Below are 56,725 nucleotides of genomic sequence, written 5' to 3' on the forward strand. Positions count from 1 at the left end.
ATGAAAAGCACCTCAACATGCTCGACCCCGAATCCCGTGCGTATCTAATGGAGCAGATGCAGCGCTTCCTGGACAACCAGGAAACCGACCAAGCCGAAGGTTATGTGCCGCCTAAGCAGGTATGAGCAGCAGGCATGAATAGCAGGGCATGAATAGCAGGGCATGAAGAGAGCGGTTGTTCGTTCTGAGCATAGGGGGATTGATCGAGCAACTGACTTGTAATCAGTGGCTCTAGGTATGGGTGTATCGAAGGCCGAGCCAGAGATGGCGTAGGAAAAAAGACTTCTAAGCATCGGTATCGCAAGAAAGTTTCACAAAGGTGTTGACGGAAAGCGGCGTTTTTAGTTTAATACGCACCGTTGGCAGCGGCCAGATAGCTCAGTTGGTAGAGCAGGGGATTGAAAATCCCCGTGTCGGCGGTTCGATTCCGTCTCTGGCCACCACACTGCTGGGGTATCGCCAAGTGGTAAGGCACCGCTTTTTGGTAGCGGCATTCCCAGGTTCGAATCCTGGTACCCCAGCCATTGCCAACAAGATTTCTTGTTGATTGCAGAGCCTAACAGCGAAGCAATCAAGTTCTCAAGAAAACGTGAAGCGCCGACATAGCTCAGTTGGTAGAGCAACTGACTTGTAATCAGTAGGTCCCGGGTTCGACTCCTGGTGTCGGCACCACTGAAAAGTGGTTAAAAGCAACATGTTAGAGACTCAAAAAGGCTACCTTCAAAGGTGGCCTTTTTTGTTTTATTCCCCAAATTCTGCATCTGCGTACTGTTTCTTTCAAGACCACTTCTGCCTGTTCTTATCAGATTGGCAAATCGTATCTGAGTAGTCGAAATGACCTGATTTGTTGGCGGCCTTCAGCAGATTCTATAAAATCCTTCATCCTCGACTGTCTGGTTTTCACGGCTATACAAGCATGGGAAGCCTGAGTGCACCTTCGTGCAGCATAAATTCTTATGTGTGTATCAAAAAGAGGCGAAGCACCTACATTAAAGGTGTTCAAAAGCCGCTATTGTGGCATGTTGTTTAATTGGCACGTTTGTTGCTTTAGTTTGTTTATAGTTGTTTAGTGGTAATGGCCTTCGACTTAAGAATAGCGTCAATGAGTTGACAAAGTCGATTAGGGGTCACAATACTAAGTTTAGTAATTGACATATTGTGCGTCGGCATACACCGAAAAGGCACAGAGCAATAGGGCTCCCATCGTTACCGTCAGGTAGCGTTGTGAGCCCTTTTTTTATGTCTGAAAATAGGAAGGTCAGTCAATGAACAGTCGTATCCCGGTTGGCATACTCTTCTCCACCCAAGGCCCCTACGCCACCGTTGGCCGCTCAATGCGCGATGGGGCGATGCTGGCGCTGGAAGAGGTCAACCAGGACAAACGATATCCCTTTGAGCTTGTGCCCATCGAGTGTGAGCCAGCCGGTGACATCGCTGCCTACAGCACACTCGTGAGGAGTTTGCTTCGCCATGAGGGCGTGAAGCACGTGATTGGTTGCTATACGTCTTCCAGCCGAAAAGAAGTTATCCCGATTTTCGAAAAATACGACGGTTTGTTGTGGTATCCCTCTCATTACGAGGGGTTCGAGACCAATAACAACGTCGTTTATACGGGCGCCGTGCAGAACCAACATGTTCTGCCGCTGATGGACTATGTGCTTGCCCATATCACACGAGATGTTTACTTCGTAGGCTCCAACTATGTATGGGCCTGGGAAAACGGCCGCATCATTAGGGAACTTACCAAAGCACACGGTGGAGAGATGATCGCCGAGCGGTACTTGCAGGTAGGTGATTTGGATGTGGCACGCATCATCGAAGAAATCCACGAAAAGCGCCCCGCCTTCATCATGAACATGCTGATCGGTGAGTCTAGCTACGCGTTCTACCGGGCGTTTGCAAAAGCTCGCGCTGAGAATGCGGCACTACAAGAAACGGTCATTGGTAGCTGCACACTTTGTGAGCCGGAACTCGCCCAGATCGGTTCGCAGGCATGTAGTGGGCATCTTGCATCGAGTGTCTACTTCTCGACCATTGAGACGGATGTTAACAAGCAGTTCGTTAAAAGTTACCGCAAGCGATATGGCCACAATGCTTTACCGAGTGCAGATGCAGAGGCTTCTTATAACACCGTTCATCTTCTTGCCCTGGCGCTGGCTGGCGCCGATTCAGTTGATATCGAACGGGTGAAAAAAGCCTTGCATAAAACGTCGTTCCAAGCCCCGCAGGGCATGGTTCATGTCGATCCTGAGAGCAATCACAGCTACTTGACCGTCCGGCTAGGAATATCCCGTGAAGACGCGACGTTTAAGGTGATTTCAGAAGCAAACGCCCCCGTTCGCCCGGATCCTTATCTCGTTTGGGCTGAAGCATGTGGTGGAAGCTCTGCTCAGACGGAAACGCCCATTGCTCAAAACAATATTGGCTTGAGGATCGTGCGATGACTGTTACCACACGACGTAACTTCAGGGGCCACCGTGCATTGGTTGTGTGTGCCGCCGAAAAGGATCGGGCGGTGCTGAGCCAGTTCCTTGTAGAACTGGGAGTTACCCCGGTCGTTTATGAAATCCACGATGAAGTGGGGGCTGATAGGCCGTTTGACTTGGTGTTCTTCGATGATGAATTGGGACGCCAGTTCGGCAGCATCACTCGCATGATCGACAGTGTCCAGGGGCCGGCGATTGCCCTGATCGGTTCGGATGCGCCGAGCTCGGTCAATTGGTTCATCGAGCGCCGAGTTTGCGGCTATCTCACCAAGCCGTTACGTAAGGCCGGTATTCTCGCGAGCCTAATTCTCGCTAACCAAAAGTTTAATGAGCGCTACGAGACTGAGCAGAGACTTCAACGTCTGGAACAGCAGGTGCGTGCACGCCGAGTCGTTTGTACGGCGGCGATCAAGCTCATTGAGGATATGGGCGTTTCCGTCAATGACGCTTTTGCCCTGTTGCGCTCGGCGAGCATGAACCGACGTCTATCACTGGAAGACCTCTCGGCGATGATCGTCTCCGGCGAGATTGCTATGGCAGCGCTGAAGGGAGATTTCGATGTCACCGATGGTCTCGGGGAAGCCCGGTTCAATCGCTACTTGTAGTGGCCTAACTAACAATAAGCGAGACAACAAGCGAGGCAAAAGTGGGGCACATCATTGAACTCTAACACCTAACCACACGATTTTAGCCGTCATTGCGTTTAAGAGCAGAGCGTCGTTTCTCATTTCATGTAGAGGCGATGTAGGAAGCTGTATTGCCGCAGGAAGGCGTTAAAGCGTTGCAGGAAACAGTAAAAACTAAACTGGGAGTATACAAATGAAATACTCAACAATTCAGAGAACGATAACCTTATCAACTCTGATGGCTGGCGCTTTTGTGGCCAGCGCTTCGGCAGATGATCCTATCCGGATCGGTGTGTTAGAGGATCAGTCCGGCAACTTTGCGGCAGTCACTCAGGCGAAGGTGAGTGCCATTGAATTAGCGGCTGAGGAAATCAATGGCGCAGGCGGTATCGCGGGTCGCGAGGTGGAACTCGTCGTTTACGACACTCAGTCTGATGATCGTCGTTATCAAGAGTTAATGCGGCGGGTTCTCCAGCGTGATCAAGTGGATACCGTCTTTGCGGGGTTTGCTTCTTCATCAAGGGAAGCATATCGACCGATTGTTAACCAGTTTGATGGGTTGGCGTTTTATAACAATCAGTATGAAGGCGGCGTATGTGACGCCAACATGATTGTCACTGGCGCTGTTCCGGAGCAGCAGTTCTCGACGCTGATTCCCTGGATGATGGAAGAGTATGGCCCTAAGGTCTATACGATCGCCGCGGACTATAACTTTGGCCAGATCTCGGCGGAGTGGGTTAGACAGATTGTGGAAGAGGAAGGCGGGAAAATTGTAGGCGAGGCGTTCATTCCACTGAGTGTTTCACAATTTTCACAGACAATTCAAGATATTCAGGGTGAGGATCCAGACTTTGTAGTAACCCTACTTGTCGGTTCCAACCAGGCGTCTTACTACGAGCAAGCGGCATCGGCAAATCTGGGGCTGCCCATGGCATCGTCAGTAAATGTCGGACAGGGCTACGAGCATAAGCGCTTCGCGCCCCCAAGCCTTGCAAACATGTTTGTTACCACGAACTTTATCGAAGAAGTGGATACCCCTGAGGCTAACGCGTTTGTTGAGAAGTTCTATGAGCGCTTCCCTGATACGCCCTATGTGAATCAGGAAGCCGCGAACTCTTACATTGCTATGTACCTTTATAAGCAGATGGTTGAGCGTGCCGGCGGTTCGACCGACAAAGAAGACCTTCGCGAAGTGATCGCCGAGGGCGATGTCTGCTTCGATGGCCCTTCTGGCACCGTGTGTCTCGACCCTAAGAGCCAGCATATGTCTCACAATATCTTTCTGGCGAAAGTGGATGAGAACCACGAGATATCTTTCCCCGAAACTTGGGAAAATATCGAGCCGTACTGGCTGGGTGAAAATGGTTGCGATCTGACCCAGAACGACCCAAGTGCCCAGTACACCCCTTCTAGCCCTCCCAACGAGTAAATATCACGCATCGTCCCGGCAGGGTGATGAAATTCACCCTGCCTGACCTGTGAGTTTGCATTAAGCGGGAAACCTCGCTGGCGTTTCCTGCCCAGGAGCCTGGATATGGAATATATACATTTCGCGTTTACAGCGTTTTATCAGTTTGGGGATGCGTTTGCCTTCCTGGTGCTATCTGCCATGGGGCTTGCGGTGATCTTCGGGATGATGGGTATCATCAACCTGGCTCACGGTGAATTTATCATGTGCGGCGCCTACGTAACGGTGGCAACGGCGCGCATGGGGGTTCCACTGCCCATCGCTATGTTATGCGGCAGCCTTGCCGCCGGGATTCTTGGCATTGTGCTTGAACGCACGATTATTCATCGCCTCTATCACCGGCCATTGGACTCCATTGTGGCCACCTGGGGGATCAGCCTGATTCTCACTCAAGGCACACTGATCGTGTTTGGCTCCAGCATGTCGGGTATCAGCACGCCGCTGGGTAGCTTTTCGGTGGGCGATTACACCTACTCGACCTATCGAATGGTGCTGCTTGGGGTCGCCGTGCTACTGCTTATTGGCTTGTATGTGCTGTTTCACCATACGACGTTCGGTATCCATTCGCGGGCAACGATTCAAGCACCGCACATGGCTAAAGCCGCGGGGATCGACACCGGGCGTATGTACTCCCTCACCTTTGGTCTCGGGGCTGCACTGGCCGGTTTGGCCGGCGCGCTTTATGCCCCCACGATCTCCATCGTCCCGACGCTGGGCGCCAACTTCCTGGTCGAGAGCTTCGTGACGGTGGTTGTGGGCGGGGCGGATGTGTTCCTGGGTACGGCGCCAGCCGCGGCCACGCTCGCGGTTATCAAGGCGTTCCTGACCGGGTGGCAGGGGCAGCTCATGGGCCAGGTGGGGCTGTTAATAACCGTCATGGTGGTTATCCGCATTCTCCCGCAAGGCCTGTCTGGCTGGTTACTCAAGGGGCGTTCATAAATGGCTATGTTGCAACGAGAAGACCCGCTGACGGCGCGGGCAGCGTCTCGCGTGCCAAACTGGATGCGGCTCGTTAACGGTCCGCAAACACTGGGTCGCGGATCGCTGTTTTGGGTTGGCTTTGCCTTGGCGATTGGCGCGGCCGCCGTTTACCCCGCCTTTGCAGATGGCTGGAGTGTCGGTAATACGGCCTACTTTTTTTGCTGGGTGTTTATGGCTCTTGGGCTATCGCTGATCTGGGGATACACGGGCGCGCTCAGCTTTGGCCAGACCGCTTTCTTCGGGCTTGCCGGGTATACGTACGGTGTCGTCACGATCAACTTTGGCGCGGCTTACGGTATGACCATCGTCGGAGTGCTGCTCGGCGTTGGGATGTCGTGTCTGGGGGCGGCTCTGCTGGGTTACATGCTTTTTTACGGACGCATCAGCGGCGTCTTCCTGGGGATTGTCACGCTGTCGACCACGCTGGTTTTTGCAACTTTCATGGCGCAGACGGCGGGCTCACAGTGGGCGATCGGCGATGCCCGGATGGGTGGTGACAATGGCATGACCGGTATGCCGCCGCTGACCATCCCCTGGGCGGGAGGCGATATAGCGCTGTACTCGGGCGTGCCGCTTTATTACCTGCTTCTCGCCATGCTGGTGCTTTGCTATCTGGGCTTACGGGTGCTGGTTAATTCGAGGTTCGGCAATGTGCTGGTGGCGATTCGTGAGAACCCGCACCGCGCTGAAATGCTCGGTTACGACATTCGCCGCTACCAGTTAATTGCCTTTGTGATTGGCAGTGGTTTAGCGGGTCTGTCTGGTGTGCTGTATACCGCCTGGGGGCAGTACATCAGCCCGTCCAACATGGATTTGGCGGCCGCCGCATTACTCATTATCTGGGTGGCGGTGGGCGGGCGTAAAGACCTCACCGCGACGCTAGTGGGCACCTTGGTGGTGCTGGGCATTTTCCAGAATCTCACGATCTACGGCAGCTACTACGCCTTCGTCATCATGGGCTTGCTGCTGGTCGTCATCGTGGTCTATTTGCCGGAAGGGTTGATCCCGGGGCTGGTCAGGCTTGTAAGCCGTCTCCGCAAGCGTAAGGAGGGCATGTCGTGACCATATTGCGAACCGAGAACTTATATAAGCATTTCGACGGCGTAAAAGTGGCGCAGGACGTGAACTTCTCAATGGCGTCCGGTGAAATCCGCTGCTTGATTGGCCCGAATGGCGCGGGGAAGAGCACGTTTTTCAAGCTTGTGCTCGGTGAGCATCAACCCAGCGCTGGCAAGATCTACTTCTCAGATAAGGAAATCACCAAGCTGCGTTCCTTTGAGCGCGTGAAACAGGGAATCGCTGTCAAGTTCCAGGTGCCGGGTATCTTCGCTGAGCTGTCCGTTTGGCAAAACATGCAGATCGCGGTTCAGAACCATCTGCATGGCGATTCGATGACGGCGGCGATCGACAAGGCACTCGCCTTCGTAAGGCTTACCGACAAGGCCGAAGAGCTTGCCGGAGAACTCTCCCACGGCGAGCAACAGTGGCTTGAGATCGGCATGGCGGTGAGCACGGAGCCGCGTTTGCTACTGCTCGATGAGCCAACGGCTGGCATGACGCCGGAAGAAACGGCGCGCACCGGCGAGATGATCCAGGCGCTCAATCGCCAGGGTATGTCCATTTTGGCGGTTGAACACGACATGGAGTTCGTACGCCAGATTGCCCATAAGGTCACCGTACTGAACTTCGGTGAGATCTTTGCGGAAGGCACGATCAACGACATCGAGGCTAACGAAGAGGTCGCACGCATTTACCTGGGGACAGCCGATGACGACGAATAATACACATCTGTTGAGCTTGGAAGGCGTTACGTCTGGCTACGGTACCACCGCCGTTCTGCAAGAGGTCAGCTTGAGTGTGGGCCGCGGCGAGGTGGTTGCCGTCATCGGCCGAAATGGCGTTGGCAAGACAACGTTAATGAAGACGCTAATCGGTCTTCTTAAGCATCGACAGGGCGCTATCCGCTTCGACGGTCAGGATATCGGCGCGCTCGAATCGCACCAACGTGCGCGCTTGGGCATTGGTTATATCCCGCAAGGGCGCGAGGTCTTCTCGCGCATGACCGTCTGGGAAAACCTCAAGGTCGGCGAGATGCTCCAACAGCCCGGCGAGGGTGTCGACTACGAGCGGGTCTACGAGTTCTTCCCTATCTTGCGCGAGCGGGCCAATCAGCGGGCCGGCACTTTCAGCGGCGGACAGCAGCAACAGCTTGCTATCGGCCGGGCCATGGTAGGCAAGCCGAAGCTGATGCTGCTCGATGAACCTTCGGAAGGTATCCAGCCGAACATCGTCAAGGACATCTCGCGCAACATCCTAAAGCTCAATCGCGAGCTGGGCGTGACCGTTCTTCTCGTTGAACAGAACCTGGACATGATCATGACCATGGCGCAGCGCTGCTACGTCATGGACAAGGGGCAGATTACCCATGAGCTCGCGACGGAACAACTTCGTGACCGTGACGCCATGCGGCGCATTCTGGCGGTTTGAGGGCGTGACACGTAAGGGGTCACGGAAAACGTTTTGCCATTTAACAACGATGCACGCTCCAGCCCGTAGTTGCCGGAGCGATGATTGAACGTACTTAAACAGTACTCAAAAAGGAGTCGAACAATGAACTGGTTTGATCAGTCCATCATGGCCCGTCGCGCCGTCGCCAAGGGTAAGCCGGGTACTACCCACCAACTCACTGAGGTGGCTCAAGGTCAATACCACTATACGCTTGGACCTAACCCCAAGCCTGTGCTGCATATCCAACCTGGCGATGTAGTCAGTGCGGAAACCCATGATGCTTTCGAGGGAAAACTGCGCTCGGAAAGCGATAAGCCAAGCGAGCTACTTAATTTACCTTATCTCAATCCGCAGAACGGGCCGATTTACGTAGAGGGGGCGGAGAAGGGTGATTGCCTGGCGGTGTATATCCGTGACATGAAACCTCGTGGCCCGCAGCCTTGTGGCACGACGGCGCTGATTACCGAATTTGGTGGCTTGGTGGCGACCGGTGATACCGCGCTACTCAACACACCGCTACCGGAACGGGTAAAGAAGGTGGACGTTGATGCGGAAACCGGCGTGAAGTGGACTGACAAAATTACCCTTCCGTATCAGCCTTTTATTGGCACCATTGGGGTGTCGCCAGAGATTGAATCGATTAGCTCGCTGGTGCCTGATTATTACGGCGGCAATATGGACTTGCCTGATGTGGCGCCTGGCGCGGTGATCTATCTGCCGGTGCATACCAAAGGCGCCTATCTTTATCTAGGCGACTGTCATGCGGCGCAGGGTGATGGTGAGTTGTGCGGCGTGGCGATTGAGCATCCTACCGTGACCACTGTACAGGTCGACTTGATCAAAGATTGGACGTTCAAGTGGCCGCGCCTGGAAAACGAACAGTTTTATATGACCATTGGTTCCGCGCGCCCCATGGAAGATGCCACGCGCATCGCCTACCGAGAGCTGGTTCGCTGGCTAGCGGCAGAGTTCGATTTTGATGAAATCGAGGCTTACATGCTGCTTACCCAGGCAGGCCGTGTGCGGCTGGGCAATATGGTGGATCCAAAGTATACCTTGGGTGCTTCCATTCTCAAGTCCATCGTTGGCCAGGCACGCTAGCGAGCGGGGAGGACAATATGAAATATTTTGCCGCCGCAGTGCAGTTTGAGCCTGAAATGTTTGCCAAAGAGCGCAATATTGATGCTTTGAAGCGTTTGGTGGAAGAGGCGGTCGCGTCTGGTGCGCGGCTAATCATCACCCCGGAGATGGGGCTTACCGGTTACTGCTGGCATGACAGAGAGGAGGTCGCTCCTTATGTAGAACCGGTACCTGGCCCTTCAACCGAATGCTTCGCCGCTCTGGCGGCGAAGCTTGACTGCTATATTGTTATTGGCCTGCCAGAAGTAGAGCCTGCCAATGGACTTTACTATAACACCGCGGTATTGATTGGCCCTGACGGTTATCTGGGCAAGCACCGCAAGAGCCACCCTTATATTGCCGAGCCAAAATGGGCGGCTTCAGGCGACAGCGGCCATCAAGTGTTCGAGACATCGATGGGCCGTATTGCTTTGCTCATCTGTATGGATATTCATTTTCTCGAAACCGCGCGACTGGTGGCGTTGCAAGGCGCCGATGTCATTTGCCATCTGAGTAACTGGCTCGCTGAGCGTGCGCCGGCACCTTACTGGATGAGCCGTGCCAGGGAAAATGGCTGCTATCTTATCGAAAGTAACCGCTGGGGACGTGAGCGTGGTGTGCAATTCAGTGGGGGTAGCTGCGTGATTGAACCGGATGGTCATGTCCAAGCCCGCCGAGATGATGGGGATGGCATCGTGCTGGGTGAGATTGATACTGACCGTGTCACGGGGCCGTTGGGCAGTGAGCGTCAACCAGAACTCTATCATGAGCTTCTGCATCAAACCTACGCCTGGAATCCGCTGGACTTTTTCCGGCTTTATGGTCATCAGCCACTGCCCAAGGGCAAAGTAAGCCGCATCGCCGTTGCTCACTTTGCTCCATCGAACAATCTCGACGATAACCTTGACCACTGTATGGCGCTGATTGACCAGGCAGAGAATGCCGAGCTGGTTGTTCTGCCCGAGTTAGCCCTTACGGGGCTGGACGCTGGCGCTATCAACCCCATCTCACAACATCACGCTATTTTTGACACACTGCGTCGAGTCGCTGAAGAGCGTCAACAGTATTACGTGGTCGGATTTGCGGAGCAGGCGGATGGCAATCTCTACAATGCGGCTGCTCTGGTTGGGTCGCGGGGCGTTATGGCGGTTTATCGTAAAATTCACTTAAGCGAGGCTGACCGCGAATGGGCGACGCCTGGCGAGCGTTGGGTAAGCTGCGACCTGCCGCTAGGTCGCGTTGGAATACTGATTGGCCATGATGCCGATTTTCCCGAAGCAGGGCGCATCCTGGCCCTGCGGGGCTGTGACGTCATCGCTTGCCCTGCTGCCTTACCGGGCCCCTTTCATTGTTCACATCCGGGGACTCGTATTCATCAGTCGGCGCCTATCCCCACCGGCCCGGACGAACACCATTGGCACCATTACCGAGTACGTGGTGGCGAGAACAACTGCTATTTCGCTTTCGCCAACGTGCATATGCCCGAGGCTGGATTACCCGGGCTAAGCGGTATATTCGGGCCGGATACGTTTTATTTTCCTCGCCAGGAGGCTCTATTAACCAGCGCTACTGGCTGCGTTGGGCTTACTGTCGACACGAGCAATCTGCAATCGTCTTACCCAAACAGCGCGGTACGTCGCAAGGACTTAGTGGCGATGCGACTGCCACACCACTATCCAAAATTGTTGGAGCGATAGTGCGTATTTCCCTCACTAGATGCCTTTTCAGGCAATCGTCTGTGTATAGGAGTAGTTGACTATGAGTGTGAAACGACCTGGCATTGATACGTTGGCCGCCATTTCCGATTATTATGGTTTTGACCTTTCCTTTGATGAACTGAGTGAGTTCCAGTCCGCCGTTGCTGGCTCAATGGCCATTTATGATCGCCTGGACGAACTGGCGGATGAATCGCTGCCTGTCAATTACCCACGGGCGGAATTGGGCTATCGCCCCGTAGGTGACGACAATCCGCTTAATGGCTGGGCTTGGAAATGTTCGGTGCCTGGCGCCGAGGAGGGGCCGCTCGCGGGTCGAACGGTCGCGCTAAAGGACAATATCGCTCTGGCAGGCATTCCCATGATGAATGGCTCACCGATCATGGAAGGTTTTGTGCCCCGCGAGGACGCCACCGTTGTCACCCGGCTGCTCGACGCTGGCGCGCACATCATCGGCAAGACGGCCGTTCCTGCGTTCTGCTTTGACGGTGGCGGCTGTACTGGCTACCCCGAGCCCCAGCCGGTCAATCCTCACGATCATGATCGACTGGCCGGTGCATCCTCCAACGGCAGCGCCGTGGTGGTGACCAACGGTGAAGTCGATATGGCCCTAGGGGGCGACCAGGGCGGTTCCATTCGGCTACCCGCCTCATGGAGCGGTTGCTACGGGATCAAAGGAACGCATGGCCTTGTGCCTTACACAGGTATCTTTCCCATTGAGCAGACTCTTGACCACGTAGGCCCTATGGCGCGCACCGCGGAAGATTGCGCCCGAATGCTGGAAGTGCTGGTGGGCTCGGATGGCTTAGATCCACGCCAATACGACGTACGCACGGCGAAATACACCGAAACGCTAAGTGAAGATCTTACTGGTATACGCATTGGCATCCTACGTGAAGGGTTTGGTATTGCCGGTGCCAGTGAGCCCGATGTGGATGCCGCTGTACGGGAGGCTATCAGCGTGCTGGAAAAAGTGGGCGCCCGTGCTTCGGAGGTGTCGGTGCCCATGCATAACGACGGGCTTGCACTGTGGAGTGCGATCGCCTTTGAGGGGGCCACCGAACTGATGGTTAGGGGCGATGGCTACGGCACAAACTGGCGCGGCCATTACAGTACGCAGCTTATGGACTTTTATGGGCGGGCTCGCCGCGCTCGCGGTCATGACTTTAGCGACACGGTGAAGATGACGGTGCTCGCCGGGCACTACATGTCAGAGCAGTACAATCGCCACTACTATGGTAAAGCCCAGAATATCGGTAGGCGTCTCGCGCGCGATTATGACAACGCTCTGCAGGAATATGACTTGTTAATCATGCCTACCACCGCCATGAAAGCGGTAAAGAGGCCGGCTGATAAAAGTCTCAATAGCACACTGGCCGGTGCGCTTGGCAACCTGCACAACACGGCCCCGTTTGATGTCAGTGGCCACCCAGCCATGAGCGTCCCGGTTGGCTTTTCGGAGGGCTTGCCCGTAGGTATGCAGTTGGTTGGTAGACGCTGGGATGAAGCGACCGTGCTTAAAGTCGCCCATGCTTATCAGGTCGCTATTGGCTAGTGGTATACGGCGAGCATTGATGCAGTAGTAACCCGATTATCTTCGATAAAACTTAAGACGAGCGGGCCTGGATTCATAGAATAAGCTCAGCACTTTGGTTCACAAGGTAGAGGCAGTAGGGCCAGCGCTGGTACCCTTTCTGCCTTACCTACCAGAGTGAAGCAGAGCATGGAATACTGGTAACTGGCTCAGACCCAACATATCAGTTAGCTCAGCAGGCGCGGTTATTGATGCCACGCCGAGGGGCAGCGCACGCCATCACCCTGGATTCTGGATCGGAATTCGCCGAGCACAGAAAGGTTGCCAAGGCCGTCTCGGCAAAGAGCACTAGAAACCGCAGATGCTGCACTTATTAGTTGAATTCAGGGCTTATCATTTCAGGGTGAATCTCGATGATTCCACTTCATGATTACTTGGCATTTCTCTCCATCGTTACGCTCATCGTAGTCTCCCCAGGAGCCAACCTGTTCCTGCTGCTTCAGGCGACGCCGGCGCAAGGCCGTGTTACGGGGGTGTTGATGACCCTGGGCTTCTGTGCGGCGATCATATCTCATGCCACTTTGGCGCTCATTGGTGTTGGGGCACTCGTCGCAGCCTCTGTCACGTTATTCACTATTATAAAATTTGTGGGCGCTGCATATCTTATTTGGCTTGGCGTTAAGGCATTTCGAGCAGCACTAACGAAAACGCCCATCGCGTCGCAGGCGAAAGATTGTCAAACATTGCCGAGGATAAGCCAAAGACAGGCCTTTGTACGGGGCTATCTCACCAATATTCTCAACCCCAAGCCCGCTATCTTCTACGTTGCGGCCTTTCCCCAGTTCCTGAGTGCCGGTGGAACGGACTACTGGCTGGGAGGGCTCGGTTTGGGAGCCAGCCATGCCCTGATCGCTCTGTTCTTCTACGGTATGGTTGTCGTCACATTGCATAGAGTCGCTGAGTGGTTAAGGAAACCATGGGTATGGAAGTCGATCCAAGGCATCTCTGGTTTAGTCTTTCTTCTGATCGGCGGTCGCCTCTTGATTTCGCGCTCCCCGGCCTGATTCTTCTAGGCTTGGTGAGTTTAAAATGCGTCCTTTAGATGAGCTCTTTGTGATTAATAAAGATGCACCGCCTCGAAGACCGCCAATGGTTCACTGTTATCGCTCGACAGTACAAGCATTGCGCCATCCACGCTCCATGCTGTTACCTGCTTGAGTGTGGCTAGAAAATCTTGCTCAGTTTTCATTTGGGACGGTGGGCAGGCCATTTTAGTGCTGGCGATTTGCCCAAACTCTATGCGCTCGTTTTCCACACGGTAGCTGCCCATCAGGGTATTACAGCCGGTAGCGCCGGCTAAGCGAGAAGCCTTTTGATGAAGAACCAAATGTGCTTCACGGAAATTCTCATGGGTGACGACCGGTGCGCTATCAAGCGTTACCAGCTTCCAGTAGGTGTTGATCAACGGTTCATTAGGGCGATGCGCTGTCTCGTGGGTATCCATTGTTGCTGAAGAACACCCAGCGGTTATTAATAGCGCGCTGATAAATCCATAAATCGGTAGCTGCCTTTTCAAAGTATGATTCCCCATTCAGTTAGATAAAAAGATGAGCAACATTAACCGCAAACATTGTGGCTTGGAGTGAGCTTTTTAGGTGACTTATTGCCTAAAAAGCCACTGTTCAATTTTTTTCACGTAACCTACGTTATCAAACCAGAAATCATGCCTTGCGAGGAAATTTTAGTGGTCTAGGCTACTCCCTGCACGATGTTAGAATCGTGCTGTTTTATTTATATGTACGCTAATCTTTATACGTGCAATATGTTCGATCTGAAACCTAATCATACAAGGAGTGGATTAGATGACAGTCAAAAGCACACCACTAAATGCTGTAACCGCCCATAAGCAATATAGCGAAATGGCCGATACGCCTAACGTTCACACTACTCAGGTTCAGCGCCAACAGGTACAGGATGCCTACCCGTCGCGCTTAACCACCCCTCCTGAGAAAACCTGGCTGCCGCGCCAAGAGGCGGTTGTCAAAGGCCGTCAACTTTCCGGCCCGTTAAGCCAGGCGCAGCTTGATGAGTTTGAACGTAAAGGGTTTCTGTTTATTCCCAACCTCATTGAAGGCGCAGAGCTTGAGGAGCTGCGTCAGGAAATGAAGGCGTTGATGAGCAACGATAAGTACCTCAATCAAGACTTCAGCGTCACTGAGCCAGAGAGCCAGGAAATCCGCTCGCTATTTGCGGTTCACTTCCTTTCTGAGCGGTTGGGAAAGCTGGCCAGCGATGAGCGTGTCGCGGGCGCTGCTCGTCAAATCATAGGCGACGACCCTTATGTGCATCAGTCGCGTATTAACTATAAGCCTGGATTTGCCGGTAAGGGCTTTAACTGGCACTCCGACTTTGAGACGTGGCACGCGGAAGATGGCATGCCTGCGATGCACGCGGTTAGCGCATCGCTGATCTTAACTGACAACCATGAGTTCAATGGTCCGTTGATGCTGATCCCCGGTTCGCACAAAAAGTTTGTACCCTACGTGGGGGAAACACCGGAGGATAACCACAAAAGCTCGCTGAAAGCGCAGGAAGTGGGCGTGCCAAGCCCAGAAGCACTTACCGAGCTAGTGGCTGAACACGGTATTGAAGCGCCAAAAGGCAAGGCGGGTGGTTTGCTGCTGTTCGATTGCAATACGCTGCATGCTTCTAACGCCAACCTGTCGCCTGACCCGCGTAGCAACGTGTTCTTCGTGTTTAACCGCCAGGATAACCGTTGCCGGGCGCCTTATGCGGCAGCCAAACGACGGCCTGATTTCCTGGCTCATAGCCCTGGTCAACAGGCTCAGCAATATCGCTAACGTGTAGTGGGGAAACAAATTCATGGCCGAAGGGTGTGGAACCTTCGTATAGGTGGGGTAAACTGTTGCGCCTGTCGTTGCGAAAGCGGCACGCATAATGAGAAGGAGAATACCCGCCATGCGTTTTGTTCCACAGTTTACCGATGGCCAGGAGTTTCCCCACCCGCTGGGCAAGGTTGTCTGCATCGGCCGCAATTATGCCGACCATGCGAAAGAGCTGGATAATCCAGTTCCCACTGAGCCGTTGCTATTCATAAAGCCATCGACCAGCGTTGTGGATCTAACCAAACCGTTGGATCCGCCGTTTTCACGCGGTGATGTGCATTATGAAGCCGAGCTTGCGCTGTTAGTGGGTGAAACGTTAACCCACGCCACCCTGGATGAAGCCGAGCGTGCGATTGTCGGTATCGGGTTGGCGATGGATTTAACGCTGCGTGATGTACAGACGAAGCTAAAAGAGAAAGGGCATCCCTGGGAAATCGCCAAAGCTTTTGATGGCGCTTGCCCGCTTTCGTCGTTTCTGCCGCTAAGCCGTGTTCCCAACTGGAACGCGCTGGCTTTCACGCTTGAGATTGATGGTGAAGAGCGCCAGCACGGTGAAGGCTCCGATATGATCTTCGCCATACCAACCTTGGTAGCCGAAATGAGCCGTCACTTCACTCTAGAGCCGGGCGATGTAATTTTGACCGGCACGCCATCAGGCGTTGGAGAGCTGGTTCGCGGTTCATCACTGCGTTTAACCTTGACCGGTGGTTTGGTAGTTGAAACCAGCGTAGTCGAGTAGCGAAAAAAGCAGAGAATTGCTGGGCAGTGTTGGATCGTGCAGAAGCGCCACCCCAAAATCAGGGTGGCGCTTCTGTTTAGCGTAACCCAATACGTGCCATTCAGTACGGGCTATTCAAGACTGGTTTTCAAGATCGGTTATTCAAGATAGGTATAGCCTTCCAGACCTTCGCTTAAGCTCGCCGCAAAGCGCGCTTGCTCGTCGGCAGTAAAGCCGCTGGCGGCTAGCTGGTCGGTGAGCTTCTGCTTGAGCACATTGGCATTGAAGTTGACGTAGGCAAGTACCTGGGCCACCGAGTCCCCGGCCAGCGGGTTAGATAGTGTCCACTCGCCGTCGGCATTGAGCGCAGCATCAACGGAGTCGGTGTCGCCAAACAGGTTGTGTAGATCGCCAAGAATTTCCTGATAGGCGCCCACTAGAAAGAACCCTAGCCAGCGTTCATCGTCTGAAGCCCACTCGGGAAGCGGTAGGGTGCTCTCGACCCCCTGGCCGTCGACGTAGCTGTCGATGCGGCCGTCGGAGTCGCAGGTGATATCCTGAATCACTGCCCGCCGGGTGGGCGCTTGATCCAGCCCGCTCAGCGGCAGCACCGGGAATATCTGCTCGATGCCCCAAACGTCAGGCACCGACTGGAACAGCGAGAAGTTGACGAACAGTTTATCGGCGAGCTTCTCCGCCAGCTCGTCCATAATTTCCCGATGGGCACGGTTACGCGTATCCAGCTGGGTGCGCAGCCGTGCGCAGGCGGCCATATACACCCGCTCGCCTTCAGCGCGCGCGGTAATGTCACTCAATCCCATCACGAAACGTTCCTGCAGCTCGCTCACCGCTTGAAGCAGGTCGTGCCAAGCTTCGACCAACATGCGAGGTTCTTGGGCAGTGGCGAGTTGCTCGAACACACGCCAGAGTAACTCAACTTGAGTATCCTCTTGGGAGTGTCGTTCAGGGGCAGTGTCATCAATACGCTCTTCGCCAATCACGTTAGTGATCAGCACCGCGTGGTGGGCTGTTAATGCCCGGCCGGATTCACTGATCAGATGGGGCTGGGGTAGATTCGACTCTTGGCAGAGCTGAGCAAAGGCGCTCACTACGTTGCGGGCGTATTCACGCATCGAATAATTCGCGGAGCAGAAGCTGCGCGAGCGAGTGCCTTCGTAATCGATACCCAGACCGCCACCTACGTCTACGGTGTCAATCGGCGCACCCAACTGCATTAGGTTCTGATAGAAGCGCGCGCACTCGCGCAGGCCACGCTGAATATCGCGAATGTTGGCGATCTGGGAGCCCAGGTGGAAGTGCACCAGCTGCAGGCTTTCCAGCGCCTCCTCGCGACGCAGAGTATCTACCACCTCAAGAATTTGGCTGGCGGTTAGGCCGAACTTAGATTTCTCACCGCCGGTATTCTGCCACTTGCCCTTACCCACAGAGGCAAGGCGGGCGCGCAGGCCAATACGCGGGATAACATCCAGTTCTCTCGCTTCTTCCAAAATCAACTGCAGCTCGGAGAGCTTTTCGACCACCAAATAGACCTTGTGGCCGAGTTTTTCACCCAGCAGCGCAAGCCGCACATACTCGCGGTCTTTGTAGCCATTGCAGACAATCAGCGAAGAGCCGCCGTCAGACAAAGCCAGCACTGCCAGCAACTCGGGCTTGCTGCCCGCTTCCAGACCCACACGGCCGTTGCCGCGCTCGGCGGTGGCCAGAATCTCTTCGACTACTCTGCGCTGCTGGTTCACTTTAATCGGGTAAACGGCGGTATACCCGCCCTGGTAGTCGCAGTCGCTCATGGCGGCATCAAAAGCGCCACACAGTTGCTCCACCCGGTCATGAAGAATATCGCTAAAGCGAACCAGCACCGGCAGGCGCAGCCCAGCGCTTTGCAACTGGCGAACCAAGCCGCTCAGCGGTAGCGCCGGGCCTTCCGCATCACTACCGAGGGGCCGAACCAGGGCCTGGCCGTGGTCATCCACGTCAAAGTAGCCGCTGCCCCATTGGTCGATATTCCAGGTGCGCCGTGCGCGAAGGGCAGGGCTAGTCGTCGCCATCACACTCATGCAGAAACCTCAGGTAGCGGCAGTGCACCGTGGGCAATGCGCGCAGTTAATATGGTTCGAAAACGTTCGGGGTCGTGGGGCGTCAAATCGTGGGCCGGTGGGTCAACATAGACCACCAGCAGGCGTGACAGCCAGTAGCGAAGTGCCGTCATACGCAGCATGGTGGGCCATAGCTCCCGTTCATCCGCCGTTAACGGCCGGCGCGCCAGGTAGGCGCTCAACAGCGTGTTGTAGCGCTCAGCGTTGAGCGTGCCATCTTCATTAGAGGCCCAGTCGTTGATCACAATCGCCAGATCAAACAGGAGATCCCCAGTGCAGCCATTATAAAAGTCGATAATACCGCCAAGCTGGTCACCCTCAAACAGAGTGTTGTCGCGAAACAGATCACCGTGTAGGGCGCCTTGGGGCAACTCACCGTGTTGCATAAAGGCGCTCTCGAAATCGTCGACTTCATCCTTCATCAACGTTTGATCCGCGGGGCTTAGGTAACTCAATACTTTATGGTGCATCACCTGCAGCCAGTTGAGATCCCGCGGGTTGGGGCGGTGGCCGGGGAAACGCTTTGACACCACGTGCAGGTGACCCAAAGTATCGCCTAAGGCATGGCACTGGGCTACATTGGGCGCCTCGGGATGGCGGCCAGGCAGGCGCGGGAATAGCAACGCCGGCTTGCCCTCCAGGCTATGCAGCGCGATACCTTCGCGGTCATGAATGGTGCCGGGCACTGGTAAACGGTGCTCGTCCAAATAGTCCAGCAGTTCGACAAAGAACGGCAGTTCTGCGTGCTCGCCCTGTTCGAACAGGGTTAACACCAGCTCGCGGCGGTCGGTAGTCACAAAAAATGTCGAATTTTCGGTGCCGTTCGCGACTCCCTGAAGGGAAACAAAACTGCCCACATCAAACTTTTCTAAAAACGCGGCGACCTGTGCGTCGCTAAGCGGGGTAAATACAGCCATGAGAGTCTCGCCCAGGTTGCTAAGCCCATTATTGTAGCGGCTTGGTCGCTCAGTTGGCAGCGTTGTTGTGATAAGAGAGTCGAGTTTGGCTCTGCAGTCTGCCTGTGCAACGCGTATCATATGAGCCACTCTTATTGGCAATTCTTTTTAAGCAATCTTATTTAACAATGGAACTTGGTTATGGCTCGCGCTCCGATCGTCCTCGTCGATGGCTCTTCTTATCTGTACCGTGCCTTTCATGCGCTGCCGCCGCTAACGACCTCCAATGGTCAGCCAACGGGCGCGGTGAAAGGCGTGTTAAACATGCTCAAACGGCTGATTAAGGATTATCCCGAAAGCCCCATGGCGGTGGTGTTTGACGCGCCGGGCAAAACCTTCCGTGATGAGTTGTACAGCGACTATAAAGCGCACCGCCCGCCGATGCCCGATGACCTACGCAGCCAGATCGCTCCGCTGCACGCCTGCGTGAAGGCGCTGGGCCTGCCGCTGCTTTGCGTTGACGGCGTAGAGGCGGACGATGTGATTGGCACCCTGGCCCATCACGCCACCCAGGCGGGACGCGATGCAGTGATCTCCACCGGCGATAAGGATATGGCGCAACTGGTTAATGCCCATATCACTCTGGTGAACACCATGAAGGATGAAACCCTGGATGAGGCGGGCGTAGAAGAAAAATTCGGTCTGCCGCCCGCATTGATTATCGATTTTCTCGCTCTGATGGGTGACAAGGTCGATAACATTCCCGGTGTGCCCGGCGTGGGTGAGAAGACCGCTATTGGCCTGCTGCAAGGCATGGGCGGTGGGCTGGAGACCATTTATGGCGACTTAGAACGAGTGAAAACGCTCACTTTCCGGGGCGCCAAAACTCTGCCCAAGAAGCTTGAAGAGCATCGCGATCAGGCGTTTCTCTCCTATCAGCTGGCCACCATTAAAGTCGACTGCGAGTTGCCGGTGGGCTTGGATGATTTGGATATTGCTCATCCGGATCGCGAAGCGCTGGTCATCCTGTATAAAGAGATGGAATTCCGCCAGTGGCTGGGTGAGCTGCTGGAAGGCAAAGACGAAGGCGTGGATGACGTTAAAGGCGGCGAGCCTGCGCCCGTAAGCGCTGAGGAAGATGGTAGCGAGTCCGAGGGGGAGAGCGCTTCTGTGCAAGCCTCTGTTCGTGAAGATCAGGTCATCCTCGAACAGGCAGACTTTGATCGCTGGCTGGATCGGCTACAAAACGCCGAGTGCTTCTGTTTCGATCTGGAAACCACCAGCCTTAATTACATGGATGCGGAAATTGTTGGCGTTGGCTTGTCGCTGGAAGTGGGTGAGGCGGCCTATATCCCGCTTGCCCACGACTACCTGGATGCGCCTAAGCAGCTTGACCGCAAAACGGTGTTGGCGGCGTTAAAACCGCTGCTGGAAGACCCGACAAAAACCAAGATTGGCCAAAACCTCAAGTACGATATTTCCGTGCTGGCCAACTATGCGATTTCCGTGGCAGGCCCTTTTGCTGACACCATGCTGGCGTCGTATGTGCTCAACTCCACCGCTACCCGCCATGATATGGATTCGCTGGCGCTCAAGTATTTGGGTGAAAAGACCATCTCCTTTGAAGAGATTGCCGGTAAGGGCGCCAAGCAGTTGACCTTTAACCAGATTGCCCTGGAGCAAGCGGCGCCATACGCCTGCGAAGATGTCGATATCACCCTGCGGCTGCAGCAAGCGCTGCGTCCCCAGGTCGAGAGCGAAGGGCGTCTGGCGGAGGTGCTGGATAATATTGAGCTGCCGCTGATCAAAGTGCTCTCGCGCATCGAGCGCAACGGTGTCGCCGTGGATGCTGAGCTACTGCACAAACAGAGCCAACAGTTAGAGCAGCGCATTGGCGAATTAGAACGCGAGGCGTTTGAACTGGCCGGGCGCGAATTTAATCTCGGCTCACCCAAGCAGTTAGGGCAGATTCTGTTTGAAGAGCAGAAAATTCCGGTGCTCAAGAAAACCCCTAAAGGCGCACCTTCTACCGCGGAAGGTGTGCTGGAAGAGTTGGCGCTGGATTACCCGCTGCCCAAGGTGATTATGCAGCACCGGGGGCTGGCCAAGCTGAAGTCCACCTACACCGATAAGCTACCGCGTCTGCTCAATAAAGCCACTGGCCGGGTACACACCAGCTATCATCAGGCAGTCACTGCGACCGGGCGGCTGTCGTCGTCGGATCCCAACTTACAGAACATTCCCATCCGTACCGAAGAGGGGCGCAAAATTCGTCAGGCATTTATTGCCCGCCCTGGCTACCGTATTGTCGCCGCCGATTACTCGCAAATTGAGCTGCGTATTATGGCGCATTTATCTGAAGATAAAGGGCTGCTGGAAGCGTTTGCCGAAGGGCGTGATATTCACACCGCCACGGCGGCAGAAGTCTTCGGCACCTCTCTTGAGAAGGTCTCTGGCGATCAGCGCCGTAGCGCCAAAGCGATTAACTTCGGCTTGATCTACGGCATGAGTGCCTGGGGGCTGTCGCGTCAGCTGCATATCGAGCGCAACCAGGCGCAAACCTACATTGATCGTTACTTTGACCGCTATCCCGGCGTGGCCCGCTATATGGAGCGCATTCGCTCGCAAGCAGCAGAGGATGGTTTTGTCGAAACTGTATTAGGGCGGCGGCTTTACCTGCCGGAAATTCAGTCGCAAAACCGCAACCGCCGCCAAGGCGCTGAGCGCACCGCGATTAACGCGCCGATGCAGGGCACTGCCGCCGATATTATCAAGCAGGCGATGATCGATGTGGATGCGTGGCTAGCGGAAGGCGAGTTCGATGCGCTGATGGTGATGCAGGTGCACGATGAACTGGTGTTTGAAGTCGCCGAGAAACAGGTCGAGGCCTTTATCGAGCAGGTGCAAAAACGCATGCAGGGCGCGGCTGAGCTGAAAGTACCGCTGATTGTAGAAGCGGAGAGCGGTGCCAATTGGGATGAAGCGCACTAATGCCTACTACCAACACCGCAAGCCTCATTCGTTTACGCCTGCGTCTCTGAATGAGGAAGGGGGTGGATGGCATATTGTCGCAACAGTGCAATGCTTAAGTAAGGAATTGATCAAGATCAAATTGTTGGCTCGGGTGGAGGAATAGCCTATACACATCGCTTTGCCTGGGTTAGCACCTGTCTGTGGTTTCCCGGTGGGGCGAAAGGTGTGTTTAAGCTATCCATCGGGAGTCACTCATGGACATTGTTGAATTATCCAGGTTGCAGTTCGCCTTTACGGCGATGGTGCATTTCCTGTTTGTACCCTTAACGCTAGGGCTGTCGATACTTCTGGCGATCATGGAGTCGGTCTATGTCATGACCGGTAAAACCATTTATCGTCAGATGACCAAATTCTGGGGCAAGCTGTTTGGTATTAACTTTGCGTTAGGGGTAACGACCGGTATCGCCATGGAGTTCCAGTTCGGCACTAACTGGTCGTACTACTCTCACTATGTCGGCGATATTTTCGGAGCGCCCCTGGCGATAGAAGCCTTGATGGCGTTCTTCCTTGAGTCGACGCTGGTCGGGCTATTCTTCTTCGGCTGGGATCGCCTGTCAAAAGAGAAGCACCTGGCGGTTACCTGGTTCATGGCCTTGGCGACCAATATGTCAGCCCTGTGGATTCTGGTAGCCAATGGCTGGATGCAGCACCCCGTAGGGTCGGAGCTCAACCTAGCCACCATGCGTATGGAGTTGGTCAGCTTTGCAGAGGTACTGCTCAACCCCGTCGCCCAAGTCAAATTTGTGCATACCGTGTCAGCGGGGTACGTCACCGGGGCGATTTTCGTGTTGGCGATTTCAAGCTGGTACCTGCTCAAGGGGCGTGAGATTGCCTTTGCGCGGCGCAGCTTTGCGATTGCTTCTGCCTTCGGGTTGGCCAGCGCGCTATCGGTCATTGTACTGGGCGATGAGTCTGGCTATGAGCTGGGGGATGTGCAGAAGGTCAAGCTGGCCGCCATCGAAGCAGAGTGGCAAACCCATCCCGCACCTGCGGCTTTCACGCTATTTGGGCTCCCCAACGAGGCGGAACAGCACACCGACTTTGCCATCCGCATACCTGGTGTGATGGGCTTGATCGCCACGCGCTCGCTGAATACCGAAGTGATGGGTATTCGGGAGCTTAAGGAAGAGCACCGCGAGCGCATCGTCAATGGCCAGGAAGCCTACGCACTCATGCAGCGCCTGCGCAGTGATGAAGAGCGCGAAGGGGATATGGCTCGGTTCGAGGAAGTGCGCAGCGATCTTGGTTATGGGCTACTGCTCAGTGCCTATAGCGACGATGTAGCCAATGCGACCACAGCCGAAATTGATCAAGCCGTTGAAGCGTCGATTCCTAAGGTTTGGCCGCTTTTCTGGTCTTTTCGGGCCATGGTCGCCGCGGGCTTTAGCATGCTGTTGCTGTTTGCGCTGGCCTTCTGGCATAGCGTACGTCGTCAGCCAGAGAAGTCCCGGTGGCTACTTCGCTTCGCGCTGTTCAGCCTACCGCTGCCTTGGATTGCCTGTGAGGCGGGCTGGTTCGTGGCCGAATATGGGCGTCAGCCGTGGGCAATCGGCGAGATATTGCCGGTGCACTTGGCCATTTCCAGCCTGACTGCTGAGCAGGTGCTGTTTACCCTGATTTCTATTGGCGTCCTCTACACCACCTTCGTCATCATCGAAATGTGGCTGATGCAACACTTTGCCCGCAAAGGGCCCTCCGGTAGCGGTTACCTGGATGATGACGCTGAGTCTGACTATCCAATCTCAACCCCAGCACGGGAGGCATGATGATGGACTACGAAACCCTTAGGTTTGTCTGGTGGGTGCTGATCGGCGTGCTATTGGTGGGCTTCGCGGTCACCGATGGTTTTGATATGGGCGTTGCCGCCTTGCTCAACGTGGTCGGGCGCGGCGATGAGGAGCGCCGGGTGATGATCAACTCCATGGCGCCTCATTGGGACGGTAATCAGGTCTGGCTGGTCACCGCAGGGGGCGCACTGTTTGCTGCTTGGCCTCCAGTTTACGCAACAGCCTTCAATGGCTTCTATCTCGCCTTGATGCTGACGCTATTTGCGCTTTTCCTTCGCCCCCTGGCGTTCGATTATCGCTCCAAGTTGGAAAATCCCACATGGCGCCGTCGTTGGGATTGGGGGTTGACGATCGGCTCCGCCGTTCCCGCGCTGATCTTTGGTGTCGCTTTTGGCAATCTCTTGCAAGGCGTTCCCTTCCAGTTCGATGACTATCTGCGCCTGGAGTATCAGGGCGGCTTGCTGGGCCTATTGAACCCCTTTGCGCTATTGGCCGGGCTGTTGAGCCTGCTGATGTTCGTCACTCACGGAGCGGCTTGGTTGCAGCTTAAAACCGAGGGCGAACTGCGCAGCCGTAGTGCGGCCATCGGCAGCCTGACAGCACTGATATGCGCGGCACTGTTCGTGCTGGGTGGGGTGTGGCTGCTCCTGGGCGTTGATGGCTACCAAGTGACTAGCGTAATCGACACCCAAGGGTACAACGATACTACCGGTAAAATCGTGGCGGTCAGTGCTGGCGGCTGGATGACCAACTACAGCCGCTTCCCGCTGTTGTGGCTACTGCCAATACTGGGCGTCTTAGGTTTTGTGCTCTGCGCGCTGACCATGAAGCTGGGACGCCATGCGCTGGCATTTACCAGTTCGGCTGTCGCCATGGCGATGGTGGTGGTCACAACGGGCGTTACGATGTTTCCCTTCGTGATGCCGTCGTCGCTGAACCCCAACCATAGTCTAACCATGTGGGATGCCACGGCGAGCGAGTTGACGCTCAAGATCATGTTTGTGGTGGTGTGTGTTTTCGTGCCGTTGGTGCTGCTGTATACCGCCTGGAGTTACTGGGTCATGCGTGGACGCCTGAACGAGCAGTTTATTCGTGATAACGACAAAGCGCTTTACTGAGGAGGGTATCGTATGTGGTATTTCGCCTGGATTTTGGGTGTCACGCTGGCGGCCACCGTCAGCATTCTTAACGCCATGTGGCTTGAAGTGAATGGCTATGAAGGCGAATCCGAGCATGAGCGGAGCGACTGAAGCCAATGACCCGCGGCAGCGGCTGAACCGCTGCCTTGCCCCACAACGCTGGTGGTTGCGGGGCGCCACGCTGCTAGCGATGATCGGCGTGGTATTGCTGATTGCCCAGAGTTGGCTGTTGGCCACTATTTTTCACCATTGGTTACTGCTTTGGCAGGGTAGGGAGTCGCCGGGCCATCCGACGGTTTGGCTAGCAGGGCTGGCCATTTGCATGGTGCTACGCCCTTTTCTCCACGCTGGCCGGGAATGGCTGTCTCGTCAGGCCAGCCTGCGTGCTCGTGACGCCTTACGCAGCCAGTTATTAACGCAGCTTGGCCACCTTGGGCCGGTTAGGCGCCAATTTGGCAGTGATGGCGCCTTGGCCACTCAGGTGCTGGAGCAGGTGGATGCCTTGGACGGCTACGTTAGCCGCTATCGGGTACAGAGCTTGCTGGCGGTACTAGTGCCCTGTCTGATAGCGGCGGTGGTAGCGTTTTATAGCCCGCTGGCCGCGGGATTGATGCTAATGACCGCGCCGTTGGTGCCACTATTTATGATCCTGGTGGGACGTGCTGCTGCGGGTGCCAGTCAGCAGCAGTTCGTCGCCTTGGCGCGTATGGGGGGCCGCTTCCTCGACCTGGTTCGTGGGATGGCGACGCTACAGCGCATGGGAGCAACTGACCAAGCAGAGACCAAGGTCGCCCAGGCGAGTGATGCCTACCGTGGGCGTACTATGCGGGTGCTTAGACTTGCCTTTCTATCCAGCGCGGTGCTGGAGTTTTTTGCCGCGCTGGCGATTGCCTTGGTGGCGCTTTATCTCGGCTTAGGGCTGCTTGGCCTTTTGCCCTGGGCGAAAGCGGAGGTGCCGGTACCCTATCAGGGGGCGCTGTTTATTTTACTGCTGGCGCCCGAGTTCTATGCGCCGCTTCGCCAATTGGGCACTGACTATCATGCCCGGGCGGAAGCAATCGGTGCCATGCAGGCGTTGACGCCTCTGCTGGAAGCTGACACTTGGCAGCCTCAAGAGGCACCGCTACCCCCGGTAGCGAGAAACGTCGAGTCTTTCACCGTGGAGTGTAACGAGCTGAGTGTTCGGGGTGAAGGCGGTCGGCTTCGTCTGGCTCCGCTTAACCTCACGCTGGCGGCGGGCGAAAGGGTGTTGGTGCAGGGCGAAAGCGGAGTGGGCAAGTCGAGCCTTTTGCATGCGTTGTTGGGATTTAGCGCTTACCAGGGCAGCCTGGAGGCGAAGGGTTGCGAACTTGCCCAGTGGCCCCGCGCCACCTGGCAACGCCAGCTTGGCTACCTCAGTCAGCAACCACCGATCCAGTCTGGCAGCATTGCAGATAACCTGCGCTTGGCGGCTCCGGATAAAACAGATCAAGAGCTTATTGAGGTTCTGACCCTGGTTGGCCTGTGGCCGATTCTGCTTCGCGGTAATGGGCTTGCCACGCAGCTGGGCGAGCGCGGACAGGGGCTATCCGGTGGCCAGCTGCAACGTTTGGGATTGGCGCAGTTGCTGCTTCGCGATGCAGCGCTATGGCTATTCGATGAGCCCACGGCCCACCTTGATCCGGATGCTGCCTGGCAACTCAATGCATTGATCGGAAAGCTTAGCCGCGGGCGTAGCGTGCTTATCGTCAGTCACGAGTCGGCGGGCCTGGAGTGGGTCGATCGGCAAATTGAGCTGTCATCGAAAGAGGTCATGACATGCTGCGATTAAACAAGACCCCCTCTGTAGAACAACCTCCCACTATCCGGCTGCGTGATTTGCTGTTGCTTCGGCGTGGCGGCTGGTCGCTGGCGTTCTTGCTAGGCGCCGCCACGCTGCTGGCTGTGATTGGCTTGCTGGCTATCTCGGGTTGGTTTATTACCGCGGCGGCGGTTGCCGGTACGATGACGGCGACCGCCTTCGGTTTCGACTATTTTCGCCCCGCAGCGCTGATTCGTCTGTGCGCCATTGTGCGCACGGCCGGGCGCTACGGTGAACGCCTAGCGTCCCATGATGCCGCGCTAGGGTTGCTGAAGGATCTGCGTTGTCGATTGTTCATGGCATTGGGGAAAAAGCCATTACTGCAGGCGGCTTCCAGTCCTTCTCACCACGGCACGGCCAACGCTATGCATCGCCTTGTGACCGATATAGACCAGCTTGATCAGGTGGTATTACGGGCGCTCCTGCCCTGGGGCTGGGCCGGGCTAATGGTGGTGGTTGTCATGGCAGGGCTTTACTGTCTGAGTGGCACCCTGATGTGGGCTGCTTTGCCGGGAGTGCTGTTAGCCTGGCTGGGGTTGCCGTTACTGGCGTTATGGCGTGGTATTGATCAGGCACGCCAGAGTGCCGAACTTGCTGAGCGTCGTCGGGTGGCACTGATTGAGCCCTTGGCAGCCATTACCTCATTAGTGCTGTGGGGGCGATGGCCAGAGATGGCCCAACGAGTGAAAAAATGGGACGCCGACTACTTGGCGCATCAGGAGCGCCAGCAACTGCTTGCCAGCCTGACCACCGCGTTGCAGCAGGTGGCGCTGGGAGCTGCCATCGTTAGTGTGCTATGGCAGGCAGAAGCACTGTTAGCGGCCAGCCATTTGACGGTGCCAATGCTGTTAGCCGCCGTCTTGGCGATCCTGGCATTAGGGGAAATATTGGCACCACTGACCCATAGTTTTCTTGCCTTGGGCGCGAGCCTTGCCGCACGGAATCGCCTCAATGCCCTGTCGGAAGGGGCGCCGAGGGCGCAAGCCGCTATTGAGGAGGTTGAAACCGCACCGCTCAGCTGGCAGCTAAATGTCAGCCAATTAACAGCAGGCCTGCCTGGCGCACTGGTGGGGCCGCAACGTATCAACCTGGCGTTGAAGAGCTGTGAAATACTCTGTTTACATGGCCCCTCGGGGTGTGGCAAATCGACCTTGTTGCAGGTATTGGCCGGCGAGTTGCTGCCGCTGTCCGGGGAGTGTTGTCTTAACGGCTATCCCATTGAGCAGTGGTCAATGCACAACGCCGTCGGCTATCTGCCCCAACAGTGGGATTTGTTTGACATGAGTCTGGCGGAAAATCTACGCCTTGGTGCCCGTCATGCCGGTGATAGTGAGCTGTGGAGCGTTCTTGATGATTTGGCGCTAGGCACCTGGGCGCGAGGGTTGCCCCAGGGGCTTGAGACACCTTTGGGCGAGTATGGAGCAGCCGTCTCTGGAGGTCAGGCGCGACGTATCGCCCTGGGGCGGGTGCTGCTGGCGCGACGGCCCATTCTGCTGCTTGACGAGCCGTTAGCCGGGCTTGACGCGGTAACTCGGCGTCATGTCGTCACCAGCCTTGTGCGCCGCGCACAGCATGGGATTCTGGTTATTTCCAGCCACGTGCCATTAGAGCTGCCTGAAAGTCAGGTGTGTACCCTCTATATGCAGGAAGATGGTCGTCCCCGGCGCTTTCCGCCAGTGCCAGCATGTTTAGAAGCGCTATAACGCAAAACACCCGCAGTTGCGGGTGTTTCTAGCCTCTACTTAGGTGATTTTTGCCTAGCGAGGTTCTTCCTTCAATTCGGGCAGGGGGGCTTAACGCCAGCCGACGCGATCAAAAATGCGGATCGCTTCAGGGTTGTTCTCACCCAGTACGCTGATGTTCACGTCATCCGTTTTGAAGTTGCCCCAGGATTCCAGCACCGGGTCTTTCTTGATGCCGTCAACTACCGGGAACTCATTGTTGCCGGAGGCGAAAATTTCCTGAGCAGTGTCTGAAGACAGGTATTCGAGGAAGCGAATGGCGTTTTCGCGGTTAGGCGCACCTTCCACCACACCGGCACCGCCAACGTTCACGTGAGTGCCGCGGTCACCCTGGTTGGGGAAAATAATACCCACTTTGCGAGCCGCTTCACGCTCGGCGTCGTCGTCGGATTTTAGCAGGCGAACATAGTAGTAGTGGTTAGCCACAGCGATGTCACACTCGCCGCTGGCCACGCCCAGAATCTGGTCGGTATCGCCACCTTCCGGATCCCGCGCCATGTTATTGACCACGCCTTGGGCCCACTCTTCAGCACCCTCTTCACCGTGGTGCTCGATCATTGCGGCCAGCAGCGACTGGTTGTAAATGTTGTTGGAAGAGCGAATGCACACCTTGCCTTCAAACTGCGGGTCGGCAAGGTCTTCGTAGCTAGTGATCTGGCTCGGATCGAAGTTTTCACGGTTATAGAAAATAACCCGTGCGCGCTGACTAAAACCGAACCACAGGCCGTCAGGGTGGCGCATGGCTTCGGGCAGGCGCTCGTTGAGAACGTCCGACTCGACGCTTTGGAAGATGCCTTCATCTTCAGCGCGCCAGAGGCGGCCAGCATCGACGGTGAGCATGATGTCTGCAGGGCTGGCCACACCTTCGCGCTGAATGCGCTCGATCAGCTGATCGGAGTCGCCTTCAAGGATGTTGACTTCGATGCCTGTCTCTTCGGTGAACGCATCGTAGAGGCGCTCGTCAGAGTCGTAGTGGCGTGCGGAGTAAAGGTTGAGCTCGTCTGCCACGACCTGACCGGCAAACGTAGCGCCCACCATCATCGCTGCCATCGGAGCAACAAAGCGTACGGTTTTCATCAAGCACATCCTTATTTATTGAATGATAATAAGTTACATTATTAACATTGTTATTGAAGCGTTTCGTATGCCTTCAGTCAAGAGCAAATGCCTACCCAAAAGGTGGTACGTGCATATCGGGGCAATTAAAAATAGAATGCAAACAACTTTCAAATGTACTGAATCCGCGTTTAGTCTTTTAGAGGTGCGGTTTGCTCACCTGGAAAGTGCTATTCAGACAGTGCTAATTAATAGCGGTGATTTATGACGGCAACTCTAAAGGTAACTGAAAGAAGGGCTGCTGAGGAAGCGCCCGGCTCTTCTGCGTTAACCCTGCGTAATGTACGCCACGCTTATGATGGCCATACGGTCGTAAAAGGGGTGGATTTAAGCGTTGCTCCAGGCGAGGTGGTCTGCCTATTGGGGCCCTCTGGTTGTGGCAAAACAACGCTGCTGCGTATCGCTGCGGGCCTTGAAGTACTGCAAGAGGGCAGCGTTTACTTGGAGGATATTTATATTGCAGGCCCGGGTCAGCGTCACGTGCCGCCGGAGAAACGCAATGTCGGGCTGGCGTTTCAAGACTCGGCACTTTTCCCCCACTTAACCGTTTTGGAAAATGTCACCTTTGGGCTTAAACATTTAGCTTCTCGCGAACGTCGGGAGCGGGCGGCCAAACTGCTTGAGCAGTTGGGTATGGCTGCGTATATCGATGTTTACCCGCATATGCTTTCAGGGGGGCAGCAGCAGCGGGTGGCCCTGGCACGGGCGCTGGCGCCATCTCCGCGCTTAATGCTGTTGGATGAACCGTTTTCAAGCCTTGATGCGCGGCTGCGAGACCGAATCCGCGACGATACGCTGCACGTGCTTAAAAAAGTCGGCGCGGCGACGTTGCTGGTGACCCATGACCCCGAAGAGGCCATGTTTATGGCCGATCGCATCGCGCTAATGCGGGATGGCCGGATCGTGCAAACGGGAACGCCGCGAGAGCTTTACTGCTCACCTCAAGACCCTTTTGTCGTGACCTTTTTTGGCGACGTCAATGAACTACAGGGCAAGGTGCATAACGGCGCGGTTAACACGCCCGTGGGGCGGGTGCCGGCCGGTGGGCTAGCGGAAGGCAGCGACGCCCAGGTCATGATTCGCCCTGAGGCGCTGCGTATTGTTGAGCGTGAACTGCCTGCGGATGAGCACCGCCATAGCCATGTGGTAATGGCGAAGCTGCTGGGGCGGACCAGCCTGCTACACCTGTGTGCCCATGGTGGAAACGGCCTTGAGGCCCACCTGCACGCCCGCGTACCTGGGGTGTTTTTACCCGCGGAGGGTCAGCCGGTGGATATTCACCTCGACCTTTCACAGGTATTTGTTTTTCCCCTTGTGGCCTAGCATTTAGTGCTTGGCATTTAGCTTTTACGACTGAGCGCCGGGACGTGAGCGGCGCATGGCCATGCTAAGCAGAATGACCGGCAGGATGCCCACTACCACAATTGCCAATGACGAGGTCGATGCTTCGGCCAATCGCTCGTCAGAGGCGAGATTATGCGCCCGCACGGCCAGGGTGTCGAAGTTGAAGGGGCGCAGAATAATCGTCGCGGGCAGTTCCTTCATGACGTCAACGAAGACTAAAATTCCCGCCGCCAACAGGCTGCTGCGCATCATTGGTGTATGAATGTGGCGCAGCGTGCCCCCTGCCGTTTGACCCAGGGTGCGCGAGGCGGCGTCCATGCTGGGGGTTACTTTGCCTAAGCTCGCCTCAACGGCATTGAACGAGACAGCTAGAAAACGCACGACATAGGCGTATAACAAAATAAACGCCGACCCACTGAAGACCAGGCCAACGATGTAGCCATAGTGATTATTCAGCCAGGTGTTGAGGGCGTTATCCAACCAGGCAAACGGAATCAGAATACCCACCGCGACTACCGAACCGGGAATCGCGTAGCCCATAGAGGCTACGCGAGAAGCCACCCGCGCAAACGTCGTATCGTGCATGCGTACGCCGTAGCTCAGCACAACGGCCAAGCCCACGGCGATTAGCGCAGCCACTGTTGCCAACCCCAGACTGTTCCAGGCGTAGCCAATAAATCGCGAGCCCCAGAGCGAATCGCCCCCTTGCAGGGCTAGATTGAGCAGAATGCCGCTGGGCAGTAAAAAACCCACCAGCACCGGCACCAAGCAGGCTAGTGTCGCCGCAGCAGCGCGCCAGCCGTGCAGCGCGTACTCGGGCAACTGCTGATAGCGATTGGTGGTGTGGAAGTAGCGGCGCTTACCCCGTGACCAGCGCTCCAGCAGCACTAGCACAATCACGAAGGTGAGCAGGCACGCCGCCAGTTGTGCTGCCGCTACCTGTTCACCCATGCCAAACCAGGTGCGGTAGATGCCGGTGGTAAAGGTATCCACGCCGAAGAACTGAACCGCCCCAAACTCGTTAAGTGTTTCCATCAGAACCAGCGATACCCCACCCACCAGCGCCGGGCGTGCCAACGGTACGGCGATACTGGCAAACAGTTTCCAGGGGCCGCGGCCAAGAGTGCGGCCCACATCCAGCACGCAGACCGACTGCTCTAAAAACGAGGCGCGGGCCAGCAGGTAGACATAGGGGTAAAGCACCAGGGTAATCACCGTCGCGGCGCCACCAAGGGAGCGAATATTGGGAAAGTAGTAGTCGCCATATTCCCAGCCAAATGTCTCGCGTAGTAGGCTTTGTAACGGCCCAGCAAATTGGAGAAAGTCAGTGTAAGCGTAGGCGATAACGTAGGTGGGTACTGCTAACGGCAGCAGTAGCGCCCACTCGAATAGCCGCTTGCCGGGAAAGCGGCACATGACCACCAGCCAGGCCGTCCCGGTACCGATGATAAGCGTGCCGAGTCCTACGGTCACAACGAGCCAGAAGGTGTTGTTCAAATAACGGCCAAGTACGGTGCTGGCCAAGTGTTGCCAAACGCCATCGGTGGGCATTGCGATATGGGCAAACACCACCAGCACAGGCAGCGCCACGACGAATGCCACTGCTATCAGGGCAATCGACCAGGGGCTAGCGCGACGGCTAAGTGAAGAGGAGAAGGCGAATAGCCCGCGATAGCCGAATCTGAACAAACGAACACTCCTTGCAGCAGCGTAAAGTGGCGCAGCGCACTTAATGCGAAATAGTGACGGGCGTGAATAGTAGCACTGGCGCTGCGCTGCTGCAGCTTTGCAGGCGGGTAGGTGGTGCAAAAAAGCCCGCCGAAGCGGGCCATAATGGTTGGACGTTAAGCTTTAAGTTCAGAGGGCCTAGTAACCGCCCAACAGCATTCTAGGCAGGCCGGTAATCAACCACGGGAAGAACGCCATTAGCGTACAGGCCAGCAGAATCAAGGCGACGAAAGGCACGACCGCTTTGTACAGATCGACGATTTCGACCCCAGGTGGTGCCACGCCTTTTAAGTAGAACAGTGCATAGCCAAAGGGTGGGGTCAGGAACGATGTCTGCAGTACTACCGCCACCATCACCACGAACCAGAGCATATCCACGCCCATGGTTTCGACGATGGGCAGCATGATCGGGAAGCTCAGTAGTACGATGCCGGTCCAATCCAGGAACATGCCCAGGATAAATACCAGGAACAGCATCAGGATCAGTGCCCCAATGGTGCCGCCAGGCATTGCCAGCACAAGGTCGCTAATCACGGTCATGCCGCCACCACGCGAGAACACGCCGGTAAAGGCAGTAGCACCGACGAGTACCAGCATGACCATGGTGGTGGTCTTGCCCGCCTCTATCATCGTCCAGAAGCAGGTGCTGATTTTGCGGTCGCCGAAGATCATAAACAGGATAAAGGCGATAAAGACGCCGATAGCGGATGCTTCAGTGGCGGTGGCGACGCCGGTAAATAACGCGCCCAGCACGCCCAGGATCAACGACATGGGGGGAAGCACGTACTTCGCCAGCATGATCAGCAGTTGTTTAGTGCTGACTTCGGCGCGTTCTTCGGCTGGTACCTTAGGGCCATAGTGCGGTTTGATGTAGCAGATGATCAGTACGTAGAGTGCATACATGACCCCAAGTAGCAGGCCGGGAATCAGCGCGCCAGCAAACAGTGCGCCCACGGAAACCGGTGAGTAGCTGGCCATCAGAATGAGCATGATGCTGGGCGGAATCAAGATGCCTAAGCAACCGCTGGCCATAATAACGCCTGCGCTCAGCTCTTTGTTGTAGCCATACTTGAGCATCGGCACCAGGGCAATCATGCCCATTACTGCAATTGAAGCGCCAACAATACCGGTGGTAGCCGCTAGCAGCACCGATACAATGACCACGGTAAGCGCCAAACCACCGCGCAGGTTCGCCAGCAATAGGCGCATGGCGTCAAACATCTTCTCAGTAACACCAGAGTCGTTTAAGAACCTCGCCATCAATATGAATAGCGGTATCGCGACCAGGACATAGTTATCCATGGCGTTACCGAAAATATTGTTGATCAGGGTGCCGAGAATGCGCTCGCCGGGGCCAAGAAAGGCACCGATAACGGCTACACCGCCTAGCACAAACGCCAACGGGTGGCCCATAAACAGCCCCACCATCAGGCCGCCAAACATCACCAGCGTGAGTACTTCAGGACTTAGGTTCATGCTGATGCCTCCTCACGAAGCTGCATGATGGCACGCAGCACAATGGCAATTGCCTGCAGCAGAATCAGGATAGCAGCCACCACAATCACCCCTTTGATCGGGTAGACCGGGATTGAGACCATGCCATAGGTGGTTTCACCGCGGCTCCAGGCGCGTTCAAAGAAGCTCCAGCCCAGGGTGATCAGCATCCAGATAAAGGGGACAAAGAAAATCAGGTAACCAAGCACTTCAAGCACTGCTTGCTTTTTGCGCGACAGCAGACGTTTTAATATATCGACTTCCACGTGGGCATGATGTTTGAGCCCATAGGCCGCCATTAGCATAAAGTGGGCGCCAAACAGCATTTTGGTCACGTCAAATGCCCAGTCGCTAGGGCGCCCAAACAGAAAACGTGACGCAATATCGTAAAGAACAATCAGGGTAATGATGGCAATCAATGGAGCGATGACACGCCCAAAAGCTTCATTGATGGCATCGATCGCCTTGGCAATCGCATTCATGGAAGATCTCCGCGGTCAGCACAAAAAAACCGCCCTGGCAAACACCAAGGCGGCACAGAAGCGCCTTACAGGCAGGCTTCGATCTCTTCCAGTGAGGGCAGGTTATCCATCACGCGACTCATGTTGAAAGGAGCGGAAACATCGCGCCAGGTCGCGTAGTGCTCAAGGTAGGCAATCATCGACTGGTAGACCTTGGCGTGGTCAGCAGATTCGCAAGCACCGCGCAGAATCACCTCGTTGGTGACTTCCTGAATGCGCGCCAAATCTTCTTCAGAGAACTGATTGATCGTGACGCCCGCGTCGATAAACTTCTGTGTGGCTTCGGTCGACTGGCGCTCAGACCAGGCCAGTGACCATGCCATGGTGGCATCCGCCGCAATACGCAGAGTCTCTTGGGTCTCTTCTGAGAGGGCATCCCAGGCGTCTTTATTGATCATTACGCCAAATACGCTGGCAGACTGGTGCCAACCGGGGGTTGCCCAGTAGTCCGCCACTTCGGCAAAACCGGCATTGAAATCAACGCCAGGGGTGGAGAATTCACCCGCATCGATAACGCCGCGTTCAATGGCTTGGTAGACTTCACCACCCGCCAGAGTGACTTGCGAGCCGCCCAGCTCTTCGAGTACGCGGCCCTGGTCGCGGCCCGAAAGGCGCAGACGCTTGCCTTCCAGGTCGGCAATGCTTTCAATCGGGGTGCGGCCCATAAAGCCCGACTCATTGTTGGTAATGCCGTAAGGCAGATAAACCATGTTGAACTGGCCGTAGATCTCTTCGTACAGCTCTCGGCCGCCCCACTGCTGAATCCAGTTAAGGTAATCAACGCCATTAAACAGGCTGGTGGTCGTGGCCAGTGGTGAAAAAGCGGGGTTCAAGCCGGCCCAATAGCCCGGCCAGTCGCCTGCGGCTTCAATGCTGCCCGTTTCGGTGGCGTCAAATACTTCTGTGCCGGGCATCAGCGTACCGCCTGCGCGGAAATTGATCTGTAGCTCTTCTCCCGCCAATTGATTGACCAGTTCCACCCAGTGCTGGTCAATCTTGATCAGGTCAAGGTTTTCCGGCCAGGTGCTGGTCATTGTCCACTCTTCTTGTGCTTGGGCGGTGGTCGTTAAGGCAGCGAAGGCAATACCAGCGGCAAGGCCGGTGAGGGCAAATTTGTTCATTGTTTTCATGATGTATTTCCTGGTTTGGCGCGTGGCGTTATTAGTGTTGGGTACCTGGATGCAGGAAAGTGCAGCGCTGCTGGGTTACGTTTACGTAAACATGGGTTTTAGCGCTGCAGAGCTAAATTAGCACAACAACCCCGCTGCAGTGCAATATCAGTAATGTAAGAGATTTCAGCCGTTGGTTTTTATGGGAAAACCCTATTGGTTTAATTAAAACAAATAGTTATGTTGTTTTTTAAGCGTCGAGATGAGTAGTTGCGTCGCTCAAGAACGTTGAAAGGAGTTAAATTGTTCAACCAAAGTTGTAGCATAAGCGCTCCATAAGAGGCTCAGCGGCACACTTACACACTTAATAGGGTAACGTGATGGGAAGCAGTCGCGCTGGAGCAGGAAATCATTTGTTAAATATCCATGTGCTAGAGAATAAACCGCAAGCGCGGATGGTGGCGGCGTTGGTTCATCATGCGCAGCGTTTGGCCCGCCGCCGCTGGCGCCAGCTTGTGTGGCTAAGCGGCGATGCCGAGCAGTGCCAATCCCTTGCGCAGGCTTTATGGCAAGCCCACCCCTGGAGTGCGCCGTTATGGGTGGGGGGCGAACACCTGTCGCCACGCAAGGCGCGCACGCGCCTGGGCGCAGAACACCAGTTGGTAGTGCTCGACACCCACCGCACCGGGTTTGATCCCGAAGCCTTGGGGGCGCTGGCGGGAACGCTCACCGCCGGTGGTTTGCTGGTATTGCTCACCCCGCAGCCGTGGGGAGAGTCACCGGATCCAGACTACGCACGTTTTGCTGATCATCCTTGGCGCTGGTCAGAGCTGAGCTGCCACTACCTGGCGCGCTTAGCGCGCCAGTTGCAGGCCTCGTCTCAGGTAGTACGCTGGCGCGCTGACCAGACGCTGTATCTACCTCGACTGCCTGTGCGCAAAGCAGATGAAGCCGCAAGTGGCGATAGCGACTGCCTGACTTCAGACCAAGCCTACGCAGTGACACAGCTGGTTGGCTTAAAGCGCCGCCGCCCGTTGGTAATAACCGCTGATCGTGGGCGCGGCAAAAGCGCCGCGCTGGGCATTGCCTGTGCTCGGCTGCTGACCCACAAAGCCCAACGAGTAGTGCTCACCGCGCCGCGGCTGAGTGCGGTGGAGAGCGTGTTCGAGCGGGTAGCGGCACTCTGCCCGGATGGCCGACGTGTCGCTACCGGCCACTTTGTATTGGCCGAGGGCAGCGAACTGATGTTTTTACCCCCGGATGTGCTCACCGAGCAGGTTAACTCTCAGCAGCAGGGCGGTGATGGCAGTTATCTAATGGTCGATGAGGCGGCGGCGATTCCCGCTGCACTGTTGGGCCAGTGGCTCGCGGTCTTTCCGCGTATTGCTTTTGCCACCACGGTGCACGGCTATGAGGGGTCGGGAAGAGGCTTCGCCTTGCGCTTTCGCGCGACCCTTGATCGCCTGACGCCCCAGTGGAAAGCGCTAACGCTTAACGCACCGATCCGCTGGCGCAGCGGCGACCCGTTGGAAGCTCTGGTCAATCAACTGCTGTTGTTAAAAGCACCGCTGCCCAGCGCTCAGACGGATGGCAGCGCAGTGGCAACCAAGGTGATTGATCGAGCTCGCCTCGCCCATCAAGACGCTATGTTGGAGAAGCTGTTTGGGCTGCTGGTACAGTCGCACTACCGCACCTCTCCCAATGACCTGCGCCAACTGCTTGACAGCCCGGGTGCTCAGCTACGCATGATTGAGCAGGCAGGTGAGCCTCAAGCGGTGTTGGTCACCCGTGAAGAGGGCGGCTTTGAGGCCACTCTTGCCGACCGGGTCGCCCGCGGTGAACGACGTCCCCAGGGGCATTTGTTGGCGCAATCGTTGGCAACCCATGCCGGTAGCCGTGAGGCATTGACTGCCCGCTGGCGTCGAGTGGTACGTATCGCTACCCACCCCGAGCGGCGACGCCAAGGCTTGGGGCAAGCGTTACTAGGCGAGGATATGGACGCTGCCAAGCAGCAAGGTGCTGCACTTTATGGCGCGACCTTCGGCGCTGAAGCGTCACTGCTGCGCTTTTGGCTGGCGCTGGGTTTTACGCCGGTACGCTTAGGGATTACTCGGGAGACATCCACCGGGGAGTTCGCTGTTATGGTGGCCAAAGCGTTGAACTCAGAGGGCGAGGCGGTGCTTGCTGATCTTAGTGAGCGCTTCCAGACGGCGCTCCCAGCTCTGCTGGCTTTTGAACTCAAGGCGCTACCCGCAGCAGTGCTCGTAGTGCTGCTCGCTCAAATGCCAAGCATGCCACTGAGTGACCGCGAGTGGCAGGATATCGAGGACGTAGCGACCGCCCATCGCGACCCCGCTCTTGCCCGCTCGGCTCTGCAAGCCTTGGCCCACGTAGCCAGCCACCGCGCTTTAACTGAGACACAACAGCAGGCACATCAACAATTATCTGCCTGGGCGTTCCAAAATATCGCTCTGGCGGATGCTCATAGCGACGCAGTGAAATCCCTGCGCCTCGCTGTCAACAGCCTCATTGAGGTAAAGTAGATCGGTTACCGATAACGAAGAGTCTTTATGAACGCACATCTTGACGCGCTTGAGCCCTCCTTGGTTTGGCGCCACTTTCGAACGCTTTGTAATACGCCGCGCCCCTCTGGGCATGAGGCGGCACTCGTCGCTACCCTCGAAAGCTGGGCCGATGCCCAAGGCCTCGCCCACGACCGGGATACCTTCGGTAATTTACGCCTGCTTAAGCCAGCCTCTCCCGGCTGCGAACAGGCGCCCGGCGTGGTACTCCAGGGCCACCTGGACATGGTGGCCCAGGCCAACAGCGATCATGCTCACGACTTTACCCGCGACCCGATCAGTACCTATGTGGCCGACGGCTGGCTGCACGCCGATGGCACCACTTTGGGCGCAGACAACGGATTGGGCGTGGCGGCGATTCTCGCCGTGCTGGAAGACCCTGATTTACGCCACGGGCCGTTGGAAGCGCTATTCACCTTGGAAGAAGAGACCTCCATGGGCGGCGCTCTGAACCTGGCTGAAAATTGGCTCGAAGGTTCGCTGCTACTCAACCTGGATAGCGAAGATCGGGGGCAGGTCTATATTGGCTGTGCGGGCGGGGCCGACGTTGAAGTCGATGCCCAACTGCCCAGTGCCGCCGCTGGCGACCACGAACGGGTGATCGAAATCGTCTTGACCGGCCTGAAGGGTGGCCACTCCGGCGCGGATATCCATAAGCCGCTGGGTAACGCCAACCGGTTGTTGGTTAGAGTGCTGCGCTCCCTCGAGGCGTTTGATGCGCGCTTGATTAGCTACCAAGGCGGCACCTTGCGCAATGCGATTCCCCGGGAAGCCTTTGCCCAGGTGGCGCTGCCCGCCGATGAAGTGGATGCGGCCATGGTGTCTATCGCCGGGCTGGAAACGATTCTGTTAAGAGAGTTAGGCAGTGGCGACAGCGGCCTTAAAATTAGCGCCCAACGTCTGACTGAGATACCCGACGCGGAGCCGCTAACCTTGGACGCCAGCGTTATGCTGCTGGCCGCGCTTCACGCTGCCCCCTGTGGCGTCGAGCGGATGAGCGCGGATGTGCCAGGCGTAGTGGAAACCTCCAATAACCTGGGCGTGCTAAGCCTGGAAAATGGCCGGTTACATCTCTGCGCACTGGTACGCTCACTCCACGACAGTGCGGTGGTGGCCATGGGGGATCGCTTTCAAGCGCTGTTTGGATTGATCGGCGCACGGGTAAAAGTTGAGAACAGCTACCCAGGTTGGGCGCCGAATCCGAATGGCGAGCTTCTAGCGACCTTTAAAGCCCGCCATGCGGCGCTGCTGGGCCGTGAGCCGGAGGTGAAGGTGATTCATGCCGGGCTCGAGTGCGGCATTCTTGGCGGCAAATACCCGCATTTGGATATGATCTCTTTTGGCCCGCTGATTCGCGGCGCCCATTCGCCGGATGAGCGGGTAGAGATCGCCTCTGTGGAGGAGTTTTGGTCAATGCTGCGGGCGCTGATTGAAGATCTTGCCGATCAGCGCTAGTTCTCCTACGCGAATACAAAAACGGCACCTAGATGAACTGACCCCATAAACTTGGACAGTGAAAAACTAAGCAGCCAAGGCCTGATTTCGGTACTGCACCGGACTCAGGCCTTTTAATTTGGTCTTAATCCGCTCGTGATTGTAGTAATGGATATAGTGCCGAATGCCCGCCTGTAATTGCTCAATGGTGTCAAAGCGGTTCAGGTAAAAATATTCTGACTTCAGCGTACCAAAGAAGCTCTCCATTGCGGCATTATCCAGGCAATTGCCTTTACGTGACATGCTCTGAATCACGCCATGCTCGCTGAGCTTACGCCGGTAAGCTGACATCTGATATTGCCAGCCTTGATCAGAATGCAGTAAAGGCGCGTCTTGGTCGGCCAACTTAGCCAAGGCTTTCTTGAGCATCCCCCCTACCAGCGAGTACTGCGGCTGTTTCTGCATTGAGTAGGACACGATTTCCCCGTTGTAGAGATCCATCACAGGCGACAAGTACAGCTTTTCGCCTCGGATATTAAACTCCGTGACGTCGGTTACCCACTTTTGGTTGGGTCGTTCAGCATGAAACTGGCGGGCAAGAAGATTGGGAACACTGGCCTGTTGTCCACGATAGGAGCGGTATTTCTTCGGGCGTACCAGCGACTTCAAGCCTAGATGCTGCATTAGGCGCTGGACTGTCTTATGGTTGACCTGCTCGCCCGACTGACGCAACGCTGCTGTGATTCGGCGATAACCGTAGCGGCCTTTGTGATGCTCGTAGAGGACGTGAATGCGTCGCTTCAGACCAGCATGCCGATCTTCCAACTGCTGAGCCCTTGCCTGATAATAGAACGTACTACGCGACAATTCTGCTACTTTTAGCAGCACCGCCAAAGGGTGGCCTTGCTTCAGCTCAAGGACTATCTGCGCTTTTTCTGCGCGGCTTGTTCTTTTGCCTGACGCAAGGCCCTCAACTTTTTTAGGTAGGCCACCTCAGCACGCAAGTACTCATTCTCTTGGAGCAGCTGCTCCAGCGAGCTCTTATCCGTCAGTGGAAGTGGGGGCTTTGGGGGCTCTGTTGTAGGCATCTTCGTCGGACGTCCTCGGGCTTTAGGCTCCAACGCTTGGAAGCCTCCTTCATGATACTGGCTTTCCCACTGCCGTACGACGCTCGTACCACCTCGAATATCGAACAGAGTCGTCGCTTGTAAGGCTGATAGCTCCTCTTGCCTCATCTGTTGCAACACCGCTAATTTGAACTCAGCGCTGTAGTGGGTGAACTTTTTCTGCAAGCCACTTAGACCATGCTGTTCAAAGTGTTTAACCCAACGCCTGACGGTTGTAGGGCCAAGACCGTACTGTCTGGCCAGACTCTTGTAACCCTGCTGTCCTTCTGCGTAGCGTTGCACTACTAGTAACTTGAACGCTTCATTATGTTTCGTCATGAAAAACACCCCAATCGTTGGATGAGCGTCCAACTTTTGGGGTGCAGTTCATAGACGGTGCCGTTCTTACATCAAAAGATGACGCTTACTTGCTTAAATAGGCGTTGAGCATCCAGATGGTTTTTTCCTGCTCGCGAATGTAGTCACCGGCTTGCGCCGCGGTACCTTCATCGTCGGCGTCAGAGGCAAGCGCCAGCAGCTCACGCTGCAGCTCAATGATGGTTTGGTAGCCTTTCAGCACGCCTTTGACGCAGGTGGTGCCATCGTGAACGTCTTTATCTTCCTGAATGCGCGACAGCGTTACGTAGTCGCTGTAGGCGTGTACCGGCTTGTGACCCAGGGTCAGGATGCGCTCGGCAACCTCGTCCACTTTGGTCAGCAGGTCGGTGTAGAACTCTTCAAACTTGGCGTGCAGCTCGAAAAAGTCGCTACCGCGAACATTCCAGTGGTAGCCGCGTACGTTCATATAGAAAATTTGGTAATTGGCCAGCAGGTGGTTGAGCTTTTCTGCGAGTTGACTAGCGCTACCTTCGTGTAGGCCAATGCTGTTGGTGTCAGTCATATCCTGCTTCCTCTTTATGCCGCAGTGTTTATGCCACAGTAGGCGGCGGTTGATGCGTGCTTTCAGAATAGGGTGTAACTGTAGCGATGCAAAACAAGTTTTTTGCATCGCGGCCATAGATCTTTGAAATAGAACTTTGAAATTAGAACTTTGAAATTAGCGCTTTGCCATTGGTGCTTCGACATTAAGCCACTTTCGTTACCCTTTGCTGATTTAATAGATGCTGGCGGCGAGAGCTTTTTTCAAGGTCTACATACATTTCAAGGTCTGTGTACCCACAGACGAAGCAGGCTTTCACAGCGCGCTTCCAGCAGTTTAGCGGTGCGCGGTAGTGCGTCAGCTAACGTCATGGGGCCATCGGCTAACGCGAAAGCGGCGGTGACGCCTTCATCAAAACAGGCTTGCCAACCATCGCCTAGGCTGCCCGCCAGCACGATGACGGGTTTGTGGAGACGTTTGGCAGCACGGGAAACGCCGATGGGCGTTTTACCCGACAGGCTCTGCCCATCCAAACGGCCTTCGCCGGTAATCACCAGGTCGGCACGGGCCAACAGCGAAGCCATGCCGGCCTGCTGCATAATCATCTCAATACCGGGCTTTAGCGTGGCATTTAAAAAAGCCTTGGCCGCAAACCCCATACCGCCCGCGGCCCCTACGCCCGGTAGCATTCGATAATCATCGCTTAATGCATGAGCGCTGATATCGGCGAAGTGACCCAGCGCACGATCCAACTGCTCGACCTCTTCAGGTGATGCTCCTTTTTGCGGGCCAAATACCGCGCTGGCACCGCGTTCGCCCAGCAGCGGGTTGTCCACATCAACGGCGGCTTCCAGGCTAAACTTGGCTAACCGCGGGTCTAGCCCATCGAGTTCTAAGCTAGCCAATTGGTTAAGCGCCGCGCCGCCGGGGGGAAGCGGTTCGCCGTGTTGATCTAAAAAGCGCGCGCCCAGTGCCTGCAGCATGCCTGCGCCGCCGTCATTGGTGGCGCTGCCGCCAAGCAGCAGCAGCGCTTTTTCTGCACCTTGATCCAGTGCCGCCAGCAGTAGTTCACCCACCCCAAAGGTAGAGGTGTGTAGCGCATTACGCTCGTCGGCCGCTAAGTGCTGTAATCCGCTGGCTTCAGCCAGCTCAATAAACGCGGTACGCTGGTCGCTCAGCCATCCCCAGGCTGCTTGACGAGGGCGACCCAGGGCATCTTGAACGTTTAGCTGGCGCCGCTCGGCACCAGTCGCGGCGATGAGTGCGTCTAGACTGCCTTCGCCGCCGTCCGCTAAAGGGCAGACTTGAATGTGCGCCTCAGGTGCAGCGCGCTGCACGCCCCGCGCCATGGCAGTTGCGGCGTCTTGGGCGCTTAGTGCATCTTTGAAGCTGTCGGGGCAAAGCAAAACATTCATTAGCACGATCTCCGCAAAACGGTGTCTTCAATACGGTGTCTTCATTACCCTACAATGTCAGTTAAGTATGGCCACCTTTGGCGAGCTTAGCGCGCTAGCCTGCGCCAAACCAGCGGCCTCGCCCATTTAGAGGGACTAATATGAAGTCGATACCCATAAGCTTAACCTGTCTGCTGGTACTTGCTGGCTGCCAAGTGGTTCCTGACCGTCTGCCCCAAGCGGAACCAGCGCCAGCGGCTTCGTGCTATTTCCCCGCCATCCATGAGCAGGCGCTGGAAACCAGCGTTGAGGTGCTCACCGAGTGGGGGTTTACCCTGAACTCTACCGATACTTCCCTGGGCTTGATCAGCGCCAGCCGCGAACGGCCACTGCACGGCTATTATGATCCTTACGATGATGCCTACAGCTATGGGCGTGGAATGCGCCTGTTTGGTGGTGTGGGCATAGGGCGCGGTGGTTCCGGTGTCGGTTTTGGCATCGGGGGGATTGGTTATGGCGGTGGCGTGGGCCAGCAGCCGGTGGAGGTGGAGCGTGTGTCGCTACTGGTGGATGACGCGCATATACGTATATCCCGAGATATTCGCCGCTTCGATCACTGGGGTGATCTGCGTGAATCCTACAGTGCTAGCAACGACGATTTCTGTCAGCGCTTTCAAACCAGTTTTACGCAAACCGCCCCTGCGACCGGGAGGCCGTTATGAAAATGCGCCACTGGTTGTTAATCGGGCTACTGGGGGGATTGGTTGGCTGCGCGACGACAACGCCTTTGGAACCCCGTGAACTGGTTTACGCTACCTCTTCAGAGGAAACCTTCCGCGAAGCCGTGGAATTGATGGTGGAGCAGGGCTATGTGGTACGCCATGCGGATCTGTCGTTGGGGCGCGCCGAGGCATCCCTTGCCCGCTGGCCGGAGTATCGCCTGCAACTGCAGGTAAGCGAAGAGGGCAGGGGCAGCCGCGTACGTGTTTCGGCGCTGAAGGGAAGTCAGCCCTTGCCGCCCTATTTGCTCGACCCTTGGCTTGTCGCCTTGCAACATAAATTAGGTGTCGCGCCATGAAGTGGGCGGGTACCGCAGTAGCCGTTTGCTTGGGTATGAGTAGCTTTGTGGTCAGCCCCGATGCCCGTGCCCACCCTCACGGCTGGATCGACCTGAGTGTGCGGGTCATCACCGATGATCAAGGCATGGTGAGTGGCCTGCATCAAACCTGGCGGATGGATCCCTTCTACAGCCTGGTCGTTTTTGAAGAACTACAGCAGTTGGAAAACGCCAGTCTAGAGGAGGGGCTGGATCAGCTTGGCAAAGAGATTCGCGATAATCTCGCCGCGCAGCACTATTTAACCGAAGTGAGTATTAATGGTGAACGCCAGGCGTTGGGTGAGGTAAGCGAATATACCGCCATGGAGCGGGATGGGCGGCTTACCTTTATGTTTATCCTGCCGCTGGAAGCGCCCCAACCGCTGACAGATGCCATGCTTAGCTACCAAGTGTTTGACCCCACCTACTACATCGAAGTGGTGCACGAGGAGGAGGGTGGCCAGCCACGGGATGATGCACTGATACTTCACGGTGAGCCTGTCTGTGAGTTGTCTATTCTCCCCGCTGATCCCGACCCTGAGTTGGTGATGCAAGCGGCGCTGCTCGATAAAGATGAGAGTGGTGAGCCCGGCTTGGGGCGCTATTTTGCCGAAACCGGCCAAGTTGATTGTCGCTAGGCGCTGTTCGAAAACAGGCAGAGCCGTGCTATTTTATGGTCTTGTTACTTTATAACAACTTTTTCGGTGGAGCGGTTAAATGTTTTTAACACGGCCCTTTACACGTCAATTAGGGTTAATGCTGGGTCTTCTGCTAGCCGCAGCAGTGCTCATCATCGTTTGGCAAGGCGGGTTTCAGAGCGTGAGCTATCAGCTACTTGGTTGGCAGCGTGATCTGCACCGTTCGCTAACGCTGGCGATTACCGAACTGTCGCGCACCCCCACCATGGCGACCTGGGTGAGCCTGCTAGGCATTAGCTTCGCTTATGGCGTCTTTCATGCCGCCGGGCCGGGGCACGGTAAAGCCGTCTTGGCGACCTACTTAGCCTCCCACGGCGGTGCGGTAAAGCGCGCCTTGGGGCTCTCTTTTGCTGCCTCCTTACTGCAAGGCGTGACCGCCATTGCGCTGGTCGTTGTGCTGGTTTACGGCCTAGGCTGGATAACCCGGCAGGCCATGGGTAGCGTTGCCTGGGTAGAGCAGGCTAGTTTTCTGCTGGTGGCGGCGTTAGGGGCGTGGCTATGCTGGCGGGCCGTCAAGCAGTTGCGGCGAGCCTATCAGCCGGAGCGAGCGGCTCATTCGCACAGCCCAGGCCATGAACATAATCAAGACCATGAACATAATCCAAACCACGAACATAGCCATGGTCATGACCACAGCCACTGTTGCGGTGGTGCTCACCATATTGAACCGCATCAGGCGTTAGATTGGCGTACGGCGATGATGACGGTCGGCGCCATTGGTATGCGTCCCTGTAGTGGGGCGGTATTAATGCTGGGGGCAGCCAGCTTGCTGGGTCAGTTTGAGGTGGGGGTAGCATCGGTAGTGGCCATGTCGATCGGCACTGGGATAACCGTATCAGCGCTTGCCCTGGCGAGCATTTTTGCCCGTGGCTGGGCGCAGCGGCGCTTATCCAAGCAGCAGTACAGCCAGCGCAGCGTACAAAAAGCCACCGGCTGGGTGGCCTTGGCCGGTGGTGCGCTGATAGTAGTAATAGGGATTTCGCTTAGTGTTGCGGGCGTCGCACAGCCTGCCAGTGGGCCGCTCCTCAATGAGCCACCTGCTCGTCAAGGCCACCCATTAACGGGGTAAAAGTCGTCTATATATCAAGCCCGTCGATAAGTGCCAGTAACTGATCCCGTAACTGCGCCTGGCCATCCAGGTCGTAGGGTTCGGGGCTGCCATTGCCCCATACCGGTGCCGGCCAGGTCGCATCGCTGTGCCGTCTAAGCACAACGTGTACATGCAGTTGGCTAACCACATTGCCTAGCGAGGCAATATTGATTTTGTCCCCCTCAAGCGCTGTTTTCATTGCTTCACCTAGCTGAGTGGCTTCCCGCCACAGCTGCTGCTGGTCGTCAGCAGGAAGCTCAAATACTTCGCTAATAGAGGCGTGGCGCGGTACTAGAATCACCCAGGGATAGCGTGCGTCATTCATTAATAGCACGCGGCTTAGCGGAAGGTCTGCGATGGGGAAGGTGTCGGCGGCAAGGCGTTCATCCAGCTCGAATTTGATCAAAGGATAGGCTCCGGGCAAGGGTTTAGGTAATTGCTAGTATAGTCGCCTCGAAGCGACGTAGGGAAAGCGAGCGCGATTGCCAAAACGCTGTTACCCTGAAAAAACTCCCAAGAGGCAAATGACGTTGCCAGTGGAGTTTCCCGATGTTGAATGACTCGTTAAGGAGAACGGAAAATGAAAAAATTATTGGCCATGAGCTTTATGCTGCTGATGACAGCGGGTGTTCTAACTGGTTGTAACACCATCTCTGGCGCTGGTCAGGATGTGCAAGAGGGCGGTAAAGCCGTCCAAGATGCCGCTGAATAATTAAGTAAGACTGTGTTTTAAAGCAAGTGGTATCCTACGGGCTAGGCTAACGCCCGGCCCGTTGGTTTTTATAACCGGTTTCCATGCCCCTATTTTTGGAGATTCAAGGATGAAACCCCGTATTACTCTGGCTAAGTTCGCTGCTGTTAGCGCTTGTGCACTGTTGTTAACGGCCTGCGTTAGTTCCCAAATGCCGATTTCCCCTGCCAACGACGACGTAGACGCAGCGCCACCGCCGCCAACGGTAGCGCCGAACGGTTCCAGTGGTGAGCAGGCTGCCAGCTGTGATCTAGACGCTATCCAATCCGCTATCGGTGAGCCCTTCGACGAGGCTAACGTTGCGCAGTTACAAAGCGATAGCGGCGCTCGGCAAGTACGCGTGCTGCGCCCTGGTAGTATGGCCACCATGGATCACCGTCCGGATCGCTTAAATATCCATCTTGATGATCAAGACGGCATTGAAGCGCTGCGCTGCGGCTAACGGTAGCCGAGCACAGCTCGTTTTCAGGCTAACCTAAAATCAGCACGACGCAGGCGGCGGTCAATGCCCCCATGGTGATATTGAACGCCCGCCACGCGGCCTCCGTTTTGATCCACTGCCCAATCGCCGTGCCAAAGGCGGCCCACAAAGCGATGCACGGTAGTCCCACTAGTTCAGCAAAGCCCGCCAGCACTAGCGCGTTGACTATCGGCTGACCGCTTTCGGGCAGAAAACCCGCCATCAGCGCCAGCCCCATTACCCACGCTTTAGGATTGGCAAACTGAAACGCCGCTGCCTGCCAAAATGTAAAGGGTACGCTATGGGTCTGCGCCTTAAGATTGGGCGGCGGGGCGCTGGCAATTTTCCAAGCCAAATAGAGCAAATACGCGCTGCCTATCCAGCGCAGTGCCGTTTGAATCGCCGGGTAGCGTTCAAACAGCACGCCCAAGCCCAGTGCTATACCTGCAAACAACAAAAAGCAGCCGCCTAAAATCCCCCACATATGCGGCAGCGTACGCCTAAAGCCGAAGTTAGCGCCAGAGGCGGTAAGCATAACGTTGTTCGGCCCTGGGGTAAGCGTCATCGACATCATATAGAGCGCGGCCGGACCGAGGATTACCCATTCGCTATTCATTTATTGTATCCATACAATTTGGTGATAAGGATTGTTTTGTTGCCGATTTTGCTAGCATAATGGGGTTTAAATTGACGTCAAAGGTTTTATTGTCACCATGACAATGTGGGTGCCTTCGCTAGCTGAATTTTCTGGTTCACGTTACCGCGCTATTGCCAGTGCCATTGAAGCCGCTATCCAGGCGGGAACACTACTGCCAGGGGAGCGATTGCCGCCCCAGCGCCGCTTGGCGGATGCGCTAGGTGTGACCATTGGCACGGTAACCCGGGGGTACGCTGAGGCTGAACGCAATGGCTGGGTGTCGGCACGGGTGGGTAGCGGCACCTATGTGAAGAGCCAAGACCAAAACAATGCTTTTAGCCTGACGTTTCCCGCTGACGAAACGGCCGGTGTGATCGATTTAAGCCTTAGCCTGCCACCGCCCCACCCGTTGCGGCAGACGCTGTTGAGCGAAGCGCTGGTCGCTTTAAGTCAATCCGGGGCAGCATTAGCACGTGGTGTTACTTACCAACAGGCCCAGGGGCGTCATGAGCATCGTGAAGTACTCGCTCGCTGGTTAAATACTTTGGGTATGCCGCTGATGGCCGATGAGCTGCTCATTACCCAGGGTGGGCAGCATGGCCTTAGTTTGGCGCTCAGCACCTTGCTAAGGCCGGGCGAGCTGTTGGCTGCTGATGCCTTGACCTATCCCGGTGCCATCAGCGCTGCGCAGCAGGGGCATCTAAAGTTGGTAGGCATTGGTCAAGACAGTGAAGGGATGCGCATGGATCTGCTTGAGGCGCAGTGTGCCCGGCAGCCACCTAGAGCGATTTATCTAACGCCGGAACAGAACAACCCCACCGGCGCGTGTTTAAGCGAATCGCGCCGCGAGCGACTGGTAACGTTGGCACGGCGCTACGATATCTGGCTGATTGAAGATGGCGTGCAGTATCTACCCGCTGAGCAGCGCGGTACACCCCTTTACAGGCTTGCGCCGGAGCGCACGCTGTTTGTGTTTAGTACCGCTAAAGTGCTGGCGGGTGGGCTACGAATTGGCGTACTGCGTGCGCCTAAAAGCTTGCACGAGCGGTTAGCGACAGGCCTTCGCGCTCAGAGTTGGATGGTGCCACCGCTAATGGTCGATGTGGTTTGCCACTGGATTAATCAGCCCGCGGCGGAAAAATTACTTACCTGGCAAACTCAGGAGCTCGCGGAGCGTCAGCAGTTGGCTGCCGAATGGCTAAAAGATTTTTCCTTAAGCGGGCGTTCGCACAGCAGCAATGTATGGCTTGCGCTGCCAGAGGGGAGCCGGGCCGTAGAGCTGTGTGAACGGCTACTGCAGCGGGGCGTTAAGGTCAGCAGCGCAGAGCCCTTTTGTGTCGGGAGCACGCCAGCGCCCCAAGCGATTCGGCTATGTGTTGGGGCCGCGGCGGATCGCAGTGAACTGATTCAGGCATTGAGTATCGTCGCCGCCTGTTTAACCGAGCGCCCATTAGCCCCTGTCACTTTGTGAATTACTCGTAGCGGTCTTTCCAGCCCTGGTGGCGCACCTGGTCTTTAAGCATTTCGAGGACGTCGTACAGCACCTGCTCGGTGACCCGATTGCTGCCTTCGTCAACCGTCAGCCAGGTGTCGAAGCCGCTGTCGGCGGTGCGCTCCACTAACTGCCTAAACTCATCCGAATGAATGCCTAGCAGCAGCTCATCGACTAGCCGTTGAGCAACGCCGCTGAGTGATGCTTCCATCGCGCTGGTGGCCTGCTGCCCCATGGGCAGGCGATTAAGGCGCTGAATCTCGGGGCTTTCCCGTAGCGTGCGGCTAACTAAATCACTGATTGCCGCCATAATGGATTGGCGGTTGTGCTGGTAGGCTTTGCCGATAGTGCTCTCCAGCCGCTGAGCGATCTCATGAATCAGCTGAGCTTTGCGGGGCATGATCACACGTTCAATCACGCGCTCGGTCAGCGAATCGCTGGCGCGTATCTGCTGCTGTACATTGCCCAATAGACGCAGGGCGATGCGGTCGGAAAGCTCCTCAAGCAGAATGTCGTAATACTTGGCCACAAATTGATAGATGTACCAGTGGGTAACATCAATAAGGCCGAGGCGATGCAGCCGATTGATTAACGATACAACGCGTAAAATACGCAGTAGTCGGAAGCCCGCGAGGGGAATGCAGCCCAGCACATCGTACCAGTGCACGAAGGGGTAGAAAAACCAGCGGTGGTAGCGCCGCTCGGCAATCGCGATTGACCAGCCCAGCAGTACGTCGGCGATAAAAAAGCTGACAAATACCAGGTCGATGGTGATAAAACGGCTATGAATCACGTCATCGTAGAAGGTGTGAAAACCGGGGGCGAGGTTGGCGATGCCCTGGTTAATAGGGTCAAGCAGAAACAGCGAATCAAACAGCAGTAGCGATAGATTAATCACCACTAGCGCCAGGATAAAAAAATCCCAACCAATATGGGCGTATTCAACCGCTTTAGGCAGGTGTGGATAGCGTTCCCTGGCGGGCATACGAACTCCTTGTCGTTGGGTCTTTAATGGGCCTGGGACTGGTAATGCTGCTGGGTCAGCAGTTCCTCTTTTTCTGCCTGTTTGCGTAATTTTTTGCGCAGTGCCGCCTTTTCAAAACGCAGTTCCTGGAGCGGTGTGGCCAACTTGAGCGGCGGTACGCTAGCGGGTTTACCATCAGCGTCCACCGCTACCATGGTGAGGTAGCAACTGTTGGTATGACGGATCAGCTTATTACGAATATCTTCAGCCACGACCTTGATGCCCACTTCCATCGACGAGCGACCAACATGATTAACGCTGGCTAGAAAGGTGACCAGCTCGCCGACATGAATCGGCTGCTTAAACAACACCTGATCCACCGACAGCGTCACCACATAGTGGCCCGAATAGCGGCTGGCGCAAGCAAAAGCGACTTCATCGAGCTTTTTAAGAATTGCGCCACCATGCACTTTGCCGCTGAAATTCGCCATATCGGGCGTCATCAGTACGGTCATGGAGAGTTCATGCTGCCCAGGTAGGGCAGCGTTCGCGCTGATCTCGGCATCTGTCATACGGTGCTCCTGCTGTTACTTGAGCCCAATAACGGCTGCCCGCTACTCATATGCTTGGCAAACTGAGCGACGGGCAGTCATTGGCGGTTGTTTAAAACCATACCAGACCGACGGAAATAATAATGCCGGTGATAAAAAGCTGAATCAGGCAGAAGCCCATAATATCTTTCGCCTTTAGGCCCGCAATGGCGAGCACCGGGAGTGCCCAGAAGGGCTGTAGCAGGTTAGTCCAGGCATCGCCCCAAGCCACCGCCATGGCAACCCTCGGAATATCAGCTCCTAAGGCCTGAGCAGCCGGTAGCATCACCGGTGCCTGAACTGCCCACTGGCCGCCGCCGGAAGGGACGAATAGGTTGACAATACCCGCGCTGATAAACGACCAGAACGGCAGTGTATTGGTGGTGGCAAAGGAGACCAGCCACTCGGACATGCTCTCTGCTAGTCCGGACTGCACCATGATGGCCATGATGCCAGCGTAAAATGGGAATTGGATGACAATCCCCGCGCCGCCTTTAATCGCTTCGTGCAGGCTATTGAGCAGATTACGTGGCGTGCGGTGCAACACAATGGCTAGGAACAGAAACATAAAGTTAACGACGTTAAGGTTTAAGCCGCCACTTCGTAACAGGAAGTGATCAAGCAAGAACAGCAGCCCCGGCACTCCGACCAGCAGGGCGAGGGTAAAGCTATTTTCCAGGCGTTCAGCAGGGCGAGTAATGCGGCCAACCGGCTCGGGCTCGTCATTCAGAACATTTGGGTCGACATAGACGCTATCCTTCTCATCCGGCAGCATCATGCGGTTTACCAGTGGGATGGCAATAAATAGGCAGGCCACAATAGCGAGGTTGAAGAAGGCGAAAATCGTAGAGCCGGTACCAATCACTCCAATTTGATCGGCGGAAAAATGCCCTTCGGTAGCGATGGTTAGCGGGATTGAACCTGCCAAACCGCCGTGCCACACCACAAAGCCTGAGTAAGCACTGGCCACTAATAGCCGATAGTCAACGCGGATCAACCGGGCCAGCTCTTTGGCAAATAGCGCGCCGACCACAAGGCCAAACCCCCAGTTAATCCAGCTGGCCGCCAATGAGACCAGCGTCACTAGGATGATTGCACCGCCAGGGGATTTCGCAGTACCGGCTATTTTCTGCAGAATGCGTTTTACTGGCGGTGAGCTTGCCAGCATAAAACCGGTGACCAGCACCAGCAGCATCTGCATAGAGAACGTCAGCAAGCCCCAGAAGCCATCACCCCAGAAGCGCAGTACTGTCAGCGGTGTTTGCCGCTCAATGGCGATTGCGGCGGCCGAGGCAATTAATGTCAGCAATAGTACGAAAATATACGGGTCGGGGAGATAGCGCTCCACCAGCTTTACCGCCGGTTTTGAGATCATTTTAAGCATGGGATGCTCTCTTTATTCATTATTAGGAAGTGGCTAAGCAAGGTCTTGGAAGTGTAACGGCATAGCTAATATACGGGTGAGTACGGAAATTTTCACGTTGAAGCTGCCCGCTTAATCTTACGTTAGCGTAGTTGAGGTTAATTGCGCCTGTTTTAACGCTAATGGTTTAACCGGTAGGGGCGATGGTAGTGAAAATAGTAGTAGGCGATCAGCACCGCCGAGCGCACCAGCGTGAACAGCATAAACGCCAGCCAGAGCCCATGATTGCCCAGTCCCTGGGTTAGCCACCAAATGGGTAGATAGGCGGCTAGGCCAATAAAGATACTGTTACGCATTTCACGTACCGCAGTGGTGCCAATAAACACCCCATCAAGGAGGTAGCTCCATACCGCAATCAGCGGCATGACGACCATCCAGGGCAAGTACTGCGCCGCAGTTGCACGCACCTCTTCAAGGCCGGTGAGCAGCGCTATGAGCGCATTGCCGCCCAGCGCGAACAGCAGGGCGGCAGCGCCAGCCGTCCATAATGAAAATCGCGCGGCGGCGCGCACAGTGGCGGCAAATTCCTGCCAATCCTGACGGCCATAGGCGCGCCCAATCAGTGATTCGGCAGCGTGGGCAAAGCCGTCCAGGGCGTAGCTGGTGAGCATGATAAATTGTAGCAGCACAGCGTTGGCAGCAAGCACTGTATCGCCTTGACGAGCACCCTGGGCGGTAAAGAACGCCATGGCAAACAGCAGGCCGAGGGTGCGCACAAACAGGTTGGCGTTGACGTTAAACAGGGCTGTGTAAGCTGCGAGTGCCAGCAGGCGCTCGCGTAAAAAATGGCCTTCCAGCCGGGTTAGCTGGCGAAGCACCAGGTAGCTACCAAACGCTAGGGCACTGTAGTCAGCGATTACGCTCGCCCAGGCCACGCCGTTGCTGGTCATCCCCAGGCCTACTACAAACCATAAATCCAGCACGATATTAACGCTGTTGGTGAGCAGCAAAATCATCAGCGTGACGCGGGAGTTCTGTTGGCCCAAAAACCAGCCCAGAATGGCGTAGTTGGCGAGCACCGCCGGTGCAGACCAGAGGCGTATATGGGCGTATTCTCGCGCTAAATCAGTCGCTACCTCACTACCATCTAACAGCCATAAACCGAGCGTAATCAGCGGCGAGGCAAACACAATCAGCAGGCTACCAATCACCAGCGCCATGATCAGCGACTGCCCCAGCAGGTTGCGCACGTCTGTATCGCTCTCGCGCCCCATGGCTTGGGCGACCAGCCCCGTCGTGCCCATGCGCAAAAAGCCAAACCCCCAATAGAGGAAGCTAAACAGTGTGGCACCGAGGGTAACGCCGGCTAAGTAGCGGGAGTCGGGCAAGTGCCCGACCACAGCGGTATCCACCAACCCGAGCAGCGGGACGGTGATATTGGAGAGGATGATTGGCCAAGCAAGGGCCCAAATCCGCATTGGGTTTAGGCGGCAGTGATGATGCGGTACTTCTTCATCAACTGTTCTTGGCTTTCGTGGCGTTCAGGGTCAAGTGGAATGCAGTCCACCGGGCAGACCTGTTGGCATTGAGGTTCGTCATAGTGACCCACGCACTCGGTGCATAGATTAGGGTCAATGACGTAGATCTCCTCACCGGGGGAGATCGCATCATTGGGGCACTCGGGTTCGCAGACGTCGCAGTTAATGCACTCGTCGGTAATCATCAGGGCCATGGGCATACCTCGCAGATGGCATTAACACCCAGGTAGCGTATAGATACCTGAGTGTTTTACTCAACAATGGCGTTGGTTAGCTAGTGTAGTGGTTACGCAGCGCTTCGGCGACCTGAGGATGCACCAGGGGGGAAATATCGCCGCCAAGCTTGGCAATTTCGCGCACGATGGTTGAAGAGATATACGAATTTTCTACCGCGGGGGTTAAAAACACGCTCTCCAGCTCCGGGTTTTGTGCGCGGTTCATATTGGCCAACTGCAGCTCGTACTCAAAGTCAGAGACCGCGCGCAGGCCGCGCAGAATGATTGTCGCACCCTGTTCGTGCATCATGGTTGTGAGCAGGGTCGAGAAGCCGATCACCTCAACGTTGGGCAGCGGCGCGCAGACCGCTTTCACTAAGCTCATGCGCGTTTCCAAGTCGAGGTGGGGGCTTTTGCCAGGGCTTGCCGCCACCGCGATGACCACTTTGTCGAACATCCGTGCGCCGCGCTCGATCAGGTCAAAATGGCCATTGGTGATAGGGTCGAAGGTGCCGGGGTAGACGGCGATATTCAGTTTGCGCGTGGTCATTCCTCGCTCTCCTCGTCCAGGCAGCCAAACGGGTTATCGCTGGTTAAGGAGACGGCGTGGTCGTAACCGGGGATATGAATCCGGTCAGCGTGAATATCCAGCTCTGGGCCCTCCAGCACCGCTTCACCAAACTGATAGCGTGGAGCGTAGTGGCCACGGTCTGCCTGGGCCAAGTAGGCCGCTGCCGCTTCGCGGGTGGTTTCGCGACGGGTTTTCCAGGCGTTCACCGCCGCCGCGCCGTGGCGCTGCGTCAGCAGGCGTTCGGTCACCGCAGGTGAAAGCACCACGCCGGTGGCGTTGTTGCCGCCGAAGCCCTTGGCGTTAATAAAAGCAGCGTCCGCGCGAAAAGTTTGTGCCGTTTGAGAAAAGCGCAGCCGCTCAGCATAGACATCGTCAGCCACCGTATCCAGCGTGGGAATGCCCGGCAGCAAGTCGTGGGCAAAACTACCCAGTGCGCTCGCCAACTGGTCGCCCGCCGCGGAGCCTTGTGAGTGGCCAATAAAGGCTTTAATCGCCACTACGGGCCAGTCGCTAATGCCGTTGGCGCGGGCAATTTCGTCGAACACATGGGATTCGGTAATGCGGTTTTTGGGTGTGCTGGTGCCGTGAGCGTGCAAAAAGCTGCGCTCTTTAAGGGATTTTTCTCCCAGCATATCGCGCACCAACGCAGTCGCTTTGCCGAGGGTGATGTAGTTGCCGATGCCCGGCGCCGAAATCGAGCGCTTGTAGCCATCGGCATTAACGAACACATCAGGCACCGCACCGAGAATATCCGCGCCGACTTCCAACGCTAGGGCATCGTCCATCAGCAGCACGAACTGGCTGGCTTCCGCCATGGTAAAGCCACAGTTGCGCGCAAACGGACGGCAGGCGCGCTGATAATCGCTGTCGGTGAGCAGCTCCAGAGCATCCAGGGCTTTCAGACCAGCGTCGTCAGCTAGCGCACCCATGGCCCGGAAACCCTCGATGATTTCCGGGGTGATGGGAGCGTCTGCAGTACCCACCATCACCACACGACGGCGTCCGGCGCGAATGTCATCAATACCCAGGCGCAGGTTATAGAGAAAGCTGGCACAGGCGCCTAACGCTGCGCCTGTGCCACCTACGCTACCCAGTACATAGGCATTCAAAAAGTCGGCGGGCATCTGACCATAGCCCAGAGGCATTTGCTTGGAGGTGGCGCGTTGACCACTCACCAGGCTTTTCAGTAAGCCGCCCCAGCCTTGATCGTCTAGCTGTCCAATGGAGTTCCCGGCGTACACGGCAATATGATCCGGATTTAACTGTTGGCGCAGCGTCTCCCAAGAAAGACCGCTGGCGCCCAGGCAGTCGCTGGCACCAAATACCGCCAGCGATAGCCCGCGGGGGTGGTGCACGCTGCGGTAGAGGTTTGCGGGGTCAAAGCCGCTGGGTAGCTGGGCCGCCGCGCGTACCTTGGGTAACTGCGCGTCGGGAAGCAGTACCTCTAACACCCCTGCAGGTACGCTCACCTCTACCTCGCGGACATCAATGTCGCGCACCTGCCAATCCTCCGGCAGGTGTTCGGGTAACTGGCGGCGGCGCAGGGTAAAGCGTAGCGGCTCGGCCAACTGCATACTGGCTTGCCGGTTTGACGGCATGCCAGGGTCGAGAAAGCGAGGGTCTTCGTTGCGTCGGATCAGGGTGTGGTTCAGCACCTGATCGCGCAGCGACTGCGCTGGAGCCTCTACGGGCTGACCTTGACTATCGTGCCACCCCTCTTCGGAGTGCTCGACTAGACGCATAAGCGCGGCCAAGCCTTCCAGTGTCTGGCGTTGCTGGTCAGCAGGAAGGGCATCAAGCACGGTGCGGCGGAAGGCCTGATGGCCAGAGGTTCTGCCAGCGGGATTGATGCCGCCCATGCCGACAATCACCGGTAAGTGTGACAAGCCGGGTTCCTCGTGGTGCGGTGGTGGTAATAACAATTATCGGCAAAAGTACTC

50 protein-coding genes and 3 tRNA genes (1 of these 53 cut by a window edge) are annotated in these 56,725 nt (G+C 56.1%); 33 read left to right on the forward strand and 20 right to left on the reverse strand.

What is annotated here, in order from left to right:
• From AC4EYZ_RS17055 to AC4EYZ_RS17125, 15 genes are all read left to right on the forward strand, one after another.
• A protein-coding gene (locus AC4EYZ_RS17055) for an oxidative damage protection protein (RefSeq protein WP_027958863.1) crosses the window boundary here: on the forward strand, nt 1-125 show its end. The gene continues 151 nt to the left of window position 1, outside the view; the window shows 125 of its 276 coding nt (coding positions 152-276); the start codon falls outside the window, past its left edge; the stop codon is at nt 123-125.
• 242 nt (nt 126-367) lie between these two features.
• A tRNA-Phe gene (locus AC4EYZ_RS17060) sits at nt 368-443 on the forward strand.
• Between the two features lie 6 nt (nt 444-449).
• Nucleotides 450-524: transfer RNA gene (locus AC4EYZ_RS17065), tRNA-Gln, on the forward strand.
• 72 nt (nt 525-596) lie between these two features.
• A tRNA-Thr gene (locus tag AC4EYZ_RS17070) sits at nt 597-672 on the forward strand.
• Nucleotides 673-1,265: 593 nt separating this feature from the next.
• On the forward strand, nt 1,266-2,444 hold the full coding sequence (locus tag AC4EYZ_RS17075; RefSeq protein ID WP_022522041.1) for a transporter substrate-binding domain-containing protein: 1,179 nt from the start codon (nt 1,266-1,268) through the stop codon (nt 2,442-2,444).
• On the forward strand, nt 2,441-3,091 hold the full coding sequence (locus AC4EYZ_RS17080) for an ANTAR domain-containing response regulator (protein ID WP_022522042.1): 651 nt from the start codon (nt 2,441-2,443) through the stop codon (nt 3,089-3,091). The genes AC4EYZ_RS17075 and AC4EYZ_RS17080 overlap by 4 nt, the downstream gene beginning before the upstream one ends.
• A gap of 214 nt (nt 3,092-3,305) precedes the next feature.
• Entirely contained in the window at nt 3,306-4,541 is a 1,236-nt protein-coding gene (locus AC4EYZ_RS17085; RefSeq protein ID WP_022522043.1) for an urea ABC transporter substrate-binding protein, read from the forward strand.
• A 105-nt stretch (nt 4,542-4,646) separates the two neighbouring features.
• Entirely contained in the window at nt 4,647-5,519 is an 873-nt protein-coding gene (locus AC4EYZ_RS17090; protein ID WP_490203932.1) for an ABC transporter permease subunit, read from the forward strand.
• Nucleotides 5,520-6,623 carry an ABC transporter permease subunit gene (locus tag AC4EYZ_RS17095; RefSeq protein WP_474191137.1) on the forward strand — a complete coding sequence of 368 codons (1,104 nt, stop codon included), beginning with the start codon at nt 5,520-5,522 and terminating at the stop codon, nt 6,621-6,623.
• A complete protein-coding gene (locus AC4EYZ_RS17100; protein WP_022522046.1) occupies nt 6,620-7,342 on the forward strand; it encodes an ABC transporter ATP-binding protein in 723 nt (240 codons plus the stop codon). The genes AC4EYZ_RS17095 and AC4EYZ_RS17100 overlap by 4 nt, the downstream gene beginning before the upstream one ends.
• Nucleotides 7,329-8,048, forward strand: coding sequence for an urea ABC transporter ATP-binding subunit UrtE (urtE, locus tag AC4EYZ_RS17105; protein ID WP_022522047.1), 720 nt, complete (start codon nt 7,329-7,331; stop codon nt 8,046-8,048). Before AC4EYZ_RS17100 ends, urtE begins: the two co-directional genes overlap by 14 nt.
• 123 nt (nt 8,049-8,171) lie before the next feature.
• The gene (locus AC4EYZ_RS17110) at nt 8,172-9,170 is read left to right on the forward strand and encodes an acetamidase/formamidase family protein (RefSeq protein WP_022522048.1); all 999 of its coding nucleotides are present in this window, start codon (nt 8,172-8,174) and stop codon (nt 9,168-9,170) included.
• A gap of 17 nt (nt 9,171-9,187) precedes the next feature.
• The gene (locus tag AC4EYZ_RS17115) at nt 9,188-10,885 is read left to right on the forward strand and encodes a nitrilase-related carbon-nitrogen hydrolase (RefSeq protein WP_022522049.1); all 1,698 of its coding nucleotides are present in this window, start codon (nt 9,188-9,190) and stop codon (nt 10,883-10,885) included.
• A 61-nt stretch (nt 10,886-10,946) separates the two neighbouring features.
• Nucleotides 10,947-12,458 (forward strand): amidase, encoded by a 1,512-nt coding sequence (locus AC4EYZ_RS17120; RefSeq protein WP_474191136.1) that lies wholly within the window; start codon nt 10,947-10,949, stop codon nt 12,456-12,458.
• Nucleotides 12,459-12,850: 392 nt separating this feature from the next.
• Nucleotides 12,851-13,501, forward strand: coding sequence for a LysE family translocator (locus AC4EYZ_RS17125; protein WP_474191135.1), 651 nt, complete (start codon nt 12,851-12,853; stop codon nt 13,499-13,501).
• A 53-nt stretch (nt 13,502-13,554) separates the two neighbouring features.
• Here AC4EYZ_RS17125 and AC4EYZ_RS17130 read toward each other — a convergent pair whose 3' ends face one another.
• A complete protein-coding gene (locus tag AC4EYZ_RS17130; protein ID WP_427770876.1) occupies nt 13,555-13,941 on the reverse strand; it encodes an META domain-containing protein in 387 nt (128 codons plus the stop codon).
• Nucleotides 13,942-14,299: 358 nt separating this feature from the next.
• Here AC4EYZ_RS17130 and thpD point away from each other — a divergent pair, with 358 nt between their 5' ends.
• Together thpD and AC4EYZ_RS17140 are read left to right on the forward strand one after the other, a co-directional pair.
• Nucleotides 14,300-15,298 (forward strand): ectoine hydroxylase, encoded by a 999-nt coding sequence (gene thpD / locus AC4EYZ_RS17135; RefSeq protein ID WP_474191134.1) that lies wholly within the window; start codon nt 14,300-14,302, stop codon nt 15,296-15,298.
• A 118-nt stretch (nt 15,299-15,416) separates the two neighbouring features.
• Entirely contained in the window at nt 15,417-16,082 is a 666-nt protein-coding gene (locus AC4EYZ_RS17140) for a fumarylacetoacetate hydrolase family protein (RefSeq protein ID WP_022522053.1), read from the forward strand.
• 137 nt (nt 16,083-16,219) lie between these two features.
• Here AC4EYZ_RS17140 and speA read toward each other — a convergent pair whose 3' ends face one another.
• Nucleotides 16,220-18,136: a biosynthetic arginine decarboxylase gene (gene speA, locus AC4EYZ_RS17145; protein WP_474191133.1), complete on the reverse strand. Its 1,917-nt coding sequence runs from the start codon at nt 18,134-18,136 to the stop codon at nt 16,220-16,222.
• Nucleotides 18,133-19,092, reverse strand: coding sequence for a homoserine kinase (locus tag AC4EYZ_RS17150; protein ID WP_474191132.1), 960 nt, complete (start codon nt 19,090-19,092; stop codon nt 18,133-18,135). The genes speA and AC4EYZ_RS17150 overlap by 4 nt, the downstream gene beginning before the upstream one ends.
• Nucleotides 19,093-19,272: 180 nt before the next feature.
• On the opposite strand from AC4EYZ_RS17150, the gene polA reads away from it, so the two are divergent.
• The 6 genes from polA to cydC all read left to right on the forward strand — a co-directional run bounded on the left by polA (nt 19,273) and on the right by cydC (nt 28,573).
• Nucleotides 19,273-22,062: a DNA polymerase I gene (gene polA, locus AC4EYZ_RS17155; RefSeq protein ID WP_490203933.1), complete on the forward strand. Its 2,790-nt coding sequence runs from the start codon at nt 19,273-19,275 to the stop codon at nt 22,060-22,062.
• Between the two features lie 236 nt (nt 22,063-22,298).
• The gene (locus AC4EYZ_RS17160) at nt 22,299-23,870 is read left to right on the forward strand and encodes a cytochrome ubiquinol oxidase subunit I (RefSeq protein WP_041159519.1); all 1,572 of its coding nucleotides are present in this window, start codon (nt 22,299-22,301) and stop codon (nt 23,868-23,870) included.
• Nucleotides 23,867-25,009 carry a cytochrome d ubiquinol oxidase subunit II gene (cydB, locus tag AC4EYZ_RS17165; RefSeq protein ID WP_081742606.1) on the forward strand — a complete coding sequence of 381 codons (1,143 nt, stop codon included), beginning with the start codon at nt 23,867-23,869 and terminating at the stop codon, nt 25,007-25,009. Before AC4EYZ_RS17160 ends, cydB begins: the two co-directional genes overlap by 4 nt.
• Nucleotides 25,010-25,021: 12 nt before the next feature.
• Nucleotides 25,022-25,141: a cytochrome bd-I oxidase subunit CydX gene (gene cydX / locus AC4EYZ_RS17170; RefSeq protein WP_051052215.1), complete on the forward strand. Its 120-nt coding sequence runs from the start codon at nt 25,022-25,024 to the stop codon at nt 25,139-25,141.
• Nucleotides 25,125-26,840, forward strand: coding sequence for a thiol reductant ABC exporter subunit CydD (gene cydD, locus AC4EYZ_RS17175; protein ID WP_152419310.1), 1,716 nt, complete (start codon nt 25,125-25,127; stop codon nt 26,838-26,840). The genes cydX and cydD overlap by 17 nt, the downstream gene beginning before the upstream one ends.
• Nucleotides 26,828-28,573 carry a thiol reductant ABC exporter subunit CydC gene (cydC, locus tag AC4EYZ_RS17180; protein ID WP_474191129.1) on the forward strand — a complete coding sequence of 582 codons (1,746 nt, stop codon included), beginning with the start codon at nt 26,828-26,830 and terminating at the stop codon, nt 28,571-28,573. The genes cydD and cydC overlap by 13 nt, the downstream gene beginning before the upstream one ends.
• 90 nt (nt 28,574-28,663) lie before the next feature.
• On the opposite strand, the gene AC4EYZ_RS17185 is transcribed toward cydC, so the two are convergent.
• Complete coding sequence (locus AC4EYZ_RS17185) at nt 28,664-29,689, reverse strand: Fe(3+) ABC transporter substrate-binding protein (protein ID WP_190374668.1); 1,026 nt, start codon at nt 29,687-29,689, stop codon at nt 28,664-28,666.
• A gap of 243 nt (nt 29,690-29,932) precedes the next feature.
• Between AC4EYZ_RS17185 and AC4EYZ_RS17190 the strand changes: the two genes are divergently transcribed.
• Entirely contained in the window at nt 29,933-31,051 is a 1,119-nt protein-coding gene (locus tag AC4EYZ_RS17190) for an ABC transporter ATP-binding protein (RefSeq protein WP_027958853.1), read from the forward strand.
• A 24-nt stretch (nt 31,052-31,075) separates the two neighbouring features.
• Here the strand turns inward: AC4EYZ_RS17190 and AC4EYZ_RS17195 are convergent, their stop codons facing one another.
• The 4 genes from AC4EYZ_RS17195 to dctP form a co-directional block, all read right to left on the reverse strand.
• Nucleotides 31,076-32,761, reverse strand: a complete 1,686-nt coding sequence (locus tag AC4EYZ_RS17195; RefSeq protein ID WP_490203934.1) for an ABC transporter permease — start codon at nt 32,759-32,761, stop codon at nt 31,076-31,078.
• 177 nt (nt 32,762-32,938) lie between these two features.
• A complete protein-coding gene (locus AC4EYZ_RS17200) occupies nt 32,939-34,276 on the reverse strand; it encodes a TRAP transporter large permease (RefSeq protein WP_009288578.1) in 1,338 nt (445 codons plus the stop codon).
• The gene (locus tag AC4EYZ_RS17205) at nt 34,273-34,776 is read right to left on the reverse strand and encodes a TRAP transporter small permease subunit (RefSeq protein ID WP_138799844.1); all 504 of its coding nucleotides are present in this window, start codon (nt 34,774-34,776) and stop codon (nt 34,273-34,275) included. The genes AC4EYZ_RS17200 and AC4EYZ_RS17205 overlap by 4 nt, the downstream gene beginning before the upstream one ends.
• Nucleotides 34,777-34,841: 65 nt before the next feature.
• A complete protein-coding gene (gene dctP / locus AC4EYZ_RS17210) occupies nt 34,842-35,945 on the reverse strand; it encodes a TRAP transporter substrate-binding protein DctP (RefSeq protein ID WP_009288576.1) in 1,104 nt (367 codons plus the stop codon).
• Nucleotides 35,946-36,379: 434 nt separating this feature from the next.
• On the opposite strand from dctP, the gene AC4EYZ_RS17215 reads away from it, so the two are divergent.
• A complete protein-coding gene (locus tag AC4EYZ_RS17215) occupies nt 36,380-38,467 on the forward strand; it encodes a tRNA(Met) cytidine acetyltransferase TmcA (protein WP_474191140.1) in 2,088 nt (695 codons plus the stop codon).
• 27 nt (nt 38,468-38,494) lie between these two features.
• Nucleotides 38,495-39,961 (forward strand): aminoacyl-histidine dipeptidase, encoded by a 1,467-nt coding sequence (locus AC4EYZ_RS17220; RefSeq protein ID WP_457548176.1) that lies wholly within the window; start codon nt 38,495-38,497, stop codon nt 39,959-39,961.
• A gap of 66 nt (nt 39,962-40,027) precedes the next feature.
• On the opposite strand, the gene AC4EYZ_RS17225 is transcribed toward AC4EYZ_RS17220, so the two are convergent.
• The 3 genes from AC4EYZ_RS17225 to AC4EYZ_RS17235 form a co-directional block, all read right to left on the reverse strand.
• Nucleotides 40,028-41,385 (reverse strand): IS3 family transposase gene (locus tag AC4EYZ_RS17225; RefSeq protein ID WP_223827930.1). Its coding sequence is split into 2 segments (ribosomal slippage): nt 40,028-40,903 and nt 40,906-41,385, totalling 1,356 coding nucleotides; the frame shifts between segments, so codons are not numbered across the junction.
• 85 nt (nt 41,386-41,470) lie between these two features.
• A complete protein-coding gene (locus AC4EYZ_RS17230) occupies nt 41,471-41,947 on the reverse strand; it encodes a Dps family protein (RefSeq protein ID WP_027958621.1) in 477 nt (158 codons plus the stop codon).
• Nucleotides 41,948-42,207: 260 nt separating this feature from the next.
• Nucleotides 42,208-43,341, reverse strand: a complete 1,134-nt coding sequence (locus AC4EYZ_RS17235; RefSeq protein ID WP_474193142.1) for a glycerate kinase — start codon at nt 43,339-43,341, stop codon at nt 42,208-42,210.
• A 140-nt stretch (nt 43,342-43,481) separates the two neighbouring features.
• Here AC4EYZ_RS17235 and AC4EYZ_RS17240 point away from each other — a divergent pair, with 140 nt between their 5' ends.
• The 4 genes from AC4EYZ_RS17240 to AC4EYZ_RS17255 all read left to right on the forward strand — a co-directional run bounded on the left by AC4EYZ_RS17240 (nt 43,482) and on the right by AC4EYZ_RS17255 (nt 46,183).
• Entirely contained in the window at nt 43,482-44,042 is a 561-nt protein-coding gene (locus AC4EYZ_RS17240; RefSeq protein ID WP_009287466.1) for a hypothetical protein, read from the forward strand.
• Nucleotides 44,039-44,398 carry a hypothetical protein gene (locus AC4EYZ_RS17245; protein WP_027958624.1) on the forward strand — a complete coding sequence of 120 codons (360 nt, stop codon included), beginning with the start codon at nt 44,039-44,041 and terminating at the stop codon, nt 44,396-44,398. The genes AC4EYZ_RS17240 and AC4EYZ_RS17245 overlap by 4 nt, the downstream gene beginning before the upstream one ends.
• A complete protein-coding gene (locus AC4EYZ_RS17250; protein WP_190374671.1) occupies nt 44,395-45,054 on the forward strand; it encodes a DUF1007 family protein in 660 nt (219 codons plus the stop codon). The genes AC4EYZ_RS17245 and AC4EYZ_RS17250 overlap by 4 nt, the downstream gene beginning before the upstream one ends.
• A 79-nt stretch (nt 45,055-45,133) precedes the next feature.
• Nucleotides 45,134-46,183, forward strand: a complete 1,050-nt coding sequence (locus AC4EYZ_RS17255; RefSeq protein ID WP_009287464.1) for a nickel/cobalt transporter — start codon at nt 45,134-45,136, stop codon at nt 46,181-46,183.
• A gap of 7 nt (nt 46,184-46,190) precedes the next feature.
• Here the strand turns inward: AC4EYZ_RS17255 and AC4EYZ_RS17260 are convergent, their stop codons facing one another.
• The gene (locus tag AC4EYZ_RS17260; RefSeq protein WP_027958625.1) at nt 46,191-46,610 is read right to left on the reverse strand and encodes an HIT domain-containing protein; all 420 of its coding nucleotides are present in this window, start codon (nt 46,608-46,610) and stop codon (nt 46,191-46,193) included.
• A 174-nt stretch (nt 46,611-46,784) separates the two neighbouring features.
• Between AC4EYZ_RS17260 and AC4EYZ_RS17265 the strand changes: the two genes are divergently transcribed.
• Together AC4EYZ_RS17265 and AC4EYZ_RS17270 are read left to right on the forward strand one after the other, a co-directional pair.
• On the forward strand, nt 46,785-46,916 hold the full coding sequence (locus tag AC4EYZ_RS17265; RefSeq protein ID WP_027958626.1) for an entericidin A/B family lipoprotein: 132 nt from the start codon (nt 46,785-46,787) through the stop codon (nt 46,914-46,916).
• 109 nt (nt 46,917-47,025) lie between these two features.
• Complete coding sequence (locus AC4EYZ_RS17270) at nt 47,026-47,397, forward strand: I78 family peptidase inhibitor (RefSeq protein ID WP_027958627.1); 372 nt, start codon at nt 47,026-47,028, stop codon at nt 47,395-47,397.
• A gap of 28 nt (nt 47,398-47,425) precedes the next feature.
• On the opposite strand, the gene AC4EYZ_RS17275 is transcribed toward AC4EYZ_RS17270, so the two are convergent.
• Nucleotides 47,426-48,031 (reverse strand): LysE family translocator, encoded by a 606-nt coding sequence (locus AC4EYZ_RS17275; protein WP_009287463.1) that lies wholly within the window; start codon nt 48,029-48,031, stop codon nt 47,426-47,428.
• A gap of 97 nt (nt 48,032-48,128) precedes the next feature.
• Here AC4EYZ_RS17275 and AC4EYZ_RS17280 point away from each other — a divergent pair, with 97 nt between their 5' ends.
• Nucleotides 48,129-49,523 carry an aminotransferase-like domain-containing protein gene (locus tag AC4EYZ_RS17280; RefSeq protein WP_009287462.1) on the forward strand — a complete coding sequence of 465 codons (1,395 nt, stop codon included), beginning with the start codon at nt 48,129-48,131 and terminating at the stop codon, nt 49,521-49,523.
• A gap of 1 nt (nt 49,524) precedes the next feature.
• Here AC4EYZ_RS17280 and AC4EYZ_RS17285 read toward each other — a convergent pair whose 3' ends face one another.
• From AC4EYZ_RS17285 to AC4EYZ_RS17315, 7 genes are all read right to left on the reverse strand, one after another.
• Nucleotides 49,525-50,529 carry a hypothetical protein gene (locus AC4EYZ_RS17285; RefSeq protein WP_041159404.1) on the reverse strand — a complete coding sequence of 335 codons (1,005 nt, stop codon included), beginning with the start codon at nt 50,527-50,529 and terminating at the stop codon, nt 49,525-49,527.
• A 23-nt stretch (nt 50,530-50,552) separates the two neighbouring features.
• Nucleotides 50,553-51,080, reverse strand: coding sequence for an acyl-CoA thioesterase (locus AC4EYZ_RS17290; RefSeq protein ID WP_009287460.1), 528 nt, complete (start codon nt 51,078-51,080; stop codon nt 50,553-50,555).
• A gap of 91 nt (nt 51,081-51,171) precedes the next feature.
• Nucleotides 51,172-52,482, reverse strand: coding sequence for a short-chain fatty acid transporter (locus AC4EYZ_RS17295; protein ID WP_474192807.1), 1,311 nt, complete (start codon nt 52,480-52,482; stop codon nt 51,172-51,174).
• 158 nt (nt 52,483-52,640) lie between these two features.
• Nucleotides 52,641-53,939: an MATE family efflux transporter gene (locus AC4EYZ_RS17300; protein ID WP_009287458.1), complete on the reverse strand. Its 1,299-nt coding sequence runs from the start codon at nt 53,937-53,939 to the stop codon at nt 52,641-52,643.
• Nucleotides 53,940-53,944: 5 nt separating this feature from the next.
• On the reverse strand, nt 53,945-54,193 hold the full coding sequence (locus tag AC4EYZ_RS17305; RefSeq protein WP_008957577.1) for a YfhL family 4Fe-4S dicluster ferredoxin: 249 nt from the start codon (nt 54,191-54,193) through the stop codon (nt 53,945-53,947).
• Between the two features lie 76 nt (nt 54,194-54,269).
• Nucleotides 54,270-54,764, reverse strand: coding sequence for a pantetheine-phosphate adenylyltransferase (gene coaD, locus AC4EYZ_RS17310; protein ID WP_022522078.1), 495 nt, complete (start codon nt 54,762-54,764; stop codon nt 54,270-54,272).
• Nucleotides 54,761-56,644, reverse strand: a complete 1,884-nt coding sequence (locus tag AC4EYZ_RS17315) for a beta-ketoacyl synthase (protein ID WP_053857192.1) — start codon at nt 56,642-56,644, stop codon at nt 54,761-54,763. Before AC4EYZ_RS17315 ends, coaD begins: the two co-directional genes overlap by 4 nt.
• Nucleotides 56,645-56,725 lie beyond the last annotated feature (81 nt).

This window comes from Vreelandella sp. 162(4c) (assembly GCF_058152265.1).

What these genes read in the sequence shown, in the direction of transcription:
- AC4EYZ_RS17075 (WP_022522041.1), top strand. Translation starts at nt 1,266, where the DNA reads ATGAACAGTCGTATCCCGGTTGGCATACTCTTCTCCACCCAAGGCCCC.
- AC4EYZ_RS17080 (WP_022522042.1), top strand. Translation starts at nt 2,441, where the DNA reads ATGACTGTTACCACACGACGTAACTTCAGGGGCCACCGTGCATTGGTT.
- AC4EYZ_RS17085 (WP_022522043.1), top strand. Translation starts at nt 3,306, where the DNA reads ATGAAATACTCAACAATTCAGAGAACGATAACCTTATCAACTCTGATG.
- AC4EYZ_RS17090 (WP_490203932.1), top strand. Translation starts at nt 4,647, where the DNA reads ATGGAATATATACATTTCGCGTTTACAGCGTTTTATCAGTTTGGGGAT.
- AC4EYZ_RS17095 (WP_474191137.1), top strand. Translation starts at nt 5,520, where the DNA reads ATGGCTATGTTGCAACGAGAAGACCCGCTGACGGCGCGGGCAGCGTCT.
- urtE (WP_022522047.1), top strand. Translation starts at nt 7,329, where the DNA reads ATGACGACGAATAATACACATCTGTTGAGCTTGGAAGGCGTTACGTCT.
- AC4EYZ_RS17110 (WP_022522048.1), top strand. Translation starts at nt 8,172, where the DNA reads ATGAACTGGTTTGATCAGTCCATCATGGCCCGTCGCGCCGTCGCCAAG.
- AC4EYZ_RS17115 (WP_022522049.1), top strand. Translation starts at nt 9,188, where the DNA reads ATGAAATATTTTGCCGCCGCAGTGCAGTTTGAGCCTGAAATGTTTGCC.
- AC4EYZ_RS17120 (WP_474191136.1), top strand. Translation starts at nt 10,947, where the DNA reads ATGAGTGTGAAACGACCTGGCATTGATACGTTGGCCGCCATTTCCGAT.
- AC4EYZ_RS17125 (WP_474191135.1), top strand. Translation starts at nt 12,851, where the DNA reads ATGATTCCACTTCATGATTACTTGGCATTTCTCTCCATCGTTACGCTC.
- AC4EYZ_RS17130 (WP_427770876.1), bottom strand. Translation starts at nt 13,941, where the DNA reads ATGGATACCCACGAGACAGCGCATCGCCCTAATGAACCGTTGATCAAC.
- thpD (WP_474191134.1), top strand. Translation starts at nt 14,300, where the DNA reads ATGACAGTCAAAAGCACACCACTAAATGCTGTAACCGCCCATAAGCAA.
- AC4EYZ_RS17140 (WP_022522053.1), top strand. Translation starts at nt 15,417, where the DNA reads ATGCGTTTTGTTCCACAGTTTACCGATGGCCAGGAGTTTCCCCACCCG.
- speA (WP_474191133.1), bottom strand. Translation starts at nt 18,136, where the DNA reads ATGAGTGTGATGGCGACGACTAGCCCTGCCCTTCGCGCACGGCGCACC.
- AC4EYZ_RS17150 (WP_474191132.1), bottom strand. Translation starts at nt 19,092, where the DNA reads ATGGCTGTATTTACCCCGCTTAGCGACGCACAGGTCGCCGCGTTTTTA.
- polA (WP_490203933.1), top strand. Translation starts at nt 19,273, where the DNA reads ATGGCTCGCGCTCCGATCGTCCTCGTCGATGGCTCTTCTTATCTGTAC.
- AC4EYZ_RS17160 (WP_041159519.1), top strand. Translation starts at nt 22,299, where the DNA reads ATGGACATTGTTGAATTATCCAGGTTGCAGTTCGCCTTTACGGCGATG.
- cydB (WP_081742606.1), top strand. Translation starts at nt 23,867, where the DNA reads ATGATGATGGACTACGAAACCCTTAGGTTTGTCTGGTGGGTGCTGATC.
- cydX (WP_051052215.1), top strand. Translation starts at nt 25,022, where the DNA reads ATGTGGTATTTCGCCTGGATTTTGGGTGTCACGCTGGCGGCCACCGTC.
- cydD (WP_152419310.1), top strand. Translation starts at nt 25,125, where the DNA reads ATGAGCGGAGCGACTGAAGCCAATGACCCGCGGCAGCGGCTGAACCGC.
- cydC (WP_474191129.1), top strand. Translation starts at nt 26,828, where the DNA reads ATGCTGCGATTAAACAAGACCCCCTCTGTAGAACAACCTCCCACTATC.
- AC4EYZ_RS17185 (WP_190374668.1), bottom strand. Translation starts at nt 29,689, where the DNA reads ATGAAAACCGTACGCTTTGTTGCTCCGATGGCAGCGATGATGGTGGGC.
- AC4EYZ_RS17190 (WP_027958853.1), top strand. Translation starts at nt 29,933, where the DNA reads ATGACGGCAACTCTAAAGGTAACTGAAAGAAGGGCTGCTGAGGAAGCG.
- AC4EYZ_RS17200 (WP_009288578.1), bottom strand. Translation starts at nt 34,276, where the DNA reads ATGAACCTAAGTCCTGAAGTACTCACGCTGGTGATGTTTGGCGGCCTG.
- AC4EYZ_RS17205 (WP_138799844.1), bottom strand. Translation starts at nt 34,776, where the DNA reads ATGAATGCGATTGCCAAGGCGATCGATGCCATCAATGAAGCTTTTGGG.
- dctP (WP_009288576.1), bottom strand. Translation starts at nt 35,945, where the DNA reads ATGAAAACAATGAACAAATTTGCCCTCACCGGCCTTGCCGCTGGTATT.
- AC4EYZ_RS17215 (WP_474191140.1), top strand. Translation starts at nt 36,380, where the DNA reads ATGGTGGCGGCGTTGGTTCATCATGCGCAGCGTTTGGCCCGCCGCCGC.
- AC4EYZ_RS17220 (WP_457548176.1), top strand. Translation starts at nt 38,495, where the DNA reads ATGAACGCACATCTTGACGCGCTTGAGCCCTCCTTGGTTTGGCGCCAC.
- AC4EYZ_RS17230 (WP_027958621.1), bottom strand. Translation starts at nt 41,947, where the DNA reads ATGACTGACACCAACAGCATTGGCCTACACGAAGGTAGCGCTAGTCAA.
- AC4EYZ_RS17235 (WP_474193142.1), bottom strand. Translation starts at nt 43,341, where the DNA reads ATGAATGTTTTGCTTTGCCCCGACAGCTTCAAAGATGCACTAAGCGCC.
- AC4EYZ_RS17240 (WP_009287466.1), top strand. Translation starts at nt 43,482, where the DNA reads ATGAAGTCGATACCCATAAGCTTAACCTGTCTGCTGGTACTTGCTGGC.
- AC4EYZ_RS17245 (WP_027958624.1), top strand. Translation starts at nt 44,039, where the DNA reads ATGAAAATGCGCCACTGGTTGTTAATCGGGCTACTGGGGGGATTGGTT.
- AC4EYZ_RS17250 (WP_190374671.1), top strand. Translation starts at nt 44,395, where the DNA reads ATGAAGTGGGCGGGTACCGCAGTAGCCGTTTGCTTGGGTATGAGTAGC.
- AC4EYZ_RS17255 (WP_009287464.1), top strand. Translation starts at nt 45,134, where the DNA reads ATGTTTTTAACACGGCCCTTTACACGTCAATTAGGGTTAATGCTGGGT.
- AC4EYZ_RS17265 (WP_027958626.1), top strand. Translation starts at nt 46,785, where the DNA reads ATGAAAAAATTATTGGCCATGAGCTTTATGCTGCTGATGACAGCGGGT.
- AC4EYZ_RS17270 (WP_027958627.1), top strand. Translation starts at nt 47,026, where the DNA reads ATGAAACCCCGTATTACTCTGGCTAAGTTCGCTGCTGTTAGCGCTTGT.
- AC4EYZ_RS17275 (WP_009287463.1), bottom strand. Translation starts at nt 48,031, where the DNA reads ATGAATAGCGAATGGGTAATCCTCGGTCCGGCCGCGCTCTATATGATG.
- AC4EYZ_RS17280 (WP_009287462.1), top strand. Translation starts at nt 48,129, where the DNA reads ATGACAATGTGGGTGCCTTCGCTAGCTGAATTTTCTGGTTCACGTTAC.
- AC4EYZ_RS17285 (WP_041159404.1), bottom strand. Translation starts at nt 50,529, where the DNA reads ATGCCCGCCAGGGAACGCTATCCACACCTGCCTAAAGCGGTTGAATAC.
- AC4EYZ_RS17290 (WP_009287460.1), bottom strand. Translation starts at nt 51,080, where the DNA reads ATGACAGATGCCGAGATCAGCGCGAACGCTGCCCTACCTGGGCAGCAT.
- AC4EYZ_RS17295 (WP_474192807.1), bottom strand. Translation starts at nt 52,482, where the DNA reads ATGCTTAAAATGATCTCAAAACCGGCGGTAAAGCTGGTGGAGCGCTAT.
- AC4EYZ_RS17300 (WP_009287458.1), bottom strand. Translation starts at nt 53,939, where the DNA reads ATGCGGATTTGGGCCCTTGCTTGGCCAATCATCCTCTCCAATATCACC.
- AC4EYZ_RS17305 (WP_008957577.1), bottom strand. Translation starts at nt 54,193, where the DNA reads ATGGCCCTGATGATTACCGACGAGTGCATTAACTGCGACGTCTGCGAA.
- coaD (WP_022522078.1), bottom strand. Translation starts at nt 54,764, where the DNA reads ATGACCACGCGCAAACTGAATATCGCCGTCTACCCCGGCACCTTCGAC.
- AC4EYZ_RS17315 (WP_053857192.1), bottom strand. Translation starts at nt 56,644, where the DNA reads ATGGGCGGCATCAATCCCGCTGGCAGAACCTCTGGCCATCAGGCCTTC.